Source organism: Moraxella sp. CTOTU46934 (assembly GCF_031979465.1).
GTDB lineage: Bacteria > Pseudomonadota > Gammaproteobacteria > Pseudomonadales > Moraxellaceae > Faucicola > Faucicola tetraodonis.
The window spans coordinates 1-57,671 of sequence record NZ_DALZEG010000005.1 but is presented as its reverse complement, the minus strand read 5'-3'; the positions used below and the strand labels follow the sequence as shown (position 1 = coordinate 57,671).

The 57,671-nt window shown below is 43.4% G+C and carries 43 protein-coding genes, 1 tRNA gene, 2 pseudogenes and 1 CRISPR repeat array (1 of these 47 running past the window's edge); of the genes and pseudogenes, 24 read left to right on the top strand and 22 right to left on the bottom strand.

Going from position 1 to position 57,671, the window contains the following annotated elements; translation table 11 throughout:
• Together RTN07_RS05845 and RTN07_RS05840 are read right to left on the bottom strand one after the other, a co-directional pair.
• Window positions 1-13: the 5' portion of a hypothetical protein gene (locus tag RTN07_RS05845; RefSeq protein ID WP_312176524.1), read on the bottom strand. 461 nt of this gene lie to the left of the window's left edge; only the first 13 of its 474 coding nucleotides appear in the window; it begins with the start codon at window positions 11-13; its stop codon lies off the left edge, out of view.
• A gap of 610 nt (window positions 14-623) precedes the next feature.
• Window positions 624-2,522 (bottom strand): autotransporter outer membrane beta-barrel domain-containing protein, encoded by a 1,899-nt coding sequence (locus RTN07_RS05840; protein WP_312176522.1) that lies wholly within the window; start codon window positions 2,520-2,522, stop codon window positions 624-626.
• A 220-nt stretch (window positions 2,523-2,742) separates the two neighbouring features.
• On the opposite strand from RTN07_RS05840, the gene ppk2 reads away from it, so the two are divergent.
• Entirely contained in the window at window positions 2,743-3,756 is a 1,014-nt protein-coding gene (gene ppk2, locus RTN07_RS05835; RefSeq protein ID WP_312176521.1) for a polyphosphate kinase 2, read from the top strand.
• Between the two features lie 91 nt (window positions 3,757-3,847).
• Here ppk2 and RTN07_RS05830 read toward each other — a convergent pair whose 3' ends face one another.
• The 4 genes from RTN07_RS05830 to RTN07_RS05815 form a co-directional block, all read right to left on the bottom strand.
• Window positions 3,848-5,290, bottom strand: coding sequence for an ATP-binding protein (locus RTN07_RS05830; RefSeq protein WP_312176520.1), 1,443 nt, complete (start codon window positions 5,288-5,290; stop codon window positions 3,848-3,850).
• A gap of 34 nt (window positions 5,291-5,324) precedes the next feature.
• Window positions 5,325-6,002 (bottom strand): response regulator, encoded by a 678-nt coding sequence (locus RTN07_RS05825; RefSeq protein WP_312176519.1) that lies wholly within the window; start codon window positions 6,000-6,002, stop codon window positions 5,325-5,327.
• 23 nt (window positions 6,003-6,025) lie between these two features.
• Window positions 6,026-6,586 (bottom strand): cytochrome b/b6 domain-containing protein, encoded by a 561-nt coding sequence (locus RTN07_RS05820; protein ID WP_312176518.1) that lies wholly within the window; start codon window positions 6,584-6,586, stop codon window positions 6,026-6,028.
• 112 nt (window positions 6,587-6,698) lie between these two features.
• Window positions 6,699-6,974 (bottom strand): PepSY domain-containing protein, encoded by a 276-nt coding sequence (locus tag RTN07_RS05815; protein ID WP_312176516.1) that lies wholly within the window; start codon window positions 6,972-6,974, stop codon window positions 6,699-6,701.
• A gap of 223 nt (window positions 6,975-7,197) precedes the next feature.
• Between RTN07_RS05815 and RTN07_RS05810 the strand changes: the two genes are divergently transcribed.
• Window positions 7,198-7,274 (top strand) — tRNA-Val (locus RTN07_RS05810).
• 606 nt (window positions 7,275-7,880) lie between these two features.
• A CRISPR array of direct repeats spans window positions 7,881-13,129; the repeat unit is 28 nt; unit sequence TTTCTAAACCATCTATGCGATGGCGAAC.
• Window positions 13,130-13,226: 97 nt separating this feature from the next.
• Here the strand turns inward: RTN07_RS05810 and cas1f are convergent.
• The 5 genes from cas1f to RTN07_RS05785 all read right to left on the bottom strand — a co-directional run bounded on the left by cas1f (window position 13,227) and on the right by RTN07_RS05785 (window position 18,208).
• Complete coding sequence (cas1f, locus tag RTN07_RS05805) at window positions 13,227-14,195, bottom strand: type I-F CRISPR-associated endonuclease Cas1f (protein ID WP_050324603.1); 969 nt, start codon at window positions 14,193-14,195, stop codon at window positions 13,227-13,229.
• A 58-nt stretch (window positions 14,196-14,253) separates the two neighbouring features.
• On the bottom strand, window positions 14,254-14,877 hold the full coding sequence (locus RTN07_RS05800) for a type I-F CRISPR-associated endoribonuclease Cas6/Csy4 (RefSeq protein WP_007117098.1): 624 nt from the start codon (window positions 14,875-14,877) through the stop codon (window positions 14,254-14,256).
• Window position 14,878: 1 nt separating this feature from the next.
• A complete protein-coding gene (gene csy3, locus RTN07_RS05795; RefSeq protein WP_007117097.1) occupies window positions 14,879-15,940 on the bottom strand; it encodes a type I-F CRISPR-associated protein Csy3 in 1,062 nt (353 codons plus the stop codon).
• A 61-nt stretch (window positions 15,941-16,001) separates the two neighbouring features.
• The gene (gene csy2 / locus RTN07_RS05790; protein ID WP_159772051.1) at window positions 16,002-16,973 is read right to left on the bottom strand and encodes a type I-F CRISPR-associated protein Csy2; all 972 of its coding nucleotides are present in this window, start codon (window positions 16,971-16,973) and stop codon (window positions 16,002-16,004) included.
• Window positions 16,970-18,208, bottom strand: a complete 1,239-nt coding sequence (locus RTN07_RS05785) for a hypothetical protein (protein WP_312176512.1) — start codon at window positions 18,206-18,208, stop codon at window positions 16,970-16,972. The genes csy2 and RTN07_RS05785 overlap by 4 nt, the downstream gene beginning before the upstream one ends.
• A gap of 184 nt (window positions 18,209-18,392) precedes the next feature.
• Between RTN07_RS05785 and cas3f the strand changes: the two genes are divergently transcribed.
• Window positions 18,393-21,656 carry a type I-F CRISPR-associated helicase Cas3f gene (cas3f, locus tag RTN07_RS05780; protein ID WP_312176509.1) on the top strand — a complete coding sequence of 1,088 codons (3,264 nt, stop codon included), beginning with the start codon at window positions 18,393-18,395 and terminating at the stop codon, window positions 21,654-21,656.
• A gap of 455 nt (window positions 21,657-22,111) precedes the next feature.
• Entirely contained in the window at window positions 22,112-22,567 is a 456-nt protein-coding gene (locus RTN07_RS05775; RefSeq protein ID WP_076775676.1) for a replication initiation protein, read from the top strand.
• Between the two features lie 98 nt (window positions 22,568-22,665).
• Here RTN07_RS05775 and RTN07_RS05765 read toward each other — a convergent pair whose 3' ends face one another.
• Complete coding sequence (locus RTN07_RS05765) at window positions 22,666-22,932, bottom strand: ArsR/SmtB family transcription factor (protein WP_312176506.1); 267 nt, start codon at window positions 22,930-22,932, stop codon at window positions 22,666-22,668.
• Window positions 22,933-22,999: 67 nt separating this feature from the next.
• Between RTN07_RS05765 and RTN07_RS05760 the strand changes: the two genes are divergently transcribed.
• Window positions 23,000-24,292, top strand: a complete 1,293-nt coding sequence (locus tag RTN07_RS05760; RefSeq protein WP_312176504.1) for an arsenic transporter — start codon at window positions 23,000-23,002, stop codon at window positions 24,290-24,292.
• A gap of 25 nt (window positions 24,293-24,317) precedes the next feature.
• Window positions 24,318-24,728, top strand: coding sequence for an arsenate reductase (glutaredoxin) (gene arsC, locus RTN07_RS05755; protein ID WP_201665676.1), 411 nt, complete (start codon window positions 24,318-24,320; stop codon window positions 24,726-24,728).
• 351 nt (window positions 24,729-25,079) lie between these two features.
• Here arsC and RTN07_RS05750 read toward each other — a convergent pair whose 3' ends face one another.
• The 5 genes from RTN07_RS05750 to RTN07_RS05730 all read right to left on the bottom strand — a co-directional run bounded on the left by RTN07_RS05750 (window position 25,080) and on the right by RTN07_RS05730 (window position 32,667).
• Window positions 25,080-26,765: an AMP-binding protein gene (locus RTN07_RS05750; RefSeq protein WP_076775682.1), complete on the bottom strand. Its 1,686-nt coding sequence runs from the start codon at window positions 26,763-26,765 to the stop codon at window positions 25,080-25,082.
• 148 nt (window positions 26,766-26,913) lie between these two features.
• Window positions 26,914-27,975 (bottom strand): CaiB/BaiF CoA transferase family protein, encoded by a 1,062-nt coding sequence (locus RTN07_RS05745; RefSeq protein WP_312176499.1) that lies wholly within the window; start codon window positions 27,973-27,975, stop codon window positions 26,914-26,916.
• A complete protein-coding gene (locus RTN07_RS05740; protein ID WP_312176497.1) occupies window positions 27,968-30,136 on the bottom strand; it encodes a 3-hydroxyacyl-CoA dehydrogenase NAD-binding domain-containing protein in 2,169 nt (722 codons plus the stop codon). Before RTN07_RS05740 ends, RTN07_RS05745 begins: the two co-directional genes overlap by 8 nt.
• 48 nt (window positions 30,137-30,184) lie before the next feature.
• Window positions 30,185-31,393, bottom strand: coding sequence for an acetyl-CoA C-acetyltransferase (locus RTN07_RS05735; RefSeq protein ID WP_007117086.1), 1,209 nt, complete (start codon window positions 31,391-31,393; stop codon window positions 30,185-30,187).
• 125 nt (window positions 31,394-31,518) lie between these two features.
• The gene (locus RTN07_RS05730) at window positions 31,519-32,667 is read right to left on the bottom strand and encodes an acyl-CoA dehydrogenase family protein (protein WP_312176494.1); all 1,149 of its coding nucleotides are present in this window, start codon (window positions 32,665-32,667) and stop codon (window positions 31,519-31,521) included.
• 282 nt (window positions 32,668-32,949) lie between these two features.
• On the opposite strand from RTN07_RS05730, the gene RTN07_RS05725 reads away from it, so the two are divergent.
• From RTN07_RS05725 to RTN07_RS05660, 14 genes and pseudogenes are all read left to right on the top strand, one after another.
• Window positions 32,950-33,612, top strand: a complete 663-nt coding sequence (locus tag RTN07_RS05725; protein WP_312176491.1) for a TetR/AcrR family transcriptional regulator — start codon at window positions 32,950-32,952, stop codon at window positions 33,610-33,612.
• A gap of 361 nt (window positions 33,613-33,973) precedes the next feature.
• Window positions 33,974-34,990, top strand: coding sequence for an aliphatic sulfonate ABC transporter substrate-binding protein (locus RTN07_RS05720; protein WP_312176489.1), 1,017 nt, complete (start codon window positions 33,974-33,976; stop codon window positions 34,988-34,990).
• 163 nt (window positions 34,991-35,153) lie between these two features.
• Window positions 35,154-36,050 (top strand): ABC transporter permease subunit, encoded by an 897-nt coding sequence (locus tag RTN07_RS05715; protein ID WP_138018502.1) that lies wholly within the window; start codon window positions 35,154-35,156, stop codon window positions 36,048-36,050.
• A complete protein-coding gene (locus tag RTN07_RS05710; protein ID WP_312176486.1) occupies window positions 36,050-36,841 on the top strand; it encodes an ATP-binding cassette domain-containing protein in 792 nt (263 codons plus the stop codon). Before RTN07_RS05715 ends, RTN07_RS05710 begins: the two co-directional genes overlap by 1 nt.
• Before the next feature lie 255 nt (window positions 36,842-37,096).
• Window positions 37,097-37,537 (top strand): annotated as a pseudogene (locus RTN07_RS05705) (MetQ/NlpA family ABC transporter substrate-binding protein); the annotation flags it as partial.
• A 44-nt stretch (window positions 37,538-37,581) separates the two neighbouring features.
• On the top strand, window positions 37,582-38,655 hold the full coding sequence (locus RTN07_RS05700) for a methionine ABC transporter ATP-binding protein (RefSeq protein ID WP_312176484.1): 1,074 nt from the start codon (window positions 37,582-37,584) through the stop codon (window positions 38,653-38,655).
• Window positions 38,648-39,295 (top strand): methionine ABC transporter permease, encoded by a 648-nt coding sequence (locus RTN07_RS05695; protein ID WP_050324623.1) that lies wholly within the window; start codon window positions 38,648-38,650, stop codon window positions 39,293-39,295. Before RTN07_RS05700 ends, RTN07_RS05695 begins: the two co-directional genes overlap by 8 nt.
• A gap of 158 nt (window positions 39,296-39,453) precedes the next feature.
• Complete coding sequence (msuE, locus tag RTN07_RS05690) at window positions 39,454-40,224, top strand: FMN reductase (RefSeq protein WP_312176482.1); 771 nt, start codon at window positions 39,454-39,456, stop codon at window positions 40,222-40,224.
• A 218-nt stretch (window positions 40,225-40,442) separates the two neighbouring features.
• Window positions 40,443-41,369 carry a CysB family HTH-type transcriptional regulator gene (locus RTN07_RS05685; RefSeq protein WP_312176480.1) on the top strand — a complete coding sequence of 309 codons (927 nt, stop codon included), beginning with the start codon at window positions 40,443-40,445 and terminating at the stop codon, window positions 41,367-41,369.
• 376 nt (window positions 41,370-41,745) lie between these two features.
• On the top strand, window positions 41,746-42,954 hold the full coding sequence (ssuD, locus tag RTN07_RS05680) for an FMNH2-dependent alkanesulfonate monooxygenase (RefSeq protein WP_309595844.1): 1,209 nt from the start codon (window positions 41,746-41,748) through the stop codon (window positions 42,952-42,954).
• Window positions 42,955-43,539: 585 nt separating this feature from the next.
• On the top strand, window positions 43,540-44,109 hold the full coding sequence (locus RTN07_RS05675) for a hypothetical protein (RefSeq protein ID WP_007394488.1): 570 nt from the start codon (window positions 43,540-43,542) through the stop codon (window positions 44,107-44,109).
• A 214-nt stretch (window positions 44,110-44,323) separates the two neighbouring features.
• Window positions 44,324-45,913 carry a Dyp-type peroxidase gene (locus tag RTN07_RS05670; RefSeq protein ID WP_312176476.1) on the top strand — a complete coding sequence of 530 codons (1,590 nt, stop codon included), beginning with the start codon at window positions 44,324-44,326 and terminating at the stop codon, window positions 45,911-45,913.
• 74 nt (window positions 45,914-45,987) lie between these two features.
• Window positions 45,988-47,142: a catalase family protein gene (locus RTN07_RS05665; protein ID WP_312176474.1), complete on the top strand. Its 1,155-nt coding sequence runs from the start codon at window positions 45,988-45,990 to the stop codon at window positions 47,140-47,142.
• A 223-nt stretch (window positions 47,143-47,365) separates the two neighbouring features.
• Entirely contained in the window at window positions 47,366-49,201 is a 1,836-nt protein-coding gene (locus RTN07_RS05660; protein WP_312176472.1) for a 3-hydroxyacyl-CoA dehydrogenase, read from the top strand.
• A 39-nt stretch (window positions 49,202-49,240) separates the two neighbouring features.
• On the opposite strand, the pseudogene RTN07_RS05655 reads toward RTN07_RS05660, so the two are convergent.
• Window positions 49,241-49,972 (bottom strand): annotated as a pseudogene (locus RTN07_RS05655) (HlyD family secretion protein); the annotation flags it as partial.
• Between the two features lie 224 nt (window positions 49,973-50,196).
• Between RTN07_RS05655 and RTN07_RS05650 the strand changes: the two are divergent.
• Window positions 50,197-51,441 carry an oxygenase MpaB family protein gene (locus RTN07_RS05650; protein ID WP_312176470.1) on the top strand — a complete coding sequence of 415 codons (1,245 nt, stop codon included), beginning with the start codon at window positions 50,197-50,199 and terminating at the stop codon, window positions 51,439-51,441.
• A gap of 111 nt (window positions 51,442-51,552) precedes the next feature.
• Here RTN07_RS05650 and RTN07_RS05645 read toward each other — a convergent pair whose 3' ends face one another.
• Both RTN07_RS05645 and RTN07_RS05640 read right to left on the bottom strand, forming a co-directional pair.
• On the bottom strand, window positions 51,553-52,995 hold the full coding sequence (locus RTN07_RS05645; RefSeq protein WP_312176469.1) for a coniferyl aldehyde dehydrogenase: 1,443 nt from the start codon (window positions 52,993-52,995) through the stop codon (window positions 51,553-51,555).
• Window positions 52,996-53,041: 46 nt separating this feature from the next.
• The gene (locus RTN07_RS05640; protein ID WP_312176467.1) at window positions 53,042-54,769 is read right to left on the bottom strand and encodes a GMC oxidoreductase; all 1,728 of its coding nucleotides are present in this window, start codon (window positions 54,767-54,769) and stop codon (window positions 53,042-53,044) included.
• 238 nt (window positions 54,770-55,007) lie between these two features.
• Between RTN07_RS05640 and RTN07_RS05635 the strand changes: the two genes are divergently transcribed.
• Window positions 55,008-55,670, top strand: a complete 663-nt coding sequence (locus tag RTN07_RS05635; protein ID WP_007117057.1) for a TetR/AcrR family transcriptional regulator — start codon at window positions 55,008-55,010, stop codon at window positions 55,668-55,670.
• A gap of 6 nt (window positions 55,671-55,676) precedes the next feature.
• Here the strand turns inward: RTN07_RS05635 and RTN07_RS05630 are convergent, their stop codons facing one another.
• Both RTN07_RS05630 and RTN07_RS05625 read right to left on the bottom strand, forming a co-directional pair.
• On the bottom strand, window positions 55,677-56,105 hold the full coding sequence (locus tag RTN07_RS05630) for a DUF6691 family protein (protein WP_312176464.1): 429 nt from the start codon (window positions 56,103-56,105) through the stop codon (window positions 55,677-55,679).
• Window positions 56,106-56,128: 23 nt separating this feature from the next.
• Window positions 56,129-56,563 (bottom strand): YeeE/YedE family protein, encoded by a 435-nt coding sequence (locus RTN07_RS05625; RefSeq protein ID WP_312176462.1) that lies wholly within the window; start codon window positions 56,561-56,563, stop codon window positions 56,129-56,131.
• Between the two features lie 215 nt (window positions 56,564-56,778).
• Here RTN07_RS05625 and RTN07_RS05620 point away from each other — a divergent pair, with 215 nt between their 5' ends.
• Both RTN07_RS05620 and RTN07_RS05615 read left to right on the top strand, forming a co-directional pair.
• Window positions 56,779-57,090, top strand: coding sequence for a YqfO family protein (locus RTN07_RS05620; RefSeq protein WP_138018521.1), 312 nt, complete (start codon window positions 56,779-56,781; stop codon window positions 57,088-57,090).
• Between the two features lie 106 nt (window positions 57,091-57,196).
• The coding region (locus RTN07_RS05615) for a nuclease/transposase family protein (RefSeq protein ID WP_472796758.1) at window positions 57,197-57,671 on the top strand (475 nt) is incomplete at its 3' end.

The following is a 57,671-nucleotide window of genomic DNA, read 5'->3' as shown; positions in this document are numbered from 1 at the left end:
ATTTGTGTATCATGTAAGTATCTCAGTTTGTTAACTTTTTTCTATTATATCTCAGTTTGTTAACTTTTTTCTATTATATCTCAGTGAACAATGCGACAAATAATTGAAATTCGTCAAACGTCCTAAAAAGTCGATAATCTGTAAAATTCTGTCAATAGTTTACTTATTTGAAGGTTTAAAAAAGTTATATCGCTAAGGTTTGTATTGATTCTATCGTCAACAAGGATAGGGTGAGTTAGCATTAGATGAGAGGTAGTTAAGAAAAACACCCATTGTTAAGACCGAAAAAAAAGTCGTTGATTTATTTTATATTTGTTAATTTATTTACCCTAATAATTCTATTTAATTTTATAAAATTATAATTTAGGCTATAAATCAGCATTTTTATTAGAAATTTAACCATTTATCGGCTAACGTAACCATTAATCTAATCCATCCTATTGATAAATTTGTTAAGCGTATAAAAACTGAGGTTATGACGATTAGGGATGGGAAATACAAGTTTTGACTAAAGGGAGTAGAGAGTTAAATAGTGGACTATACCTCCATCCTAACGCTCAGTAAAAAATATTTGCGCTAAAAAAGACCACGCTTGGGTGGTCTCTTTTAATCATAAATTAAGCTTAAGGCAAACTACTATCATACTTGGTATTAAAATACAGTGACATATTAGCCCCTGCAGCCAATGATTTAACATTACTAACTACTGTACCATTTTGCCCAAAGGCAGTGACTGCACCTGCCACCCCACTGTTAAAATTAATATTAAAGTTAGTAGACGTGGTATCTGTTGGCGCAACGAGGGTTGATGTGACTGTTGAGGTGTTTACCCCTTTTTTGGGCAGTGCGTCTGTGATTCGCACATTGGTTAATGGGTTGGTCAAATTAGTACGGTTATAAGCGGTGATTCTGTACGCCACGCACTTACGCGCATCGATACCTGACTGAGTGACAGCGTTATAAGTCAAGCCTAACATAGCGGTATTGGTGATATTACAATCATTGGTAGCTTGCTCTTTGACTAATACCAATCCCGCATTATTTTGTGATACTTCACCAAAGTTGAGATTGGGATAGTTATGGGTCGTGGCAACATAGTTTACATTGAGCTGGTTGCTGGTGGTATCCACAGGGTATGATGTTAAGTTACCACCTGGTTCTTGTTCAATCAGACAGACATTGGTTGCACCTGCCATTTCAGTTTGGGTCGCGGTAATGCTATAAGTACCATTTGTATTCACATCAACCGTTTTAATAGCTATAGGAGTTGTGGTATTACAGTTCTTTGCTAGTTGTACTTTTAGCCCTGTTTGATAAATTCCTGTTTCACCTGCGGTTGGATCATACACACCATTAAAGTATTGAGTATTGATACCAGTGAGTTGACGTTCTGTTAAAGTTAAGCCACCGTTATCGTTAAATATGATGCCAGAGAAAATATAAGCACTGGGCGTATTGGTAATGGTACAGGTAATATCGTCTCCATAGGTCAAAGTCGGTAGATTAAAGCTAGTGGTTGAACCACTCGGCATGGTGGTCGCCGAAGATGAGTTAGCATTGGTACAGGCATAACTGGTGCTATAATTGGCTAGATTTCCTTTACCGTCCGTATTAGCGATGGTTTCAGCGATTGTGTAGGTCGCGGTAGTGGAAAGCCCTGGGGCGGTTACACTGTTGCTGCTTAAGCTGCTACCCGTGCCTGTGGTGGTAAAGCTACTAACAGGCGTTGTACCTGTGGTAGTGGCAATGGTAAATTGGTCATTTGTTTCGACACGGTTGCCTGTTAGAACTTTTCTAGTTGTCAGCTTGGGCGGGGTAACGCAGAAATAAAAGTCTGAGTAACCCACTGCATGAGGTGAATTAAGTTGTGTATATCGATTACTATGTGTGATACTGAAGATACTGTTTGCAGACTTAGCCCCCCAAGTCGCATCGATATTACAACCATTAAGGTCACAGTTTCGACTTCTGATAGCCGTGACAATATTATTACTCGCATTAATTGTATGGTAATAAGTATTATAAGTTAACTGTCCGCTAGTGCTAGAAACATCGACTTGCTCCTGATAAGCGACTTGACCGCTATTATTGGCAGCAGAATCCAAATCTTGAACGACAAAGCTTAATTTAGTAACGGCACGATTCACTGAAATAGTCATTGTATGATTATCTTTAATAGCGGGTGAATTATGCACTAAATTTAGGGCATTTTGCGTTGCATTAGTAATACTGCCATAAAAGGGAGGATTTCCGCCATAATTCGAATTTAGGTCAACTAATAATGGAAAACTGACGGTCATGGTCGTACCTGTACCATCAGTGAAGTTAAAAGTTCTACTGGTACTGCCAGCCGTCCATGACAATGCTAAACTGGTAGACCCAGAGGGAGCATTTGCCCCGACATAATACATTTTATCACCGCTAGGACAAATCGGAGCAGCATAAGAAGTGCTGGTATTTAATATTGAAAATATTACACCTATCAGCATCAGCCAATAGACTTTGGGCTTAGCATATTGCATAGAGTTATCCTAATGTAACAATTATTTAATTATCTTAAAAATAAGTAAGCATTGGTACAATTTTAACGACAATTAAATTGAAATAAAACCAAAAACAACAAACTTATGTCAGAACGTTGTTTTTTTCCGATAAGCCTATTTTTTTAACATCCTCTATCATCATATCTTCATAATTTTGTCATATTATCAGCATTTTTAATGCTCATTAGAGAGTCTCACTATGCCAAATAATCAGCCCACTGCTAATAGCAACCTCACTATCAGCAATCATATTACCGATATGCTTGATGACCTGCCCCAATCACAGTTTTTAAATGATGAAACCCTCAAAAACAATGATAGACTGCGACAACAAATGCATGAAGACTTGATTGACAGCTATGATGAAGAGATTGAGTCGGAAATGGACGACTATATCCAAGATTTACGGTATGAGGGGCAGCCGTTAACCGACAGCCAAAAAATCGCTCGTCATATTTATTTTAATGAATTGATTCGTCTGCAAAAAGAACTCATTAAATTGCAAGATTGGGTAGTAGCAACCGGTGAGCGCATCGTTGTCATCTTTGAAGGTCGCGACTCAGCGGGTAAAGGCGGTGCTATCAAACGTATCACCCAACGGCTCAATCCGCGTGTCTGCCGTGTGGCCGCCCTGCCTGCCCCCAATGACCGCGAAAAAACCCAATGGTATTTTCAGCGCTATGTCGCGCACCTGCCAGCGGCGGGCGAGATTGTGTTATTTGACCGCAGTTGGTACAACCGTGCAGGGGTTGAGCGAGTGATGGGATTTTGTACTGACGCGCAATACGAAGAGTTTTTTGAGTCAGTGCCAGAATTTGAGCGTATGTTGGTGCGCTCGGGGATTCGCTTAATCAAATATTGGTTTTCTATTTCAGATGACGAGCAAGAATCACGCTTTATGAGCCGTATTTATGACCCGCTCAAACAGTGGAAACTCTCACCGATGGATTTAGAATCGCGTCGCCGCTGGGAGGATTATACCAAAGCCAAGGAAGTGATGTTTGAACGCACCCATATTCCAGAAGCCCGTTGGTGGGTGGTTGAGGGTGATGATAAGAAAAAAGCGCGGCTAAACTGCATCAACCATCTGCTCTCACAAATTCCCTACCAAGAAATACAACGGGATAATGTGGTATTGCCAGAACGCGAGCATCACGACAATTACCAACGTGAGCCTATCGCTGAAGATATGTATGTGCCTAACGTGTACTAATTTTTTAGTTTACTCCGACAAAAAGGATACGCTATGTACCTTTTTTAAACGCTGCCTGTTGTTGGTCAGTTAAACTTCAGCAATTGGCACGTCAGCGCTTAAAGAGACTGACTTGAAAACCGCAAATCTGACCATTGTGTTCTAGGTTCTGCATGGTAATTTGCAAACCATGCAGCTCAGCGATGCGGCGCACAATCGACAGACCCAAGCCACTACCAATCTCAGCTTGACCTGCGGGACGAAAAAACCGCTCTGACAGCCGAGCAAGGTCGATAGGTGCAACTCCGTTGCCATTGTCAATAACTGTAATCACATCGCTATCTAACACTAACCGAATCGTGGTATGGTCAGGGCTATAGCGAATGGCATTGTCCAATAGGTTACGCAGCAAAATGCCGATTAAAGTGGCGTTACCTGTCAAAGGTAAGATAGCTTTGGCATCCACTAACACATCACGGCGTAATTGGCTGTTTTTTTCGCGGGCACGGCGGTTGACTTCTGAGAGAATGTCATTGGATAGGGCTATCCAATCAATCGCTGCAAAGGTCTGCGGGTCGAGCCCTTGCTGTGGCGCCAGTTTTGCCAAAATCAGCAACTGTTCCACCAGTCGATTGGCGCGCTCATTACTATGACTGATTTGTCGGCAGTGACTCAGGAGTGCATCGGTTTGACTATCGGTTAAATTGGCTTGCAAAATGGTTTGTTGTAGTACATCGGTCTGTAGTTTGATGGCAGTGAGCGGGCTGCGTAATTCATGAGAGGCATCTGCGGTAAAGCGTTTTTCACGCTCAAGGGTATCCGCGACTTTATCAAATAACTCATTAAGCGCGTTTAGCAAGGGTTGAATTTCTAATGGTGTATCGACCGATAATGGGGTTTTATCTTCAGGGCTGCGAGTGCTCAACAAGTCACTAATCCGTTTAAGTGGAACAAACCCTCGTCGCACTGACAGCCATGTCAGCATAATCAATAGCAGCACCCCAATCAGCGAGGGAACGAGTTGAATGGTTAATGATTTATAGATAATCTCTTGACGCGAATTAAGGTTTTGCCCGATAGCGATGAGATGGTTGGTAGCGTCGTCATGCGCATAAAACAGGCGCCACGAGTGACTAAAGGGATTGAGTTCTTGATAGGCACTGGTGTTTTCCAAAAACCCATGTTGTTTGGGCAAAAAAGTAAAATGCTGACCATCTTTATCAGCCATCAGTAATTTACCGTTTTGATCCCAAATCGCAAAACCCATATAGTCTTCTTCGGCATCCCCTAAATCGCCTGATAACAAGCCATTTTCAAGATTTAAAATTTTAGGCTCATTGGCAGGGTTGGCGAGATGAAGTTTACCGTCTTGTGAGATACCAATCAGATAGCGGGCTAATTGGGTGATTTGGGTGTCATTGATTTCGTTGATTTCGTGCGAAAGCCGCCATACCGATATGAGGGTAATCGATAGCCAAATAATCGGTAGTCCGATGAGCAGGGAGTTGAGTAGCTGCCTTTGGATACTATAAGGTTTTTGGGTGGTAGGGGTCATAATGGTAACCGCTTAAAGCGGGATATCGGGCGAATCATTCAGGGCGCTGCAACGCAGGATTGAGATAATAGCCAATACCACGCCGAGTAAGGATAAAATCATTGCCGAGTTTTTTTCGCAGGTTATGAATATGTACTTCAATCGCGTTGCTTTCGATATCTTGCTGCCAACCGTATAGCTTATCCTCAAGGCTGGCGCGGCTATGCACCAAATTGGGATAGCTGATAAACTGCTCAAGAACGGTGATTTCTTTGGCAGTCAAATCCACCCATTTTCCTTGATAAAAAACTTGCTGCTGCTGTGGCAAGTAGCTGACATCGCCATAGCGGATTTCAGTTTGACTGCGCCCTTGGCTACGGCGAATCAAAGCCTGCAAACGGGCAACCACTTCATCTAAAGCAAACGGTTTGACCAAATAATCGTCTGCCCCAGCATTGAGACCTGCCACGCGGTTGGCAATGGCATCGCGCGCCGTAATAATCAAGACAGGCGTGTCAATCTTTTGCTGTCGCCAATTGGCTAAAATGGTCATCCCATCACCACGCGGCAAGGTCAAATCCAATAATACAGCATCAAACACCCCTTCATGAATTGCTATTTCACCGAGTTTGGCATCAGCAAACCAATCCACCATCATGTTTTGTTGGCTCAAGCCTTTGACAATACCATCGGCAATGGTGGCATCATCTTCAATCAGTAAAATTCGGGTCATGAGGGTCTTCCGTGGGTTTTGTCTTAGTTTTTAGCAAAGGTATTTATTAAACAGTTTTTTTCACCCGTTATCATCGATTTTACCAAGTTTTGCTGTTGTAGTCTTCCCATTATAATCGCGGCTGCCACATGTAAAGGGACTAGCCCCCAAAGACTGTTGGCTAAAAATTCGTGAATCGCTTGGATGCTATCGTCTCCCCAAAATTGGTCGGTGGTTTGCAAATAGCCTGTGATACCCAGCGCGATAATGACGCCCCACAGCGCAAACATCATCAGCGCACCCAACGGATTGTGACCCAGATGACCGTGAAACTTATGCTGCTTGATGTCGGTCATATGCTCGCGAATGCGGTTTGGGGTAGGGAAAAAATTACTAAATCTGGCGTATTGGCTACCCACCAATCCCCAAAGCAAACGAGACACTACCAGCGCCATGACGGCATAACCCATATACTCATGCACATCACTACCACCTTCAGTGACGATAAGATTGGCAAAAATACCCGCAGCAACTGCCCAATGAGTGATGCGCACCCAAATATCCCAGACTTTGACGGTTTGTGCAGATTGTGGTTGTGGTAACATTGCTATTTTCCATTGTCTAAAATATCAACACGGCTAAATTAGCCGTGTCAAGGCATAACATTGGCAAACCTACCTCAAATTACATTGGTTGGACGGTTTGCTTATCCTATCATTAGTCGATTTCTGATTTAACGATTTTGCCGTCTTTGGTATCAAAGTACATTTCGACTTTTTTGCCACCTTTGCTTTTGCCATACATTTCATAGCAGTTGCCATCAGTTTTGAATTTTTTGATAGTAAAGCCATGTTTTTCTAACGCTTTTTGAAAATCGGCTTGCGGGATTTGTTCGTTTTTTGGGTGCGCTTGGCAGTTGGCTTCGGCAAATGCGCTGCTGGCTGATAACATAGTGAGTGCCAATAAGCATGAGGTGATTAATGATTTTTTCATAATGCCATCCTAAGTTTTTGATAAAGTTGTCAGGTCACGGGATAAGGTCGATACTGAGGTATATCCAAGTGGCTGAGTGTATTAAAACAACGTAACCTTAACGAAAACTTAGCTGAAGATAGCGCAATAAAAATTGAAGCGAAAAATTAAAACCACTTGCAAAAGCAAAATTTTTTGGTAAAATGGCACTCCTACTTACGCAAGTAGATTGTTAGACCCTTTTAGGCATATAGCTCAGTTGGTTAGAGCACCACCTTGACATGGTGGGGGTCGTCTGTTCGAGTCAGATTATGCCTACCAAATTCCAGAAGCCCCAGTCGATTGATTGGGGCTTTTTTATTGCAGTGATATCAAGGGTTTACGTGGTTTTTCGAGAATTGAAATTTTGACCACTTTTGTGTTTTTGGGCGCAGAAAAATCGCTTAAAAATCTTGTGTGCCCATTTTGTGCCTTGGTTAATTTTTGAGCAAGTAGGTTTTCACCCCCACTCAAATTTAAAAGAGATGAAACTGAATTTATTTCTTTTAGCTTTTATCACTCATTTTAAAAAACCTTCATGTCCTAAAAAAATCCTTTCAAAGTTATTCCCTCCAAATTAAAAACATGGCTATTAGAAACTTTAAGACATTGACACACTAGTTTAGTTAACCGTCTTGAGATTGGAAAAATAGATACAAAAGTTGTTATACGGACTATATAAAGTTTTGAGTTTTCACGGTACGACTCTAAATCCACATACTAATAAAATAATACATAAGCAAAAATTCAATATATTAAATTGCTTACCTTAACTTTAGATTAGGACTATCTCGTATAAAAATGAGAAATATTGACGAAAAAAATGCAAAGTAGATATATACTAGAAAAATTTAGTAGGGTGCATGAACAATATCAATCAAACTCATGTTTCTAAACCATCTATGCGATGGCGAACATATTTACTTGTCGATGATGTGGTGCATCGTTTTTCTAAACCATCTATGCGATGGCGAACTTATTCATGGGATTCCCCCGTCCCATCGTTAGTTTCTAAACCATCTATGCGATGGCGAACCAGAGGATGATACAAACAATTAAAACGGTCATTTTCTAAACCATCTATGCGATGGCGAACATTGGTAGGAACAAGCGCAGTAATCACCAAAGTTTCTAAACCATCTATGCGATGGCGAACGTGTCTGGAGTTGTTGGAGTTGATGGAGTTGATTTCTAAACCATCTATGCGATGGCGAACTGCATGGTCAATGCTTAAAGATGGCAAGAAGCTTTCTAAACCATCTATGCGATGGCGAACTCATAAAAGACGCCATGGTCAATCACGCCAGTATTTCTAAACCATCTATGCGATGGCGAACTAGTAAGCCAGGTTAAAAAGATGCTTGATGAATTTCTAAACCATCTATGCGATGGCGAACTCGGTAATACTGCGCGAATTTCATCCCAGTCATTTCTAAACCATCTATGCGATGGCGAACCTTGAGGTCAACGTTTTGCTGTTCGACGTGGCTTTCTAAACCATCTATGCGATGGCGAACTTGTTTGCTGACTTTGCCAATGTGCAGGAGTTTTTCTAAACCATCTATGCGATGGCGAACCTATTATGCTAGTTGGGTCAAACGGGGTATCTTTTCTAAACCATCTATGCGATGGCGAACGATTTTGGTTACTAAACCAGTTTTTTTGTCTTTTTCTAAACCATCTATGCGATGGCGAACAAAAACACCAAGACGACGCAGACAGGCGATAATTTCTAAACCATCTATGCGATGGCGAACATCTTTTTTACTATGCTGTAATCGTCATAACTTTTCTAAACCATCTATGCGATGGCGAACTCTGTTAACGGCGGTCTTTGTATTTGACTGTATTTCTAAACCAACTATGCGATGGCGAACTGAGTGATTGGATTGCTGAGTGCTGTGTGGTTTTTCTAAACCATCTATGCGATGGCGAACATTTACAATCATCTGGGTTGAATTTCGCCATTTTTCTAAACCATCTATGCGATGGCGAACGAAGCGGTATTTTGTAACGCGAGACGAGAAAATTTTCTAAACCATCTATGCGATGGCGAACTTGAATGTCGCTTGAGATTCATGGTCAACCATTTTCTAAACCATCTATGCGATGGCGAACTGCCAATACTTGACCGTTAACCACGTCATAGCTTTCTAAACCATCTATGCGATGGCGAACCCCTGCTTCTTCGGTTGGCTCAAGGGGGCATTTTTCTAAACCATCTATGCGATGGCGAACGTTCAAGGCTCTGTTAGCATTTATACGGTTAATTTCTAAACCATCTATGCGATGGCGAACCGCGGATTGTCGCCCCTTGCTGTCGTGGTTACTTTCTAAACCATCTATGCGATGGCGAACTTTATCAAATTGGATTGGCACTCATGCAAGTATTTCTAAACCATCTATGCGATGGCGAACAAAAACTGTAAGTGATTCGCACGATTTTGATATTTCTAAACCATCTATGCGATGGCGAACTTTTTTGCTTCATGTCGCTGGGCTTCAAACTTTTTCTAAACCATCTATGCGATGGCGAACCTTGATTGCCCATACGCTGCATGATGCTAAACTTTCTAAACCATCTATGCGATGGCGAACTTGGGCTTTATAACCACAAAAATTTAGATATGTTTCTAAACCATCTATGCGATGGCGAACAAGGTACTAGCGAGTGGCTGAACGCTCGCTTATTTCTAAACCATCTATGCGATGGCGAACGCTGCTATGGTTATTCGCCCCACTCATAGCTTTTTCTAAACCATCTATGCGATGGCGAACCGGCTAGCAATGCAGAGTTATTGCTAGTCAATTTTCTAAACCATCTATGCGATGGCGAACTTTTAAAATGCACCGCTTTAGTGGTCAGTAGTTTTCTAAACCATCTATGCGATGGCGAACTTAGTGGTGCATTTCAAGCCGTGAATGACGAATTTCTAAACCATCTATGCGATGGCGAACTTGGGCTTTTTTATTGTATGCTTGTGTATGTTTTTCTAAACCATCTATGCGATGGCGAACAGCAAAAAACTCACGCGATGACTGGCGTTGTTTTTCTAAACCATCTATGCGATGGCGAACGCCTAGCGGCTCAAGGCGTTTAGACTCCTTTTTTTCTAAACCATCTATGCGATGGCGAACCGCTACGCATGGCTGTGGCACTGGTACATCATTTTCTAAACCATCTATGCGATGGCGAACTAATGTTGGGCATCGCTGGTGCTGTTTTGATTTTCTAAACCATCTATGCGATGGCGAACAACACGCTGCAAGGCAAAGACTTGATGGCCAATTTCTAAACCATCTATGCGATGGCGAACCCTGAGTATTCAGACTTCATTGAAATCCTGCATTTCTAAACCATCTATGCGATGGCGAACCTGACCGGTGATTTTCGTATTGCCGAAGCGATTTTCTAAACCATCTATGCGATGGCGAACAAAAGGCGCAAACGCTCTTTATGATGGCGGCTTTTCTAAACCATCTATGCGATGGCGAACACGATTGAAAATAGTTGACCCTGATTTTGATTTTTCTAAACCATCTATGCGATGGCGAACAGGTTATCCATCTGAATGTTGGCAACTTTCTGTTTCTAAACCATCTATGCGATGGCGAACAAAGATTCTTGGGTGTAGCTGCCTTTTATCTTTTTCTAAACCATCTATGCGATGGCGAACGTCGCTACACCCAACGGCAACCGCCTGAAATCTTTCTAAACCATCTATGCGATGGCGAACTAAAGCAGTGTGTTTTTTTGCCGTCATTGTAATTTCTAAACCATCTATGCGATGGCGAACAATGGCAAAACATTACTCGTCTCAATTCCACATTTCTAAACCATCTATGCGATGGCGAACTGGGCTTTGGTGTCTCTCATCAGCTTCCTGCTTTTCTAAACCATCTATGCGATGGCGAACAAAACGGGCTGGGATTGATAAGAATGTCCAAATTTCTAAACCATCTATGCGATGGCGAACACAGTCAGTGATGCGCCGCCAGCGCCGACTATTTTCTAAACCATCTATGCGATGGCGAACAAACTGAGATTGCAGCATATCGCGATACCTTTTTTCTAAACCATCTATGCGATGGCGAACGTCGAGAGGGCGGAGAATACAATACCCTTCGGTTTCTAAACCATCTATGCGATGGCGAACACGAGATTGTGTGTGTCGTCCCTGTCGACGTGTTTCTAAACCATCTATGCGATGGCGAACGACGGGCTACTACGCACCCATCAAGACAGCATTTTCTAAACCATCTATGCGATGGCGAACAATATTAAAATCGCCAGCCGTGATGACCAGTTTTTCTAAACCATCTATGCGATGGCGAACCAAACCTTGGTCGCCAAGCGTTACCAAGGCAATTTCTAAACCATCTATGCGATGGCGAACCGGTGTCTGGGTCTTCCAAGTCCCACGTGCGTTTTCTAAACCATCTATGCGATGGCGAACCGGTTACCCATCGAGCTAACCAGTCGTTTTATTTTCTAAACCATCTATGCGATGGCGAACATAATATCACGGGCATTGTGAGAGTAGGGTGCTTTCTAAACCATCTATGCGATGGCGAACACCGAAAGACCAACCAGCCGCTTGAACAGTTGTTTCTAAACCATCTATGCGATGGCGAACTCGGACACGGTTTATTTAAAGGATTTTGAAAATTTCTAAACCATCTATGCGATGGCGAACACTGGGGGAACTAGACAAAGCGGACAGCCGTATTTCTAAACCATCTATGCGATGGCGAACTTATCCCTGCTATCTATCAAAGTAGCCAAAATTTTCTAAACCATCTATGCGATGGCGAACAAATTAGCAAGCAAGATTTTGCAGTCAATGAATTTCTAAACCATCTATGCGATGGCGAACATCTAAAATCATAGACAATTCATCATGGTATTTTTCTAAACCATCTATGCGATGGCGAACAAAGTCCACCCAGAAGGACTAGCATTAGCGTTTTTCTAAACCATCTATGCGATGGCGAACTTAAAAATCAGCAAGCCCACGTTAGACAGATGTTTCTAAACCATCTATGCGATGGCGAACAGTTGTGAACCGTGTTGTATTTAATCCCAAAATTTCTAAACCATCTATGCGATGGCGAACACGAAAAAACCCCCATTTGTAACACGGAACACTTTCTAAACCATCTATGCGATGGCGAACACTTGCTTACTTTAACCAATCGTCACAATTACTTTCTAAACCATCTATGCGATGGCGAACGAAGTCTGAATTTGCTACTACTACCCCAAAAGTTTCTAAACCATCTATGCGATGGCGAACTAGATAACCATCTACAGCTTGAGTTTGAATTATTTCTAAACCATCTATGCGATGGCGAACAAAGTTGGTATATCATTCTTTGTACCAATATTTTTCTAAACCATCTATGCGATGGCGAACCCAGTTTATAAAGAATTGGTTGAAACATTGAATTTCTAAACCATCTATGCGATGGCGAACACTTAGCATGACCATTTTAACGGGATTTTTATTTTCTAAACCATCTATGCGATGGCGAACCAGGAATGGATTGATATTCTTGATGGTAAAAATTTCTAAACCATCTATGCGATGGCGAACTTGTCAATAAACGGGAAACAGCCTGCAATGATTTTCTAAACCATCTATGCGATGGCGAACTTGGCAGGGCATCGAGTACCGCCCCAGCTGATTTTCTAAACCATCTATGCGATGGCGAACTGACCGCTATTTTGGATACTATATCCACCAATTTTCTAAACCATCTATGCGATGGCGAACGCGATATTTCGCAAAAACGCCTTTCGCGTGCTTTTCTAAACCATCTATGCGATGGCGAACTGATTGTGCGGGATGAAGCCAAACAGCTTAAATTTCTAAACCATCTATGCGATGGCGAACAAATTGGTCGCCATCATAAAACGATTCATCACTTTCTAAACCATCTATGCGATGGCGAACTGATTACTTTATTTATTTACAATAAAATTACATTTCTAAACCATCTATGCGATGGCGAACAAGGCAAAGCCTTGTTCGTTGTTGGTGAATAATTTCTAAACCATCTATGCGATGGCGAACAATCACGGTCTAGCTTGTTCGGTAGGGGGTTGTTTCTAAACCATCTATGCGATGGCGAACTGGAGAATTTTCTGACAAAATCCCCAGATATCAATTATATACGTTTTAATTCAGTCAAGACACTTCGTTTTAAAGTGCTTTTTATAAGCAGCTGATTTTATTTAATTTTTTGGCAAGTGTCTACAACGAAGCCAAACATATAATCCAACACATCTTGGTCTTGGCAAATCTCGATAAGTTGCATCCGAAACTCTTTTTGATTATGCCCCAGTTTTGCCGAAATAAATGCTTGTGGCATCACCATCGCATCTTTGACCAAATCTGCTACATCAAACACCAAACCACCACGGCGGGTTTTACCATGTAGCATCGGTAGAGCAAAGCTAATACCTAACCCATGTAATGCAACTGCCGCATAGCCATAAGCGATATAATTCCCGTGGTCAAGGTAGCTATTGGCGATATCGGCGATATCATCATTGGCATTTTTGCCTTCCTCGCGGGTAAATTTAAAGCCACAGCCTTCCGCCAAGCTTTTATATAATACCTTTGCCCAGCGACCTTCGGCAGTCAATAACTGCTCTTGGTTCATTGCCGATTCTATCGCTTGTGAAAAATTAACTACCGCCGATTCATCTAGGCGAATACCATATGATGTCAGTAGTGGATTTTTTTGCCAGTATTTTTTGACAATTTCAATACGTTCTTGTAATAGCACCTTTGCCATCAACAGCCGTGTCGTATCATCAAGCCATGCTTTCATCCAAATTTGCATATATTCGGTAGGACGATACTCACTTTGTGGGGCTAGAAAGGTCAAATCTAATGCACTAAATAATGGTGAACCGCCTGAACCACAAAAACCGACCATTACATTTGATTCTGCCAAACGTCTAGCGGCGGCATCGGTAATCGAACTACCTTTACCCAGTAATAAAAAAGCGGTATTTTTTTCGGGAATATTATAAAAATGTTCAATCGGTTGCATACTTTCGGTCAGATACACGATACGGTCATCTTTTAAAATGACTCGAACTCGCTCAAGATAAAACACACACGCCCGCTTGGACAACATCAGCGGACGGCTACGTTGCTTACGTAAATGACTATTATGAGTTTGGCTCATGTTTTTCTCTTTGATAAATGAAAAAGCAGTAAGCATAAAAGCCTACTGCTTTTTTAAATTAGAATATCGGCAAAGCAAACGGCTGACTGGCACGAGCCAAACCATAGCCATCTGGCACGCCGTCACCTGCATTTTCCATCGGTACAATATCGATGGTTAAGGTAAAAACTTGTCCTGTGCTTTTACTGGCAACTTTAAGATACGGCAAGTCTTTGGCAGTGGCTAGACGACGTTCTCGTAATGGCACATTATTGTCAGACAGTTGAGTACGTTCCATTTTTGCCGTAGGAATGCGAAAACGACGATAACTTTGCCAGCCTGTGATTTTGGCTGTTGGTACAGGCGTTGGCGTACCGACCACACTATAATCCCGCACTTTCCAATGTTGGCTAATACTATCTACCAATCGCTGTAATGCCTCGCTACTATCCGAAAATACCCGAAAAATATCAAAATCAAAACGGGGCGACTTGCCATATTTTTTTTCAAAATCCGCTTGCTTTGCTTTAAGCTTTGGGGAAGCGACCAATGCTATGGCATATGGTGATTTATCCACCAATGCCAACGCTCGAAACGTGCCATGCAATACCGCATAAATCTGATTGCGAATGGTCGGTAGTGATAAATCGACCGTATCTGCCGATTCAATCACACGTACATCCACATAAAACTCAAATGACATCTTAATCTCCCTCAGAATATACGCCACCACGAATCAGACAGGCAATCAAAAACATCCCTTTTTCGCTGTTGGGGTCTAAGTCATCAATCTCTTTTAAAATATCAAACGCTGACATTTTTTCTTTACCCACACGATAAAAAAATTGATGCTCAAGATTTGCCCCATTTGGCTCTACCGCAATCGGTTTATGGTTGTATTCTTCGGCATTGGGATACCACGTATCAATGGTACGAATCGCATTACCGATTTTTTGGTCACGTAATGCCGCTTGCCCCAAAAATTGGTTGTTGTCTGCCCCACGTTGCGGGCGAACAGGGTTAAGTTGATACAGCGAACGAGAAAAGCCTTTGGGTTTATCTTCTAGATAATTTTGTGAAGGGAATACTTCCACACCACCCATGCCAAAATCAACTACCGCTTCGATATGTAGCCCTGCATTGGTTGCGTCGCCTTTTGCCCCTGTTAATAAAATCTCGGCTAATGCCTGCTCATCCGCACTAGGATTGTCAAAACTGTTTAAATTGTAGTCTAACGCCTTAAAGGTATAAGATTTTTCCGAATTTTGACTGGGTGTTACCGTAATTACAATGCTTTCTGCCACCAAGCGATTACGCCATAACCAGCGACCGTTCACAACATTACGCACATAACGACCGACCACCGTTTTTAGCCCATCGCTGTCTTTGGCACGAGCCACAAAACCTTGAAATGCCTTGCGAAATGCTTGTTCATCGCTTTTATCTGCCCCTGCTTTAGTCGCACTGGCAAACAAAATATCCGCCAAGTCAATCAAACGAAAATCCCACGTCACCAATAATTTGGCATTGGGTAATAATTTGGCAGATTCGGTTTGTTGAATATTACTGACTTCACGAGCAACTGATTCGCCCGATGCTGACCCTTTGCTTTTATTGCCTGCCACATTTTGTGTACCACGAATGCCATGATACATGACTTTTAATGATTCAGTTTTGCCATCTATCAGATGAAAAAATGCCCCGTCGCTGATAACAGTACCACGTTGTAGGGCTAGGCTTGCGGGTAATTTTTTGAAAGTTGCCATAATAGAACTCCTGTTTGTTTTTTAACATTGGTTAGGTAAAAGTTTAGTTTCAAAAGTAAGGTTAAATAGATTGTCGCAATAAAAACACATCGCCACCGTCATGGGTTTGCCATTGGTACTGCCAAAATAACTCTTGTGGGTTGTCAGATAATTGACGTAACGGCTCGGTAATCAGGTTTGGGGGCTGTTGCGGTTTTTGCTCTTCTTCATATAAATCCAAGTTATCAGAATTTTGAGCGTTAGCAACATTCAGCAGTTGCCGAATTGACACATATTGCACTAAGCCAATCAAGGGTTCGGCATAGGCGTGAGGTGTAGGTATTACAGCTTGTTCAAGGGTATACGCTTGTCGTACACCTGTTCTATCGGTTTTTGGGTCTTCAAGCAACGCATAACCTAGATTAGTCGCTGACAAAAAACTTAAGCCATGATGTTCACCAAAAGCATGATTTAAGCCGTCTTTGGTGAGTGCCAATAGCCGTGTAAAGGCTTGCAAACGATTGAGATTTTGCGATTGTTGGTACGCTAATAACACATCCTGACGGTCTAGCACCACAAAGCCTGTCTTAATATTTTTGGAAAAAATTTTTGATAAATCTTTTTCTTCAAAAATTTCAACTTTACCAATTTCAATAATTTGACCGCCTGCAAATCGTTGATTGTTTAATAATTCAATTAACACGTCTGAATCAATAACACAATCAAATCGTATCACCAAACTAAGATGCAAATGACAGCTTGCCGTTGGTTGTAACGATAAGGCATTGGGATTTTTTGATGAATAATCGTTTTTATTGATAAACGCAGAGCCACGGCGTTGGGCAGGGGTAAAGCGTCCATAGGCAAAGCCACCCAAATCTTGCCTGTCATGGTGAATATAAATCACGCCTGTGTCCTTCACGCCCAATTTGCGAGCCAACGCATGAGCGAACATAGTGGATGCCATCAAAGGTACGCCACCGAGCAAAATCCCGCTGGTCTGCAGATTTGCCCCTTGCACTTGAATATGCGGAATGACCGCTAAAAAACTCATGATGCCAACTCCTGTAAGTCATACAGCAAGCCACGAATTCGGCGAGCCAAGAATGGTATGATGCTATCTTCGAGTACAAAGGCGACAGGGTTGCTTTGTCCTTCGACTTCGTAGGATTGACGGACGATACTTTTTGCCAAATGCTCGGCAAACACAGTCATCCAACCTTCATCTCGTAGCTGTGTGTCAATCAGTCCTTGAATGGCTAAATCGACGCTTGGGTGTTGTAATGGTGTTAAAGCAACCATTTCTTTACTAACCATTTCACCTGTATTTTCGTCATACGTTTCATCGCTTATTTTAGTGATATTGGGCAATCTATCAGCCACTTGTTCAAGGCTGTTTTTAGCTTCTCGCCCTTGAGCCAATACGATGCGTAAGATATGGGTCAAAAATTGTTGCTCGGCTTCACGGCTATCCATATTGGTACTAGTGGCTTCAATGCCTTTGTTTTTCCAGTCTTGGTTATTTAAATCTTGTTCTGTAGTAGCAATACCTTGATTCACCAAATCTGCCCAAGCAAGTAATGCGGGCTGAACAAGTTTGTCTTTCGGCAATTTATTGGGGATATAGTAGTCTAAGCCTTTGTAATACAGGCTAAAGGCTTGACGTATCGTATCATCGGCAGTTGGGGCAGTTAGATAAATTGGGCGTTGCATGGCTCGTACTAGGCTACCCACATTTTGCGGATTTGCCCCACCAATACCAAATACAGCGGTGGTAATACTGTGTAAATCATTGTCGGTTTTACGAGCTTCTTTGATATCATCAACTTCATCATTTAACCAATGATTCACCCCTGCTGAGCTAATGGGACTAATTGAAAGGTAATCGTCACCTTTTGGCAATAATAACTGACGCATCCGAATGTTAATATGCTCAAGTCCCGCTTGATAAGGCGTGTCAAACAAGCTGACAATATCAGGCTGAATCGTATTTACCACAGTTTTAAAATCATCATCTTGCTCTGATAAATCTTCATCTAACATCGCTGATTTGATGGCTTTAAAAATCGTAGCGGTCTTACCTGCATTGGCTTGGTAATCGGTGGGAATGGTGATATCGTCAGCAAGTAATGTTCTCGCACTGATATAGGGCAAATCCAAGGCTTGTGATTTTGCCAAGCGAATACCGCCTTTTTCGATATTGGAATTGATGGTTTTATTACTAAAATGCACCGATTCAGCAAGAGTTTGCCGATACTGGTCGATGGGAATTGTGGAAGCATCTGACATTCATTTCTCCTTTTTTATTTAATTCTATCTAGTTTTAGCATAGTATTGCCCAAATAAAAAGCAGGCAAAAGTAGATAAAAGACACACGATGTCGTATTGTTAATATTCATTATAGAATTTAGTTTTATATTAAGTGAAAATGATAAGCTTATAAAAACAGAAAAATTAATTTGGAAAAAATGAAATGCACGTCATTTTTATCTCTGCTTGCGAAAAAAAAGCCCTGAAAAAAACCCGAGCCGTACTCGACAGCTACGCCATCCGCACAGGACAAAGCACATGGCAAGCCCCCATGACCATGGAAGGTCTAACCGAAGTCCGCAAAGCCCTAAAACAAAAAGGCATCACTCGCCAAACCGCTGTCGCCGCTTACATCAATTACGGTATGCGACGCATGAAGCTGGCGTGGGTCGTGGGAGCAAAGCATCGGTTTAATAGCGAAGGGGCATACCCTGTCGCTTCAACTGGCAAGCCTTATACCAAGCGACAAATCGACGACTGGGTCAGAGCAGCAAGTCTATTGGCAGGAGCGGCAGGCGATATGCATGATATCGGCAAAGCATCGCAACATTTTCAAAACAAACTGTCGCCTAATCAAGCCAATAAAATCATCGCTGATGATATCCGCCATGAATGGCTATCCGTCAAGCTATTGCAACAACTACGGCATAATAACTTTGATTGGCAAGACGCTTGGCAACAAGTTGCCAAAGATAAAAACCGTAATACTTTTACGCTAGGCGACTTAACTAAGGTTAAAAAAGGGGTTTCAACTACTATTGAAGCAGTTGATTATCTAATAATAACGCATCATGGTTTATTAGGTGTTGCTGAAGGAATGAAAAATATCTTTAAAGCTACGCCAAACCATTCTAAACACGTTCGTCAAGAATTACCCCGTACCGAACAACTCACTTGTGCAGGCGAGTTACCACAAAGTATTTTTGACAGCTATCAAAAACGCATGGCACGACTTGCCAAATTATTGCCCACCAATGCCAGTCTAACTTATTATAAAGCCCTCTGTTTACACGCTCGTAACGCCTTGATTCACGCTGACCATACCATTTCTGCGGTCAATTATCTGGACATGGTGCAACCTGCCACTCCAACTCCCACGCAACTGTTTGCCAATACCTGCTTTATCGATGGCAAAAAACAACATAACCAACCGCTAGAATGGCATTTACGTAGCGTGGGCGAGCGAGCCAGTGTTATCGCCTGCAAAATGATGACGGACTTAAATCTGTCTGGACTGTGCGAGCAAACAGTCGAATATATCAAAACACCCACCCAAAACGCTTATTTTAAGTGGCAAAATGTTGCTGGCAATGCCTTACAAAAATTCGCCGATAAACACCCCGATGTACCTACGCTTGTTTTTAATATCGCAGGTACAGGGAGCGGTAAGACTCGAATGAATCTACGCACCGCTTGTACCTTGCGACCCAATGACCCACGTATTTGTATTGCGTTAAATTTGCGTTCTTTGACTTTACAGACAGGTGACGCTCTCAAAAAATCCATGAATCTATCCGATGATGAATTAGCCGTCGTCATCGGCGACAATATTACCCAAGAACTATTTGAAAAAGCCAAAAATAACCAAGGAATTGACGAAGATGAAAATCCCCCAGAGCCGATATTTGATGCCAAAGGAGAAGATTATGATATCCCTGCGTGGCTTAACCCATTGTTTGAGAAAACCACCAAAAAGGGCGTTATAAGTGACAATGATGGCAAAACGTTATTGGCATCGCCTTTGCTCGTTTCAACCATTGATTATCTGATAGCAGCGGGCGAGCCACACAAACAAGGGCATCATGTCAAAGCCTTGCTACGGCTTATGAGTAGTGATTTGATACTCGATGAAATTGACGGCTACGACCCGCAAGCCTTGATGGCGGTATTGCGACTGGTGCAACTTTCCGCCATGTACGGTCGCCACGTGATTTGCTCATCGGCAACTTTGTCCAAAACCTTGGCGATTAGCGTGCATCGTGCCTTTGAATCAGGCATTGCCATGCGACAAGCCTTGCTAAACAATGACAAACAAGCATTTAATATTGCCATTGTCGATAATGAAATTGATAGCAAAAACCCGCCCAAAATTTGGCAACAAACGCTAACGCAAGATAACGACACCCAAGCTGACGATAAAAACTTTAAAGATATTTACCAAACACACCTCAATGAATTACAGCTTGCTTTAGCCAAAAAGACGAGTTTTCGCCTAGCCGAACTCAAACCCATGCCAAAGGCAACGATTAGCGATTGGCAACAAGCGGTACTTGAATCTGCCCAAATCTTGCATGATAGACACGCTTGGCAATGGCAAAATGGGGAAAAATGCCTATCCTTTGGCTTGATTCGGGTAGCAAATATTCACCATGCTATTAGCCTTGCTCATTATTTTGCCAATCATTGGCAACACGCCCATATCGCTTGCTATCATGCCAATGATTGGCGAATCAATCGTTTTTATAAAGAACAACGCTTAGACACTTTACTAAGTCGTCATAAAGATGGCAAAAAACGTAAAACAGGCAATGAAACCATCGAGCAAGATAGCGAAATTATCGAACTTATGAACCACAGCCAACAAAACGATGTACCCTTTATCGTGATTGCCACGCCTGTCGAAGAAGTGGGGCGTGACCATGACTTTGACTGGGCAGTTATTGACGCATCAAGCGTTCAGTCTATTGTACAGACCGCAGGGCGAGTTAATCGTCACCGCCGAGAAACGATTCATGAGCCAAATATTATCATCCCCCAATTTAACTATCGGCATTGCAAATACATGCAACAAAAGAAATCTAAAGAAAAAAAAATCATTGCCTTTAAATACCCAGGTTATGAAGGTTATAACAATGCCAATGTTTACCCAACCCATGATTTGGCAAAGTTGTTACCCTGGCAAAATAATCAACTCATAATAGATGCTAGACTGCGTTTTGATAAAGATAACTGTCTATTTGCCCAATTTGATGATAGCGAGATACAAGGGTTTTGTGAGCGATATTTTTATGATGAAGGCGATGAGCTTTTTTCAAATGCCCAAGTGGATAGCTGTCTAATGACCGAGCAACTGTATCAAAAATTCACCCCGTTACGAGATAGACAGTATCAAGCCTTGTATCGAATAAGTCCCAACTCTATCAAGGAAGGCGAGTTGGCCATAGAAAAATATGTGAATGCGTTTAATCCAGTATTTAAAAAGCAACAACAAGAATGGCAAGATTATAGCGGTGATTTTACCAAACCTATTTTACAACCCGCTAAGCCACAAGCGTGGCTGTATTTGTCGCCTAGTCAAATGGTGGAACAATGCGAATTTTATGATATTGATATTGAACAAGGCTGTCAAATTTCACTAAGTCTATATAATGATAAAAATGAGATACAGTGGCTATATGATGAAGGGTTTGGTGTAGTTAAAAAATAAGTAATTGTGCTTGATATCGAATGTCTCATGTAAATTTGTTTTTATGATAGAAATTAAACTTTATCAAAATAATCTTATCACTCTAAATTTCATTAAACATTAGTATTAGTATTATCTATATTATTAAATTATAGAGGCTCTGTATTCCGCAATGGTAGCGGCTTTGCACGCAGATATGTGTACAGACTGGTGAATATAAATGTACAGATAGGTGAATCAAGATGTTCAGATAGGTGAATATAAATGTACAGATGGGTGAAGCTAGCAGTTTAACGCACATTAAAAGCGATTCGAAATAAATAATGAAAAATAACTTCTAAATCATTGAAACGAATGAATTTTGATTAACTTTTGTAACTGACATAGATTAACATAGATTACGATTTTACCCATCATCATGCTCACTTCTATAATCAAGCTCACAATAATTTGAGCCAATTGATAGCAAGTAGCCCATGACTATGCAAAGTTTTTACAATCAAGGTGCTGATAAAGTAATGATTATCAAACCCAATACGCTGATTGAAGCGGGTTTCGACTTGACCGAAGCCGAGCATGACTTGATAACACTGGCGGTTAATAAACTACATCGTTTGCAGTCTGGCGGCAGACGAGTATTGATTAGTGCCAAAGAATTTGCCAACGCCAATCGTGTCAATGAAATCTATGCCTATCGAGCCTTAAAAGATACCGCCAAAATACTTGGCGACAGAAAACTCAAATTTACCCTATACCTTGATAAAACCATTCAAGCGACCAATGAAGCGGACAAACTCACTGTTATCAAGCCTAACCACAACAACTTTACCACGTTGCGTTCTGAATATAACTGGCTACAAGGGGTCTCGTATCAAGATGATCAAGGCTTTATTATTTTGGATTTTTCCGACTGTAACTCTCCCCTAAAATAAAACAGCTCAGACATAGCCTTAATTGGCTAAGACCACATTCAGCTTTGAAGGGAAAAACACCGATAGAAAGGTATTTTGAATTAAGCGAGGAAACGCCGTTAATTTAATTCCAATGCACCAATTACCGCTTTGCCCCAATTTGGTAACTCTTTACTAATCGAATACCAAATCCAAGTGCCTTTACGCTCACTTTTTAAAATACCGATTTGCTTTAATTGGTTTAAATGCCGTGAGATAGTTGGCTGTGGTTGGTCTAACTCGCTGATGATGTCACACACGCATAACGCTTGCTTCTGATTAAGTAGTTGCACAATTTTTAATCTGGTGGGGTCGCTTAACGCCTTGAGAAAGTCTGTTTTATTCATATATTTACATATCCAAATATATAGATTATAGTATAGCTCAATTTTAACAGGTTTCTATAGGCAGTCAATGATTACCGCATTACTCATTTTTCTAGTGACTTTGATATTTGTAATATGGCAACCTAAAGGCTTGGGTATCGGTTGGACTGCCAGTATCGGGGCTGGGATAGCTTTGCTATTAGGGGTAATAACGGTTGCCGATATTCCTGTAGTGTGGAATATTGTTTGGAACGCTACCTTTGCCTTTATTGCTATTATCATTATTAGTCTGTTACTTGATGAAGCAGGCTTTTTCCGCTATATCGCCTTGCACGTTGCAAGATTAGCAAAAGGTAGCGGTAATCGGCTGTTTGCGTTTATTGTGCTACTTGGGGCGGTGGTATCGGCATTGTTTGCCAATGATGGTGTGGCTTTGATATTAACACCCATTGTGATTGCGATTTTAACCACGTTACGCTTTTCCCCTGCGACTACCCTTGCTTTTATTATGACAGCAGGGTTTATCGCTGATACCGCCAGTATTCCGCTCGTGGTGTCTAATTTGGTAAATATTGTGTCGGCTGACTTTTTTAAAATCCCTTTTACCGATTATGCCAAAGTGATGATACCAGTAAACGTGGTAGCGGTTGTCACCTCATTATTGGTATTGTATGGGTTTTATCATAAAGACATTCCTACGGTTTATGCGTTGGATTTAATCGAAAGCTCACAATCAGCTATCGTGGATAAAAATACCTTTATCATGGGTTGGGTGGTGTTGGCGTTACTTTTGTTGGGTTTTTTTGTGCTTGAGCCTATAGGTGTACCCATTAGTTTCATTGCAGGGGTGGGCGCTTTGGTGTTGCTTGTGGTAGCGAAAATGGGTAAAAAAATAACGGTGCTACCGATTGTCAAAAATGCCCCGTGGCAAGTGGTGATATTTTCATTGGGCATGTATTTGGTGGTGTATGGTTTAAAAAATGCAGGGCTGACCGATTATTTAGCTCATGAGTTAAGCCAACTCGCTAATCATGGCATGATGACAGCTACAGTAGGAACAGGGTTATTATCGGCAGGGCTTTCATCTGTAATGAATAATATGCCAACGGTGCTAATTCAAGCTTTAGCGATCGATGAGGCGATTATCCATGACCCCATGATAAAGCAAGCCATGATTTATGCCAATGTAATAGGCTGTGATTTAGGCACGAAAATTACCCCGATTGGCTCACTCGCTACCTTATTATGGTTGCACGTTTTAGCCAGTAAAAATATTACGGTGAGTTGGGGTTATTATATTAAAGTCGGTATTATTTTAACCTTGCCTGTATTGGTGGCTACATTGGTTGCATTGGCAATTTGGTTGCCAATAATTCAATAATTTTAAAACTTCAAAAGGAACAAGTATGCAAAATATCACAATTTACCACAACCCTAACTGTGGCACATCACGCAACACGCTTGCTCTTATCAAACATCAAGGCATTGAGCCCTCTGTTATTTATTATTTGGATAACCCACCTGATGAAACAACCCTGCGTGATTTAATTACCAAAATGGGTATTACCCCAAGACAATTACTGCGTGTAAATGTGCCGCCTTACGCTGAACGTAAACTAGATAACCTTAGTTTGACTGATGATGACCTTATTCAAGCTATGTTAGCTGACCCACTTCTAATCAATCGTCCAATCGTTGTGAGTGATAAAGGCGTTAAGCTGTGCCGTCCTTCCGAAGTTGTACTAGATTTGATTGATACGCCCTTAACCAAAACCTTTATCAAAGAAGATGGGGAAAAGATTGAGCCGACAATTTAGTCAAAACATCTGTTTTTATTGAACTTGTAAGCCGTTACTGAGACTCCCCATTAACGGCTTTCTCATTTCAGCAATAAACTATCGTATTGATTTAAACCATAACTTGTATATTAGGACTTACGCAAAAATTTATGCTTTTGCGTAAGTCCTATATCTAATGGATTTTGCTAACATGCAATTTAGGGTAATTTAACTTAAAGGTTTTCGTCTGTTCGAGTCAGATTATGCCTACCATATTCCAAAAGCCCCAGTCGATTGATTGGGGCTTTTTTATTGCAGTGATATCAAGGGTTTACGTGGTTTTTCGAGGGTGGAAAGGTAAACATCCGACCATTCCCTGGGCTGACACCATTATTTACTATTTTTCTCAAGTAACCGCAGTTCAGTTTTTTGAATTTTGCCAACCGCGGTTTTGGGTAATTGCTCAATAAACGTATATTGACGTGGTCGTTTATACCCGGTTAATTGCTCATGACTAAAGGCTTTAAGCTCATCTATCGTCAAACTGTCATCTGATTTGACAATATAGGCTTTAACCGATTGCCCTTGAAGCGCATCTTCAACGCCAATCACGGCACATTCTTGGACTTTCGGGTGATTTAACAGCACCGCTTCAATTTCGGTTGGATAGACATTAAAGCCACTGACAATCAGCATATCTTTTTTGCGATCCATTAATTTGATATGCCCGTTTTGCATCATCATCCCAATGTCGCCTGTCTTTAAATGGCCTTCAGGTAAGAAATAATCGGTGTTGTCAATGTTATGATAACCTATAGTCACATTATCACCTTTGATACAGATTTCACCTACTTCGCCTAACGCCACTTCATTGCCCACATCATCACAGATTTTGATATCGATACTCGGTAAAGGTAGGCCAATATCGCCAGTGTACTCATGATTGGTGAGGGGGTTACACGTGCCTGCACCGATAGTTTCGGACATGCCCCATCCTTCTATTAAGGGGCAGCCTGTAAGCTCAAGCCAAGCCTTGGCCGTGGCGGGGGTGGCTGCCATACCGCCCGCGATTGATAATTTTAGTTGACGGGTATCGACACTTTTAAAATCGGGGTGGTTAACTAATGCCTGAAACAAGGTATTAACCCCAGGAAGAATGTGAAACGGCTTAGCAGATAATATTTTGATAAAACTGGCAATGTCTTTAGGGTTGGTCACCAAGGTCATGCGCATGCCAGATTTCATGCCTAACATGGAAAAGATAAACGCAAAGATATGATATAGCGGCAACGCTAGGATACTATGGAATACTTGTTCGACATTTTTTTGTTGGTTGAGTACCGGCAAAAACCACTGATAGTATTGTTCAACTGCTGTCAAAATATTTCGATGGGTCAGCAAGATGCCTTTGGGTCTGCCAGTGGTGCCGCCGGTGTATTGGATAAAGGCAACATCATCAAGTGATTTGGATGGCTGTTGGTAAGGCATGGATTTAGCGATTTTCATCACTTGACCCAATCGTAATGGCTGATACTTTTGGTCAATTTGGTAAGGCTCTACCATTTTCTTGACATATTTTACAGCGATATCGACTATTTTACCCTTTAATCCTAACAAGTCCCCTAAACGGATAATCACGACTTTTTTCACTGGGGTTTTATCAATGATTTTTTGTAAAGTGTGAGCAAAATTTTCTAAAATAAAAATAACTTCGGTATTGGCATCAATCAACTGAAACTCTAATTCACGAGCTGTATGTAGCGGATTAATCGGCGTCAAAACATACCCTGAGCGAATCGCACCTATCATGACCGGTAAATACGCTTGTACGTTAGGCAGCATGATAGCGACACTGGCATTTGGGCCCAAGGATTGGGATTGTAGCCAGCGGCTGACAAGGCGTGCGACGTTATCCACTTCTTTGTAGCTGATCGCTCGCTCCATATTGCTAGTGAATTCTCGTGAGGCAAAGGCCGTTAAACGATCATCAAAAAATTCTATTAACGATTGATCTGTTAAAGCGGGAATGTGTGCGGCGGTGGCAGGGTCATAAAATTTTGTCCAAAAATTTTCCATGTTGTTATCCTTTTTCTGTCCTTAGAAAATAGGCTAATAGGCCCTTGAAAGGTTTTTTTCATGGGCCTATTAGGGTGCGCGTATTGCCGCGCTTTTTGATTGCTATCAATTACTGTGCCTTGAGTTGATAGTGACGCCAATGAATAGCCTAGTTGCAATCATTATCACACCAAGGCTTAACATTACCATACTCATCTTGATTAGCAAATAGTTCATGACAGGCGGCTTCTGCCAAGGTTAAAATAGGCGTCACGCACACATCAAATTGGGTAAAGTAGTGCTGCCAGTGGCTAAGTGGCTGCGAGGCAAATTTTTGGGCAATAGCCTTGGCAGCGGCTTGGCTCTGCGGATGAGTAGGCAGTACGCCCATTTGCCAATGGCTAGCCGCATGTTCATTAACATCTAACGCTTGACACAAGCCTTGCCAAAACTTTAGCTCAAGCGAGCCGACTGCCATATAACGACCGTCTTGTGTCTGATATAGCCGGTAACATGGCAGCACGCCGCCTAAAAAATCCTGCTCAGGCGTCGGTGTTACCTGGGTGAATGCTTTGACAAATTTCCCCGTCGCTTTTGGCATCACCAAATGGTTGTATAAACTATGGGTCATGCTGATGATGATATGGCGACCTTTGCCAGTTAGCTTGGCATTGACAACGGCCGCTAATAAAGCGATGACCGCTGTGTCACTCCCGCCAGCCAAGTCGGCAAATTGCACATTGGGCATGGCTTGTTCACCCGATGCGGTTTTGAGTTGGTCAAGTACGCCACTCATTGCCATAAAGTTGATATCGTGTCCGGCTTTATCCGCCCAGTTGGGCGTCGTACCATAGCCAGTGATGGAAACAATCACCAGCTTTGGGTTGTCCGCAAGCAGTGCCTGTGGCGAAAGTCCCATGCCCTCTAATACGTTGGGGCGGAAACTATCAATCATCACATCAGCAGTGGCAATGTCGCTTTTAAGCTTAGCAATGTCATCGGGGTTTTTAAAGTCCATTTTGTGACAAGCTTTACCATGATTTAAAGCATCAAATAAATTGCCTAACGCCCGGGCAGGGTCACCTGACTTGGGTTCATACTTGATCACATCTGCCCCCAAATCAGCGAGCAGTCTTGTGGCAAATGGACCCGGCAAGTTGCGTGATAAGTCAATAACTTTTAGCCCTGTTAAGCAGTCAGCTATACCCAGTGCAGCTATGGCGTCATTCATTAACAAACTCCTTATGCGCCTTTGCCATAGCTACTAAAACTTGGGCAGGGGCAAAGCGCTCACCATAACGCTCGGCAAGTTGTTGACTGCGTGCGACAAAATTATCAACGCCATAGGCATTAATAAACTGCAAGGTACCCCCATGATGCGGGGCAAATCCCCAGCCAAAGATAGAGCCGATATTGGCATCTGCGATTGAATTAATCACGTTTTCTTCATAACAACGGGCGGTTTCATTGGCTTGGATAAACATAAAACGGTCAATAAGCTCTTGCTGAGTAGGCTGCTTGTCTGCGACAGGGAATAAGTTTGATAGCCCGGGCCACAGTTGTTTTTCACCTCCCTCTGGGTAGTCATAAAACCCTTTGCCGAATTTTTTACCCAAACGCCCGTGGGTTTTGCCCATCAGCTCGACCACGCTATCGGCGGGGTGATGCGGCATTTCTTTGCCTTCTTTTTGTAAGTCTTTTTTGGTTTGCTCATTAATATGCAGCATCAGACCTAAAGACACCTCGTCTTGCAGTGCCAACGGTCCGACAGGCATACCTGATTTGATACCAGCTACCTCAATCAATCGGGGATGGACGCCCTCAGAGAGCATAGCAGAGCCTTCGGTGATATAGGTGGCAAACACACGAGACGTATAAAAACCACGGCTATCATTGACCACAATCGGCGTTTTGCCAATTTGTAATACATAGTCAAAGGCTTTGGCTAACGTAGTTTCATCGGTTTGCTCGCCCATAATGATTTCCACAAGCGGCATTTTATCGACAGGTGAGAAAAAGTGTAAGCCGATAAATTGCTTAGGACGGCCACTCGCTTTGGCTAAACCGGTAATTGGCAAGGTTGAGGTATTTGACGCAAAAATCGCATCGCTAGCGGTGACTGCTTCTGTTTGCTGGGTACACTTGGCTTTAATATCACGGTCTTCAAACACCGCTTCAATCACCAAGTCACAATCCGCTAAATCTGCATAATCCGTGGTGGTTTGAATTTTATCCAGTAAGGATTGTTTTTTGCTATCATTGCTTCTGCCTTTGGCAATCGCTTTATCCAGCAAGTTTTCTGAATACGTTTTGCCTTTATCCGCATTTTCAATCGTGGTATCGAGCAATACCACGTCAATGCCTGCCTTAGCAGAGACATAGGCAATACCTGCACCCATCATCCCTGCGCCCAACACACCGACTTTTTTGGTTTGGTATGGCGGGATAGATTTTGGACGAGATTGGCCCTTGTTGATGCTGTTGAGTTGGTGCCAAAGCGTGCCAATCATATTTTTTGACACTTGTGACATGGCACAGGCGACAAAATAGCGGGATTCAAGCGCCAGCGCTGTATCGATATCCACTAAGCTACCTTCAAACACACATGATAAAATGTGGGTAATGGCAGGGTAGTTGCCATGCGATTTTTGATTTGCCATCGCAGGGGCAATGCTCAGCATTTGGGCATTTTGCGGGGTTAAGGCGTTACCTTGAGGGATTTTAAAGCCTTTGGCATCCCAAGGCTGCTGAGCGGTTGGATGCTCATGAATCCACTGTTTGGCTTGTTCAATCAGTGATGTTTTATCAGTAACTACCGCATCGATAATGCCAAGCTGATGAGCGGCTTGGGTGGTAAGCTTAGTGCCTTGGGTCATCAACTCTAACGCTTTTTGCATACCGACAAGACGCATTAAACGCTGCGTACCACCGCCCCCAGGTAATAAGCCCAATTTGACTTCAGGCAGGCCATATTTGGCATTCGGTTGGTCAACGGCAATGCGATAATGACAGCCCAACGCTACTTCAAGCCCGCCACCTAAGGCAGTGCCGGTTAATGCAGCGACGACAGGTTTACCGCAGGTTTCAAGGCTGCGTAACACCTTTTTGAAATGTTCCACAAAATCAAAAGCTTGCTTGGGGGATTGGATATTGGCAAATTGGTCGATATCGGCACCGACGATAAAGCTATCTTTATCGCTGGTGATGATAAGCCCTTTGCTGTCTTTGTCTTGAATAAAACTTTGAGCGATTTTTTCTAAATCATCACTAAAATGCTCATCAAGCACATTCATTTTGCGAGATTGTTGAATGGTCAAAATGACAATATTATCGTCGTCAGTGGCAGAAAAATTGGCCAATTGATTCGCCGCTTGGCTGGTAAGACTGGTCATAGAAACATCCTTTTTTCTTCAGTTTTTTAATTCAATTAAATAGGCGACTTAAACACGTTCAATAATCGTGGCAATACCCATACCGCCACCGACACATAAGGTCGCAAGTCCAGTGGTCAAATCACGGCGCTCCAATTCATCTAACAAAGTGTTAATCAAAATTGCTCCTGTTGCCCCTAATGGATGTCCCATAGCAATCGCACCACCGTTGACATTCACGATATCCATATTAAGCCCTAAATCTTTTGCCGTTTTCATTGGCACCGCTGCAAACGCTTCGTTAATTTCCCATAGGTCAATATCAGACACCTGCATATTCGCCCGGGCTAAGGCTTTTCTTGCGGCCAGTGTCGGACCTGTTAGCATAATCGTCGGTTCTGACCCCACCACTGCCGCCATCGTGACTTTGGCACGGGGTTTTAAATTCGCCGCTTGTCCCGCTGATTGACTACCAAGCAGACATAACGCGGCCCCGTCAACGATACCTGATGAGTTACCGGCATGGTGCACATGGTTAATTTTTTCAATCGTGGCATATTTATCTAAGACCACTTTATCAAAGCCCATTTTTCCTGGCATGGCAAACGAGGGCTTTAATTCTGCCAAGCGTTCAACGCTGGTATCAGCGCGAATGGTTTCGTCATGGTCTAAAATCATCAGACCATTGATATCTTTAACAGGAATAATTGATTTAGCAAAATACCCTTGCTCAGAAGCCTGCTGGGCTCTGCGATGAGACTCGGTGGCATATGCATCAACATCACTGCGACTAAAGCCTTCTAACGTCGCAATCGTATCAGCGCCGATGCCTTGTGGGGCAAAGCCGGTGGCGGTATTGACGCGTGGGTCCATGTACCAAGCACCGCCGTCTAACCCCATTTTGACACGGCTCATAGACTCCACGCCACCTGCCACCACCATATCTTCCATGCCCGACATGATTTTGCTTGCGGCTAAATTAATCGACTCTAACCCTGATGCACAAAACCGTGATAGGGTAACGCCTGCCACCGATTCTGCCCAACCGGCATCAATTACCGCAATTCGGGCGATATCCGAGCCTTGCTCACCAACAGGGGTGACACAACCTAGTACCACATCATCCACCAACTGTGTGTCCAACTGATTGCGCGACTGTAAATTTGTCAGCAGTTCTCTGATTAACCAAATTGGAGCGACTTGGTGCAAGCTGCCATCGGATTTGCCTTTGCCACGCGGCGTGCGGATAGCATCATAAATATAAGCGGTATTACTCATTTGATTTTCCTTAATCATGATTAAAATTTGTCAATTGCTAATGGCTAATCCTAATAGCTGATACTAATAGCTGATACTAATATCTAGGCTAGCTAAAAAGTGGCTTAGCCATAAAAAACGATGAGTTACATAAAACGAGACGCCAACTCTTTCATGATTTCATTGGTACCGCCATAGATTTTTTGCACTCGGGCATCAGCATATAATCGGGCAATCGGATACTCCAGCATATAACCATAGCCACCAAATAGCTGTAAACATTCATCCGTGACTTTGGCTTGTTTATCCGTGGTAAAGGCTTTTAATAGAGCGGCATGTTGTACGGTCAGTTTTTTGTTAAGATGGGCCTCGAGTGCCGCATCACACATCGCCCTGACGGCAAGGTAGTCCGCATTACATTCGGCAAGTTTAAATCGGGTATTTTGAAATGACCACACAGGCTTGTTAAAGGCGTGGCGTTCTTTGGTATATTCGATGGTAAGCTCAATCGATTTCTTAATCGCCCCCGCCGCCGCCAAAGCAATGATTAAGCGTTCTTGTGGCAACTCTTGCATCAACTGAATAAAACCCATGCCCTCCACACTGCCCAATAAGTTTTTCTGTGGGACACGCACATTATTGAAGAACAACTCTGAGGTATCTTGTGACGATAAACCGATTTTCTCTAAGTTGCGACCCCGCTCAAAGCCTGCTAAACCATCGGTTTCTAACACCAAGAGAGATACCCCTTGAGCGCCTTTTTCGCGGTCGGTTTTACAAGCGACGATAATTAGGTTGGCTAACTGGCCATTGGTGATAAAAGTTTTAGAACCATTTAAAATGTAGTCATCACCGTCTTTAACGGCATAGGTTTTGATAGCTTGCAAATCTGACCCCGTCCCTGGCTCGGTCATCGCAATCGCACCAACCAATTCGCCCGTTGCCATTTTTGGTAACCAACGCTGTTTTTGCTGTTCACTGCCATGATGCAAGATATAAGGTGCCACAATACCTGAATGCAAAAAGCCACCAAATCCGCTCAAGGCCGCATCGGCTTGGGCATAAATCAATGCCGCTTCATGACGAAAGTCGCCACCGGCACCGCCATACTCTTCAGGCATCGATGCACATAAAAAGCCCATCGAGCCTGCTTCAAGCCATGCTTCTTTATCCATCATGCCGTTTTTTCGCCACTCGATGTCTTTATCGATCCAAGTTTGAAAAAACTTCTTGGCAGTCTCTTCTAGCATGGCGACTTCTTCGTTCATCCAGCTTGATTCAAAATGGTTGATCATCCTTGATTCCTCGTTCGTTATTGAGAGATTAATTAAACCGTTATAATAGTAATATTAATTACTACCTTAAAAAATTGCTCGGCTATTTATAGTTATTTATCCTTAAATTATATTATAAAGGTAATTTATATTACCAATGTAATACTAAATAAAAACCCTAAGATTATGATTAAATAGCCAAATGATGCCGCCATCATAACAAAGATAAAAAATGAGAACAATATTGTCTGCAGATATGGTAACCTATATTACTATTTTTTAAATATCTAAATAGAGAATGTTATGACTGCGTTGAAAAAGCCAATGACGCTTGGACGTCCTAGTAATACAATGGGTGATTTAACCTTACTTGCGCAGATACGACCTGCAACCTTAGATAAAATCGAAAAAAGTGTGATTACACTGTATGCCAGTGATGAGAGTGAGGTCGCTGCGGATAGTGTGACTATGCAGTCAATTGCAAAACACGCGAACGTGTCACTGCAGACCTTGTATAAATATTTTGGCGATAAAAACACGCTGATTTATGTGATTTTAGATCGAGTGCTTAGTCGCCTAGCCGCTCGAATGATTGACCATTTGAGCGGTATTGATAGTGTCAAAGACCGGCTGCGTAAGACGCTATGGGTGATGTTTGATTTTGTTGACCACAATCCTGATGCGGTATTGTTTTTTTCTACAGCGATTCCTGTCTCCCACTATCAACATATTGCCATTTATGAAAACAAGGATTTGATGGAAGCTTTTTTGCAAGTGTTGTCGGATGGGCAGCAGCGTGGGGAGCTTAATCAAAATGTCTCGCTTAAAACCTTATTAGATGTGTTTATGGGGTTTATCACCCGATTGGGGCTGATGCACGTGTTAAGACACGCTGCCAAACCGATGACGGCTGACTTTGATCCTTTGTTTGATATCCTATGGCAAGCTATTTCACGGCATGACTAAGAGAATAACGCATTTTACAAATACACGAACAACAATCTAGGAATGTTTGTCCGCTATTATTACCCCGAATAAATGAACGGTCCAGCACTGGCTGTAGCGATTGCGCCCTATGTTTTTCTCTACGCAGAATAGCATTTATCTGTCCACACACCCTTCCGCTATCAATAAACAATAAATTAAAGCGGTTAGCAAATTCTTCTATATTCTTATCAATTATAATTATTAAGCTTTGTTATTATTCTGTGGAATAATAGCGCCATTCGATGATGTTTGATAGCGCTTTATAGCATTTCATCTCGAAAAAAATGAAAAATTTTGAGGATAAGGACAAATTGTCCTAAATATTGCATAAGGTATTGTAATGAAAAAAGTTTCTGCTCTACTTATTTCGGGGTTTAGTATTAGCTTGCTATTAGCAGGTTGCCAGCAAAATACCACCAAATCTGCCAATGCGGCAAACACCAATGAAGCAAAGACCAATGACAGTAAGAGCGGTGATTCAAAACCACTTGAAGAAGTGCGTATCGGATTACAAAGTTCAGGGGCGTTGGTGTATTTGCGTGAAAGTAAGCTGCTTGAAAAGTCGCTCGAAAAATCCGGCATCAAAGTCAATTGGGTGCAGTTTCAATCGGGACCACCGATGCTAGAAGCGCTAAATACCAACAATATTGACTTTGGCACCACAGGGGACACGCCACCCATTTTTGCCCAAGCCGCGGGTAGTAATCTGGTGTATGTTGCCTATGAAAATCCTTCACCACAGTCTGAAGCCGTCATTGTCCCCGCGAGTTCAACCTTAAAGTCAGTGGCTGAATTAAAAGGTAAATCTGTGGCGGTGACTAAAGGCTCTAGTGCCAACTATACGTTACTAAAAGCATTGGAACGTGACAACTTGAGCTTTGCTGACATAGATGTCAAGTATTTACAGCCATCTGATGCCCGTGCTGCCTTTGAATCAGGGAAACTAGATGCTTGGACCGTTTGGGAGCCTTATCTATCGAGTGCTAAAATTGAGCTAAAAGCGCGAGTTTTGACCGACGCTACAGGTCTTAAGCCCAATAATACATCGTTTTATTTGGCATCAACGGATTTTGCTCAAAAACATCCCGATGTGGTTAAAGACATTGTCAAAGCCATTGATGAAGCGGATAAAGCCATTACCGCTGACCCGGTAGCTTTTAGCAAAATGATCCAAAAAGTCACCAATCTAAAACCTGATGTGGCATTAGCCTCGGTGAAATCAAGAAATTATGGTGTCAACTATATCACCGATGACATCATTCAAGCGCAGCAGCAAGAAGCGGATACTTTTTATAAAAATAAATTGCTGCCAAAACAAATACAGGTAAAAGATATTGTCTGGTATCCACCCAAGTAAAACTATGGCTAGTAAAAAGCTAGTAAAAACCTAGTAAAAAAAGGGTAGGTAACCTTTATGACGCTAGCTTGCACTTACTACTTTGAAGCGATACAGCCGACAGTTAAGCTTTTAACAGTCATTAATAAAGTTGCATTGATAAATTTGCATTGAGAGATTGTTTATGAAAACGTCAAGTTTTGTTGCGGATAATTCAGTGGTAGCGGCATCAAAGCCGCTACCGACGAAACCGATAAGGGTGAATGCGCCAGTCAAGACATTGTCAACCCGCAAGGTTGTTAAAACCCTATTTGGGCGTACAGGGGGTTGGTGGTTGCCGTTACTCATGTTGGCGGGTTGGCAACTGGTAGCAAGTTTTCAATTACTGCCTGAAGCTTATCTTAAAAATATTTCGTCACCCAGTGCCGTTCTTCAAGCAGGCTATGAACTCATAAAAAGTGGTGAGCTTTGGCAGCATCTCGGTATCAGTGCGCTGCGAGCGTTTGCGGGGTTGTTGATTGGCGGGTTGTTTGGGTTGGGGTTTGGGCTATTGACCAGCACTTTGCCTGTATTTCGCACGTTATTGGATACCACCTTTCAAATGCTGAGAAACATCCCACATTTGGCATTAATTCCCTTGGTCATCGTGTGGTTTGGGATTGATGAAGCGGCAAAGGTTTTTTTGGTGGCAGTTGGCACATTTTTTCCGATTTATTTGAATACCTATCATGGTGTGCGTAATGTGGATAAACATCTGGTCGAGATGGCAAAAAGCTATGATTTAACAGGTTGGGCATTGTTTAAAGAAGTGATTTTACCTGGGGCATTACCGAGTATTTTGGTGGGGGTGCGTTTTTCATTGGGCATTATGTGGCTGACGCTGATTGTGGCGGAAACCATTTCGGCCACCACAGGCATTGGGTATTTAGCCATGCACGCTCGCGAGTTTTTTCAGATTGATATCATTATGTTTTCAATCTTGGTTTATGCATTATTAGGGTTTTTAGCCGATTTTATTGCCAAAAAGCTTGAATTTGTTTGGCTCAAATGGCACCCCGCTTACCAACAAGGAGCACACTAATGTCAACGCCATTGTCAGCACCATTGTCAGCGTCATCCAGAACGCCATTAAAAACCTCAGCAGGATTGGCTTTAAGCTTAACAAATGTGGTCAAAAAATTTGACAATCGAGAAGTCATTAAAAACCTAGATTTGCACATTCAAAGTGGGGATTTTATTGCTATTGTCGGGCACAGTGGCTGTGGTAAATCAACATTGCTGCGTTTACTTGCGCAGTTAGAAACAGCGAGTAGCGGGGAGTTGACAGCCATGTCAATTGCCAACCAAGCCATGTCACCTCAGGCATGGCGACAATCTACGCGGCTGATGTTCCAAGATGACCGATTGTTGCCTTGGAAAACGGTACTGGAAAATGTGGGGCTTGGGCTAAAAACGCCAGACTGGAAAGCGCAAGCGTTGAAAGCGTTAGCGGAAGTCGGCTTGGCAGAGCGGTCTGATGATTGGCCATCGGCATTGTCAGGGGGACAAAAGCAGCGAGTGGCTTTGGCCAGAGCGATTATTCATCGTCCCCAGCTGTTGCTACTTGATGAGCCATTGGGGGCGCTAGATGCGTTAACCCGTCTTGATATGCAGCAACTATTGGTCAAATTATGGCAAGAACATCGATTTACGGTGATTTTAGTGACCCATGATGTCAGTGAAGCGGTCATTACTGCTGACAGGGTGATTTTAATTGAACGAGGCAAAATTGGACTAGACTTGCCAATCTTATTGCCACATCCCCGTAATAACATGACTAAAACTGCGCCACTTGAGCAAATTGTTCTTGATAAGATTTTAGCGGTGCATTGAGTCTCCCCATCGGCAAATGACAAGCCACTGATACCTTTTGGCACTCTTTGGCACCCTTTATTTAGCAAAAGCCCATTAAAAAATTAATGGGCTTTTTTTATGCTCACATAATCAATCAAATGACATTCTCTTCATCACATTTCTTGCTATAGATAGCAAAATATCTTGGTTATCTTTGCGAAAAAAAATCTTTACCATGATGCCTTATTCAAGCATTTGGCGGTAAGGAATTAGCATGACGGATTTTAATCAGCCATGGTGCCAAACAACCCTGTTAATCAAGGGCGAGCGCTACTACTGCTGCAACAGGCAAAATTAATTGGGCTAAAAGACCCAAATAATTTTCTGTCTAACTTAAGCGATATCAGCAGCAATCCAAAACAATTGCAATTTGTTGAAGTCGAAGGCCCGCAGACCGCAAGAGCGGTTGATGATGCTGATTTGGTGTTTAGCTACCCGCATTATTTGCGCTTAGCCAAAACCATTGACCCCAATCAAGCCTTAATCCTTGATGATACCACCAACAACCGCTATGCGATTTTATTTGTCACCCGGGATGATTTTGCCCAAAAAAATCCTGAACGAGCCGAACAGCTGAAAAAATTTATTCACATTTATCAAACTTCCCCTAACGTAAAACAAGTGCTTGACAAAGAAATCGGGGGAAAACTTTGGTTTCCAGGTTGGACCTCGTAATGCGTTAACAAGTTTTAGCCATAACAATTACAAAGGATCATGCTATGCAGTCGTTTACTCATATTACCCAAGATGACAGTCATTCATCACCTCCCTATATCCGAATCGATAAGGTCAATAAGTTTTATCAAGGACAAGCGCAAGCGATTCATGCACTAAAAGATATCTCACTTGAGGTGCCAACAGGCAAAATTCTGGGTATTATCGGTAAAAGCGGGGCGGGCAAATCATCGTTGTTACGCATTATCAACGGCTTGGAGTCGATTAGTGATGGTCATGTTTATATCGATGATAACAATGTGGCAGCGCTGAACCAAACACAGCTGCGACAGCTGCGACAAGGCATTGGTATGATTTTTCAGCATTTTAATCTGCTGTCGAGTAAAACGGTACAAGACAACGTCGCCTTGCCCCTAAAAGTCGCCAAAGTAAGTCAGGCTGATATCAATAAACGTGTGGCGCAAGTGCTAGAGATGGTGGGTCTCAGTGATAAAGCATTGATGTATCCTTCCCAGCTATCAGGCGGTCAAAAACAGCGGGTAGGCATTGCGCGGGCGCTCGTGAATGAACCCAAAATTTTATTGTGTGATGAAGCCACATCAGCACTAGACCCAGAAAGTACCCAGTTAATTTTGCAGTTACTCAAGCAAATTAATAAAAAACTTGGCATTACCATTGTGCTCATTACCCATGAAATGCAAGTCATTCGAGATATTTGCGACCAAGTGATTGTCATTAACCAAGGGCAAATCGTTGAAACAGGACCGGTGTGGAAAGTATTTGCCTCACCCATGCACACCATGACCCAAGAATTACTAGGCTATAATCAGTCATCCATTGATTTGGGTGAGGATAAACTCACCGACAAACACAGTGCCACTCATACTTTGCTCAACCTAAGATACGTTACCCCAAGAAAATCTGCCCCTGATTTAAAGGCAATTTTTGCACAATTTGAAGCGCCCGTCTCTTTGTATCAAAGTCAAGTGGATACCATTCAAGGCTATTTGGTAGGCAATATCGTCGTTGGCGTCGCAACCACGGGTTTAGATGTCGCGCAATTGACCCAGCGCTTGGGACATCAAGTTTTGCATGTGGAGGTAATTGGTTATGCTTGAATTGTTACTGACGGGGTTGATTGATACCCTGATTATGGTTGGCGTATCAGCGATTTTAGCATTTTTATTGGGGTTACCGATCGCATTGGTATTGGTCAATTCAAGCGAGCAAGGTATTGCCCCATCATTTTTGACCAATCTAAGTTTGGGTTGGTCTGTGAACATTGTGCGTGCCATTCCTTTTTTGATATTGATGGTGGCTATTATTCCAGCCACTCGAATGATTGTCGGTACAAGCTATGGTGTGTGGGCAGCCGTGGTACCGTTAACCTTAGCAGCGACGCCTTTTTTTGCTCGAATTGCCGAAGTGAGTCTGCGTGAAGTTGACCCAGGGCTCATAGAAGCGGCACAAGCGATTGGCTGCAACCGTACACAGATTATTCGGCATGTCTTATTGCCCGAAGCATTGCCTGGCATTATTGCCGGGTTTACCGTGACGATTGTCACCATGATTAATTCGTCTGCCATTGCTGGGGCAATTGGAGCGGGTGGCTTGGGCGATATCGCCTATCGTTACGGCTATCAGCGCTTTGATGTGCAAATGATGGTATCAGTCATTGTCGTTTTGGTGGCATTGGTGATGTTGGTGCAAGCCACAGGCGATAGTTTGGCTCAATGGGTCGATAAACGCCAATTGTAGCTCTGCAGATTTACCACTTTGATATGGCAAATTTGATATAGCAAAAAATCAGCTAAATAATGCAGATATTGTTGTTTCACAAACGGCTTAATTTTTCGTTTAATGGGGTTATCGACATGTCATCGATTTATCTGATTACACTAAATTAAGGAACAAAGATGTCTATCACTCAAAATTTCACAAATCAACCAAATCCAGCCATTCCACTCAATATCGTTGCGGTATCGGGTGGGCTCAACACACCATCAAAAACCGAAAGTCTGGTGCAAAATATTGTAGATGAGTTGGCACAAGCCACGCCCATCAACGTGCATTTTATCAAGCTTAGTGAAATCGGGCCTTTACTCAGTGGGGCGATTTATCGTAACCAACTGCCAGAGCGAGTACAAAACGACTTGGCAGCGATTGAGGCGGCGGACGCCTTGATTGTAGGAACACCGGTGTATCGCGCGTCTTTTACCGGCTTGTTTAAACACTTATTTGACTTTGTGGAGCAAACCGCGCTTGTGGATGTGCCGGTATTATTGGCAGCGTCGGGCGGTAGCGAGCGTCATGCACTGGTACTAGAGCACCAACTTCGCCCATTGTTTAGTTTTTTCCAAGCCCAGACATTGCCAATTGGCGTGTATGCGACGGATAAAGACTTTACCCCAGAATACACCGTCTCAAGCCAACAGTTGCGTGACCGTATTGTGTTAGCGGTGGCGCGCGCGTTACCGATACTTGAGTGGGCACCCGCCAAAGGCCGACGCGCCCAAGCCATTAAAGAAAAATCAGCGCAAGCCAATCAGCAGTTAGGCATTAATAAACAAGTCGAACAAGCCGAAATATTACCCTCTGTGGCAGTGCCAGATTTATCGAGTGCCGAAGCCAGACTACACCCGCAAACTACTCAATCATCCCTTAAAAACCATCCATCCGTCGCCTAAAGGGCGCATGTCTTAGTGCGTATTAGCTGACATCACCAGCTCAGTATGAGTAAATACAACCCGAGCAACAAACTGCTTGGGTTATTCTAATTTTGTTTTTTTGTGTGAGTGATATATGTAATTTTGGAATATTAATTTGTTTGATAGGCGTTTGTTGTCCTAGGCTGCTCGGCTTACACTAATTTTATTCATTATCGGATTATTTGGGGCAACAGACTATGAATTTTCAACAACTTCGTATTATTCGAGAAACGGTACGCTGTGACTATAACTTGACGGAAGTAGGCAATGCATTATTTACCTCACAATCGGGTGTATCCAAACATATCAAAGACTTAGAAGATGAGCTTGGGGTAGGGCTGTTTGTGCGTAAGGGCAAACGGCTCTTAGGTTTGACCGAGCCGGGTAAAGAATTGTTGGTCATTGTAGAGCGGATGCTACATGATGCCAGCAATATTAAAACCTTGGCTGAACAATATACCAGCCAAGATAAAGGCGAATTGACCATCGCAGCCACCCATACCCAATCTCGTTATATTTTGCCGCCCGTTGTGCAAGCGTTTAAACAGCTTTTTCCTAAAGTGCATTTGCGATTGCTACAAGCCGCACCGCCAGAAATTGCGGCAATGCTACTTGATGGACGAGCGGATATTGGCATTGCTACCGAAGCCTTGTCAAGCTATAGCGAGCTTGTGACTTTTTCTTATTATCACTGGTATCATGCGATTGTGGTGCCGCCAAACCATCCGCTAACCCAGCTTGAACAGGTAACGCTTGCCGACATAGCCCATTATCCGATTATCACTTACATTAGTGGCCATACCGGGCGAACGATGATTGATGAAGCGTTCGCCAAAGCAGAATTACAGCCTGATATCGTGATGACGGCGTTGGATTCTGATGTAATAAAAACCTATGTGGAGTTTGGCATGGGCATTGGTATTATCGCGGATATGGCGTTCAATCCCAATAAAGACACCCAGTTAACATTACTCAATTGCGAGCCGCTATTTCATCAAAATACCACCTTGCTCGCGGTGCGACAAGGGCATTTTTTACGAGGATTTGGCTATCAGTTTTTAGCCTTGTGTAACCCCACATTAACCCAAACAACAATGCATGATGCCATACAACCTAGCAGCTAACGCTAAATACTGATAAGCAAGTTGGCAAAACTTATCATCTGCTACATCCGATGTAATACGCGTCAAATTCGCTTGTTGTCTCGCTTGCTGTGCTATTTTTAAGATTTGGGCTTGTTTATCTAGTGTTGATATGACTTCATTTGACGATAAAACGCTTTATGGTGAAAACTGTAAAGCTTTTTTTATGTCACTGCTTTAGCGATTAAATTGATAGGGTTAGCAGCAAAATTATTAAGTATTTTTTGTGCTAACCAAAGCAATTTTTGTTATTTTTTATTGCGCGATATTTGCTTTAAGCTTATGGCTACCGATAAACCGCCCATGACAAAAGGCGAGTTATCTTAATCAATTTTTGAGCTTACAAGCAGGTGTTACGATGAAAATTTTTTGGTTTATACCAACACATGGCGACAGTCGTTATTTAGGCACGAGTAAAGGGGCAAGAACCGTTGACCATACTTATATGAAGCAAATTGCCGTGGCAGCCGATAACCTTGGCTATGAAGGCGTGTTGATTCCGACAGGTCGCTCATGTGAAGACCCTTGGCTGGTCGCTGCTAGTCTCATTGATGCGACCACTCGCTTAAAATTTTTGGTGGCATTACGCCCTGGGGTGACGACACCCGCGCTTGCTGCTCGTATGACAGGCACATTTGATCGTTTATCAAATGGTCGATTACTGCTTAATCTGGTCACAGGCGGCGATGAACAAGAGCTTAAAGGCGATGGCATCTTTGAAGACCACGCGACGCGTTATCAGACAGCCAGTGAATACACCACGATTTGGCGAGAGATTTTAACCCGCTCGCACACAGGCGAATCCTTTACTTTTAACGGTGAGCGCTTGCAAGTCGAAGATGCCAAATTGCTATATCCCCCTCTACAACAGCCGTATCCGCCGTTGTGGTTTGGCGGTTCATCTGAGGCGGCGCAAACACTGGCTGCCGAACAAGTTGACAGCTATTTGACCTGGGGTGAGCCGCCTGCTGCCGTCAAAGAGAAGATTGAGCAGCTTAAAACCAAAGCCGCTGCTAAAGGTCGCAAATTAAGTTATGGTATTCGTCTGCACGTGATTGTGCGTGAAACCAATGAAGCCGCTTGGCAAGCCGCTGATGAATTATTGAGTCATGTCACTGACGACACCATTGCCGCCGCCCAAGCCAAATTTGCCCAAATGGACTCAGTGGGACAACAGCGTATGGCGGCCTTGCATGGCGGTCGCCGTGATAACTTAGAAATTTCGCCCAACTTATGGGCAGGGATTGGACTGGTGCGCGGTGGCGCAGGCACCGCACTGGTGGGCGACCCACAAACCGTTGCCGCACGTATTCAAGAATATGCCGATTTGGGCATTGATAACTTTATTTTCTCAGGCTATCCACACTTGGAAGAAGCCTATCGGTTTGCTGAATTGGTTTTCCCGTTGTTACCGATAGACACACAAAACACCTTGGTCAAGCCAAATTTGACAGGACCATTTGGTGAAATTGTCGCTAATAACTATGCACCTCCGCAACAAACCCGTGATACGGCAGCCTCAAAAACACCTGCCACTGAAACACCCAAACACGCCATCGCCTCTTAACTTCATCTTAAATACATATTAAAGGCCTCTTAAATGCTTGTGATAAAACGTGCTAACTAAGGCACGTTTTACGCCTCGGTTTTACCTATTATACCTATCTATATCTATCATCCGACAGGGTGAGTGGAATGTACCCTAGCCATGATAAGCATCTTTTAACTGATAAATCTTTTAACTGATAGACTTTTTTTAAAAGTGGTAGCCAGTTATAGGGTGAGATTAGACCAGCAAGCTACTTTGCCAAAGTTAATCATCAAAGTCCAAGGTCCCAAATTTTTTGAGGTCCCACATAGCAGGAAAAGTGATTTTTCTACACAGATTTTATATTTAAAAGTTAAATAATCTATTGATTGTAATGAGAATTTTTTAAATTAATGCTTCGGTTTTATGGTTTCTAGTATGTCATTTTTTAATCAATAGTTTAGTTATGTAATTTTATTAGTGATAAAAGTTAATTTAGCGCTTTTTACTTTTTACGGCTTATATAATTAAAAAGATTTAAATTTTAAATAATAAAATAATGGGATAAATAAATTTAAATCATGCACGTCAATTAATGATCAACTAACTATAAGGGCAATAAATATGACAACTGAAAACAACGAAAAACTTTCTTTATTAGACGATGTGGCATTAAAAGCCCAAATGCTCATGGCAAACCTAAAAGAGGGCGCTAATGATGGCTATGACCATTCTGTCACCAGTGCCGGTGAAAAGGGCTTAAAATCAGGCAAAGTGTCTGAGCTCACCGCCATCGCTCCCTTAACTAAAGATGGGGCGGCTCGTATCAAACGAATTTTAGAAATCACCAAAGGCAATCTTGCAGGGGCGACCAATGTAGGCACCTTGCATGATTTGCGGTTAGTGTTTTTAGATAATGACACCAAGCTACTGTTTTGTACCGCCTATGATGGCGACTGGGATGCCTATATTAATGACTTTGCTACCAAAATTCCAGAACTCATGGACTTAATTTTTGGTAATGTAGAGGGTTGGCCTGGGATTAAAGACCCGACTGTCAAGCAATTCATTCTTGACCATCAGATTACCGCTACCGGTTGGTATGTGGGTGTGCCTCATCTGACGGTTCGTGATATTGCGCGTAATGACAAAATCGTGCGTGGCATCAATAAAGCCATTGAACAAGCCCAATAATCCCGCTTAGAACCTGTCTTCACTATATCACGTTTATCAGCATACTATTATAAGGGTATTAGTCTAAGCGTACTATAAATGAGCAAGCTTTATGTCAAATTTTAGATACAAAAGCCATTTGTTGCGTGATTTTTACCACAAGCCATATTTAGCGTGGTGTATGGTGAGCAGATTCTTAGCATCAAATTTTTAAAATTCCCTGCTAGGAACGACCATGAATAACGACAACCCAGCGAATGAAAGCCTACTGGGCAAATTAAAAACCCATCTACAAGATGGTATCGAGCATGGCATAGAGGCCATTAAAGACAAATTTGAACACAGTGATACACCCAGTGAAAAAGGTAGTGTCAAAGAACGGGTACATGAAGCGAAACAAAAAATCAGCACGCAGCTGCACAGCGTCACCACACGGGCAACGAACGCTATCTATCCCAATATCGCCACGATAGAGCTTGAGGATATTCAAGCCATCATCTTGCATGACCGCCCGGCGCCTTACTATGGCACGCTTGTCGCGCTAAAAGTCAATGACAGCAACGCGGGTCGTGAACTACTAAAAGCAGTATTACCAAACGTCACAGGCTCAAAAAATTTCCAAAAAGATATGGATGCCAATTTGACTATTGTGATGACGTATGAGGGGCTAAAAGCTTTAGGCTTACCGCAAAGCTCGCTTGATTCTTTCCCAGAAAATTTCAAAACAGGTATGGCAGGTCGCTCCGATATCTTAGGTGACAAAGGCGATAATGACCCTAGCAACTGGCTTGCGCCATTTGGTGATAAAGGCGATATTCATATTTGCGGCGCGGTGATTGCCGATAGCCAAGAAAAATGGCAAGCCAAACTTGCCGAACTTAAACAGGCGTTTGCCCATTATCTAGATACCAGCCGTAACGCCATCGAAATCTTGGTGGAACATGATTTTGGCGTAGATGGTGACGTCAAAAACGTGTTTGGTTATCGCGATGGCATCAGTAACCCAGAAGTTGATGGCAGTGGTATCAGCCTTGAAAATAACACCGAACGTCCGATTGCGGCGGGTGAATTTGTGTTAGGTTATAAAGGTGAAGCGGGCGTGGTACCCCCCATGCCACAGCCTGAAGTATTGGGTAAAAACGGCTCGTTTATGGTACTGCGAAAATACCGCAGTAATGTCGCTGACTTTCACCGCTATTGCCTTGAACAAAGCGACAATGACCCAGCTAAAGCCGATAAATTGGGGGCAAAAATGTTTGGTCGCTGGCGTTCGGGTGCCCCCATCACCCTAAGCCCAGACCATGATGATGAAGCCCTCGGCAAAGACAATGTAGCAAACAATAAATTTGACTACACGGACGATCCCTATGGCAAAGGCTGCCCGTTTGGTGCCCATGCTCGCCGTATGAACCCCCGCAATACCAAAGATTTTATTCTAAGTGATGTGCGTCTTCACCGTATCATCCGCCGTAGTGTATCGTATGGCGATATCGTGCCGCCCAACGTGACCCAAGACGATGGTCAAGAGCGGGGGTTATTTTTTATCGGTATCAACGCCCATGCCATGGACACGCTTGAGTTTTTGCAAAGCCAATGGATTAATGACGGCAACTTTATGAACCTTGGGGAAGAACGTGACCCAATGCTAGGCGTACACGCAGGTAGTGACGCTGATAGCGATGTGTTCACCGTACCCGATGAGCCAATTCGTAAGCGTCATACCAATATTTTGCAATTTAATACCCTACAAGGCGGTGAATATCTTTTTGTACCGAGCTTGTCGGCACTCAAATGGATTAGTGAGCTTAACGAAAATTCATATTAGAGTAAATCTAAATAAAAAAAGGTTAGGTGGGTTTAGTAAACCTAACCTGATAAAAATAACAAAGGACAATCATCATGTTAAATAAATTATTCGGTCGTCGTTATGCCAAGTTTGACCCAGCCATCGACCAGCTTACGAGTGACGATGAAAAAGCCATCGACCAAATCACTGCAGATATTCGTGATTATATCGGCAAATCAGACACGGTTAGCAAAATCAATTATCACACCCGAGATGCCCATGCCAAAGGCTACTGTGCGTTAAAAGCCAACTTTGAGATTTTACCAAAACTGCCCAAAGAATATGCCCAAGGTATCTATGCCAAACCCGCTCGTCATGAAGCAGTGATTCGTTTTTCTAACGGCTCATCTCGTGTGGCTGCCGACAACAAGTTGGGGCTTTCTCAAGGGTTGGCGATTAAAGTCTTTGGTGTCAAAGGCGACAAATTACTGCCAGATGAGCCAGATAGCCCAAACTTTGACTACAATCTGATTAATTTTCCTATTTTCTTTTGTAATACTATCCAAGACTATAGTTATATTTCACGGCTATTTTTACAATTAAATGATTATTTTGCCAAAGGCGCGAAAGGGCAAGCCAAATTTGCCTTTGACTGGATTACCCAATATGGCAAAAAACTGCCATCCAAAGAATCCCTCAAGACTTTTAGGGCTTTTAGTAAGTTTAAAACCATCAAACCGCAAAATACCTTGTTATACAGTTTTTACTCACAAGGGGCGGTGCGTCATGGCGACTATATGGCAAAAATCCGTGTGGCGCCGACCAAAGCGTCACAAGCCAAAATCAAACGCCGTGACCTAGATGTCAACGCTACTAGCGAGGCGATTCGTCCTTTGATTTTACAAGAAATCCGTGAGCATGATTATGAGTTTGATGTGCAAATCCAGCTGTGCCGTAACTTAAAAGACCAACCCATCAATGACTTGACCAAAGAATGGGATGAAAAAGACGCCCCGTTTGTGACAGTGGCAAAACTCACCATCCCTTGCCAAGATGTGCCGGATGACGGTAACTTTGACATCATGGAACACTTGTCATTTACCCCGTTTCGCTGTATTGAAGCCAACCGTCCGATTGGTAACTTACAACACGCGCGACTGCGTGCCTATCAAACCGCCTCGACCACTCGCCATCGTTTAAATCATAAAAAACGTGCCGAGCCAACCAATTTAAAACAGGCATTTGATAAAGATTTTTACAGCCTGTAAATTTGGCAAAAAACCAGTAGCGGGGCGGTTATGGGGGCGTTGTTTGGGGTAAGATTTCACCCATTGGGTAAAAAACTACATCGCCCTCAATCATTCAACAACCGTTAGCCTGTGACTGGGCTAACGGTTTTTTTTCTTTTAATCTAATCAAAAATAGTCTACAGCAAATACGATAATACCAAAAATAAAGTTGCGTATTTGCCCATTAATCTAGGAGCATAGTATGTCAGAATCGAATAACCTTTCTAACTTTAAAAACATAACAGTCGCAGGCAGTGGTGTTTTGGGCTATCAAATCGCCGTACAAGCGGCGTTTCATGGTTTTAAAGTCGTTGTGTATGATATCAATGACGAGGTACTCAATAAAGCCAAAACCAAATTTGCCGATATCGCCAAACGTCATCAGGCTGATTTGGGTGAAACAAGCGAACAAGCCAAACAGGCTGAGCAAAACTTGTGTTATAGCTCAGACTTAAGCGCCGCCTTAAAAGACGCAGACTTGTTGATTGAAGCGGTGCCCGAAGATGTCGCCATCAAAAAAGATTTTTATCAAAAAGCCTCAGCAGCCGCACCCGAAAAAACCGTATTTGTCAGTAACTCATCTACCATGTTGCCCAGTGATTTGGTCAAATTTACCGACCGTCCTGCCAAGTTTTTGATGATGCACTTTGCCAATGAGATTTGGAAGCGCAATCTTGCCGAAATTATGTCGCATGCCGATACTGACCCTAATGTATTTGATGCGGTGACCGCGTTTGCCAAACAAATCGGTATGTTGCCTATTATCGTCAACAGAGAAACCTCGGGCTATGTACTAAATTCACTACTCAATCCTTGGCTAAATGCAGGGATGCAGCTGTATATCCAAGGCATTGCTGACATTCAAACCATCGACAAAACTTGGATGCTTGGCACAGGCTCGCCGATGGGACCATTTGCTTTTTATGATATGCTGGGGCTGACTACCCCTTACAATATTTACAAGCTTGCTGTGGCTAAGGGCAAACAACAGGACCAAGCGGTCGTCGATATGCTTAAAAAAGAGTATATCGAGCAACATAAACTGGGTGTGCCAACGGGCGAAGGATTTTATCAATACCCCAATCCCGCCTTTAAAAATCCTGACTTTTTAAAACCACCTAAAGCGGATTTATCCAAAGTACCCTATAAAAATATTACCGTGGCAGGTAGTGGCGTATTGGGCAACCAAATTGCGGTGCAATGTGCGTTTCATGGGTTTAACGTGACTATTTATGACATTAACGATGACGCGATTGCTAAGGCGAAAGCTCGCTTTACCGACCTTGCCAATCAGCATCAGCATGACCTAGGTGAAACCGATGCCCAAGTGACAGCAGCTAGCAAAAATTTGGCTTACACCACGGACTTGCATGAGGCGTTAAAAGATGCAGACCTATTGATTGAAGCGGTGCCAGAAAGCTTAGACATCAAAAAAGATTTTTATAGCAAAGCCTCAGCCGCCGCCCCTGCCAAAACCGTGTTTGCCAGTAACTCATCGACGCTATTGCCAAGCGTGTTATCGACCTTTACTAACCGTCCAGAAAAATTCTTGATGCTGCATTTTGCCAATCACATCCATATCCGTAATACGGTGGAGTTGATGGCGGCAGCAAGCTGCGACCCACAAGTCTATGCTGACGTCATCGAATTTGCCAAAGCCATTGCCATGTTACCGATAGCGGTAAAAAAAGAACAATCGGGCTATGTGCTTGATAGCTTATTGATTCCGTTGTTGGTAGCGGGGTTAAAACTGTGGGCAAACGGCGTTGCCGACGCCGCAACCATTGATAAAACGTGGATGATAGCCACGGGTTCACCCTTTGGACCGATGGCGATTTTGGATAAAAATGGCATGAAAACCAACTACAACATCTTTAATGAACTGGCAAAAATGGACCCCTCTTTGCAGCAGCCCGCTGAAAAACTCAAAGCAGAACTGGTCGATACTAACAAACTGGGTGAAGCCACGGGTGAGGGGTTCTATCAATATCCTAACCCAGCTTATTTAGCGAAAGATTTTTTAAGCCTATCTGAATAAACTGCGTTTAGCCAAGGAGAATAAAAAAGGGTTAATTTGCTAACTTGACGTATCTACCGTTGCCACTACCGACATGCCGGGCATCAATTCATTCAGACGACTTTGGTTGCCATCGATGTCAATGCGTACAGAAATGCGCTGTACCACTTTGGTAAAATTCCCGGTGGCATTGTCGGTTTTAATGACACTAAATTCTGACCCTGTTGCGGGGGAGATGCTTTTGACTACCCCCGTAAATTTTTGTTTGCCTAGGGCATCGACAGTAAACCACGCTTTTTGCCCGATTTTCATTTTATCAATTTGGGTTTCTTTAAAATTGGCAATGACCCACATCGATTTTGGAATGAGGTAAACCAACTGCGTGCCTTGCGTCACCAACTGACCGGTACGGATATTGATTTGCCCTAATTTACCTGAGGTCGGCGCGGTGATTAAGCCATATTCTTGGTTGGTATTGGCCTGTTTTAACTGTGCATTGGCGCTTTTAACCTGTGCCACCAAACCAATCTTTGCCACTTCCGCGGTTTTTTGACCTTCGCGGGCGACATCGACACTGGCCATTGCTTGGCTCATCAGTGCTTCATTGTTTTTAACTGCCGCTTTGGCAGTATCGACTTCATTTTGTGACACGGCGCCAACGCCGACCAAGGATTGAAGTCGTTTAAGCTGTTGGATAGACAATTCTAGCTGGGTTTTAACTTGTGCTACTTTTGCCTGCGCGGCTTTGACATCGGCTTTACGCTGCTCGATGATTTGTTGCTGGTTGGCTAGTCATCATTATCCAACCCATCATTATCCAAACAGTCATTATCCCACTGGTTGGTCATTGAAACCCATCAGGCAAGCTACGGTAAAATTCATCCAGTAAATACACCCAGTCGATTGAGGTCTAACATTTTTAAACAAAAAAATTCGATTTTTTTGCTGCATAGGTGTTTTTTAGTTGCCAAAATGCGCTAGGCTATCTATTCATTCATTACTGATTTATCACTGCTATGAACCCGCTTTATCAAACCGATTTGCCGACACTGGGGCGCAATACTGACATTGACCACCATGCTGATTTACAAGTGTTGCAGCGTATCAAACGATTTTTATTGCCCCGTGATTTTGAGGTGCCAAAGGATTTATTGCAACAGATGCAGCAGGGGTACGGTATCGCAGATCAGCCTGTCGATACGCTGTTATCCAGCGGTATCAAATTTGCCAAACCTCTGCAGCAATTGATTTTGCATGAGCAAGGGATAGCGCAAACGAGTAACGTATCAGCAGCCAAAGCGTTATTGCAACAGCCAGCGTTTGAGACGCTTTATCAGCAGTTTTGCCAATATCCGAGCTGGTATGATGCCAAGCTTGCCGAGATTGGCGCAATTGCCTATCGGCGCTATCCGTTGATGCTGATTTGGTTACTGCGTAATGTCGCGCTAATGGCAGGGTATAGTATCCCTGCGCTGTCATTGCCACTCATCAAAACAGGGGCGTTAGTGCATGATGCACTGCCTAGGCTCATGCGAACCTATGCATATATTTTGGCAGTGTCTGAGTATCCAGCGATTAGCCGCAACCAGCAACCCCCATTGGCAATTGGCACAGAAGGCTGGCGACAAAGTCTGCAAGTGCGTCAGATACACGGTCTGGTAAGACAACAATTATGCAGTCATGATTGGGACAGTGACTACTGGGGGTTACCCATTAACCAAACCGATATGGTGGCAACCCACTTGCAGTTTTCGCTACTCATTATGCGCGGCCTAAAATTACTGGGGGCAAGAATCAGCGCCGAAGAGTCACAAGGCATTATGCATTTATGGCAACTGGCGAGTTGGTGGATGGGGATTGAGCTGGCGCGGATTCCTGAAGATGAAACCGAGGCGTGGGCATGGCTTTATAGCTATTTGGCAACCCAGCAATTAGATTTTGAATTTGGTAAACCTCTCGCCAAAGCGCTGCATGATTTACCCTCGCAAATTATGGGTGAGGATAACAGACGTGGACATCTGGTTGAGCGGGTCAATGCCAGTGTTACCCGGACTTTAGTGGGTGATGATATTGGCGATGGCTTGGGACTGCCTAGCCCAAAATGGCGCTATGGCGTGCTTGTCAGTGTGCCAATTCTATTTGGGCTTGATACCGCGCGAGCGCACAATGCGGCTATTGCCAAAAGATTGGCGCAATTTCGCGCCAAACGCCAAGATAACATGAACTGGTGGCTCAAAAAGCACGACAACTATTACCAATGAGCTAGCACGTACCAATGAGCTAGCTCATATGATGTTACCAATTTACAAGAGCGACAGTAAAGGTTATCTAGGCAAGGTTATCAATACAAGCTTCTCTAAGCATTGCAAGCACTAGGCTTTTAATATCACCTTCATCATGTTCCAAAAGGTCTTGCCATACGGTGGTTGGAGCAAATGCGCGAAGTTAAGGTGACTTTGTTTAAACACCGCTTTTGGATGAGAGAAAGTATCAAAGCTATATTTGCCGTGGTAACGCCCCATCCCCGATGCCCCGACACCGCCAAACGGCAGATTTTGCTGGGCAATGTGAAAAATCGTTTCGTTGATACACGCGCCGCCACTCACCGTATGCGCGAGCACGTAGTCGGTGTCGGCTTTGTCCTCGCCAAACACATACAGCGCCAGTGGGCGGTCACGCTCATTCACATACGCCACTGCCTGCGTCAAGTCTTGGTAAGACACCAGTGGCAATACAGGGGCAAAAATCTCCTCTGTCAGCAGTTTAGCATCGCTTGGTAAATCGGTGACAATCATCGGTGGGAAAAATCCAGTGTCAATATTCACTTCATAATCGGTCAGTGGAATGAGGGTGGCACCGCGCTGTTTGGCTTCATCGAGATAACCTTGCACGCGGCTGGCTTGTTTGGGGTTGATGACAAAGCTATAGTCAGGGTTGTCTGCAAGATTGGGGTAGTGGGCGTGAAGCCATGCGGTTGATTGTTCGATAAAGGCGTGTTTTTTATCCGCCTGCATCAACACATAATCAGGCGCAATACAGGTTTGCCCTGCGTTCATGGTTTTGCCTGTCCATACGCGGTTGACAGTTTTTGCCACATCAGCGCTTGGCGTCACCACGACAGGGGATTTGCCGCCCAGCTCAAGGGTGACAGGGGTCAAATTCTGAGCAGCGGCTTTCATGATATGTTTGCCCACTGCGGTAGAGCCGGTAAAAAATAAATGGTCAAACGGTAATTGGCTAAAGGCTTGCGCGACTTCGACATCCCCTGTAATCAAGGTCACTTCGTCTGCGCCAAAGTATTTGGGTAACGCATCAGCCAGCCACCGCTCAAAATTCGGTGACGCTTCTGAGACTTTGAGCATCGCACGATTGCCTGCCACCAATGCGGCAGCCAGTGGCGCAATCACCAAATACAACGGATAGTTCCAAGGTGCAATAATGCCCACGAGTCCTAACGGCTGCGGCTGGATATAGCTACGAGCGGGCAAAAACCAAATCCCAGTTTTGACGGGCTGTTTGGCAGACCAAGCTTTGCCGTGCTTTTGTGTATAACGAATCGCTTCAAGCGTTGGGAACAGTTCAAGCATGGTGGTTTCAGCCGCTGGGCGTTGTCCAAAGTCGGCATGAATAGCGGTGATAATCTCGCTTTGGTTGTCCATCACCAGCTGTTCTAACTTTTTTAGCCGCGCACTACGAATTGACCAATCGACATATTGGTCTTGACGGCTAGCTGTCCGCATGATGTCGAACTGCTGCTGCATGGTATTGATAGTTGCATCCAAATTAGTTGCATCCCAGTTGTCTTGAGGTGTCATGTGTATTATCCCAATCATTTAGTTAAATTTTAACTCAACATAGCAGTTAAGCCGGTATCTTGCTAGCATCTTTTTGAACGAGCGTCACGTTTTGCCTTGTGGTATCTGCAGGGTACGGTGACTGGGTTGATTTGTGCGGAATATGGCTCATGGCATGCTCTGTCAACGCCGTTATGGTGAGGCTTGGGTTGACGCCCAAGTTGGTCGAGATATTGCCGCCATCGCAGACATAAAACCCTTGATAATTAAACAATCGGTGGTACTTATCAACCACGCCATCTGCTGCAGAATTGCCCAGCGAAATCCCACCCATACAATGCGCGGTGGTCGGGATATTCAAAAATACTTCCGACAACACACCATAACCAACGCCCCCCATTTGGGTTGCCATCTGCTCGGCAAACGCGCTTGCTGCTGGAATAAAGGCGGGGATCGACTTCCCATGGGTTTGCATATGGTAGCGGCTACCCAACCAAGCCCGCCACCACGGGCTTTTTTGATAGCGCATTTCAAGCGCGTAGGGCGTGCTTTGCATACATAGCAAGATAAGGCTTTGTTTTGCCATATTATGCGGTCGAAATGCACGCCACGTCTGACGGGGCTTGACGATAAACTGCACTATAAAACACCATAACCAAGCCAGTAGCGACATTTTTTTGCCGTTCTTATAATTGCTTAACGTCGCCAAAAATGACGCAATATTAAAACCTTCAGGATAGCGCGTCGCCTCAATGTGTGTGCCATCGCCCAAATAAATCCCAGAGCCGATAGCGACGCCATCACTCATGGCGCCATGTTGGTCATCCAAAAATCGCACCCCTAGCAAAGATTCAGCATTGGTATAGATACGCTTGCCAAGATAAGGGGAAATATGGGGCATATTGCCCTTATGGCGCTGCTCAAACAGCAGTTTTTGGCTACCGAGGCTGGACGCTGACAGTACAATCTGTTGGGTGGTGATTTGATACTCCCCTTTATCCGTCGATTGTAGCGTCACCCGATAGCCTTGCGAGCCGTTTTGATAGGCAGGGTCGCCAGGCGATTTGCTAGCATCAGCTATCGGTACTATATCCGTGACTTTGGTTTCAGCGAGCAGGGTAGCGCCATTTTTTTGGGCAAAATACAGATAGTTTTTATCTAGGGTATTTTTGGCACCATAACGGCAGCCCACCATACAGCCACCACAGCCTATACAGGGACTGCGCTTAGGACCTGCGCCACCAAAATACGGGTCGCCATTGACAGGCGGATGAGCATACGTGTCATGGTCACTAAAGTAGGCGCCCACATCGGTAAGATAAAAACTATCGCCCACGCCACTTAAGTTTGCCATTTTTTGTAGCATCAAATCGGCGTTGCCGACTTTTTTGTTTTGGCTCACGCCTAGCATCCGTTTGGCGGTCTCATAATGTTGTGGCATCACCGCTTGCCAGTCGTGAAGCCCTGCCCAGCTACCTTGTTGCCAGATTTTGTCTTCTGGCTGTAATAAGGTGTTGGCATAAGTGATTGAGCCACCGCCCACCGCGTTACCATGCAACACCATGACATGCTTAAATAGCTGAAGCGAAAAAAAACCTTTGTACTTGAGCGCAGGCAACCACAAAAACTGCTTGATATCGCGCACGGTTTTGGGCATGGTCTCGGGCGATATATGCTTGCCTTGCTCCGCGATAATCACGCGATAGCCTTTTTCGGTCAGTCGCATCGCCGAGACGCTACCGCCAAAGCCTGAGCCTATGACCAAAAAATCCGTATCAAATGATTGACCTTTCATGTATCGCTTTCCCCTTATTTTCCTTAATAGTTGTCCTTATAGCTGACCTGCCGCAGGCTACTTTGCAGTGGCTTTTTGGCTGCATCTGTCTTTGTATAACAGCGGTTTAGCGCTAAACAGTTCAACCCGCTACCTAATTAGGGTATACTAATTTTTCAGCAGGCTGCAGCAACTGTGACATTTGGGTTTGTTTTGTTTTGATAGATTAAATAAAGGATTGAGTTAAAAGGATTAACGCATGCCAAAGCCAACCTTCACACCGCTTCCATCGCCCACGGGTACAAGTATTGAGTCGAGTTTGAGTGATTTTGGACAGCAGGCGCATATCATGGGCAATGCCAACACCGTGGTCAGACGTTCGCTCGCCATAGCGCTGCTCAAATTCATGGAATCCACCCCATTTGCCGATATCAGCGTCACCGAGCTGACCCAAAAGGCGGGTGTGAGTCGCATGGGGTATTATCGCAATTACGATAGCAAACTTGCGCTACTCAAAGACTATTTGGCGCAGATTGAGGATGATTTTCCTTTTATCGACTTGACGGCGGCAAGCGAGGGCGAGTTTTATGCGTTTTTGCGACAAGTGTTTGATTATCTGAGCAAGTTTGAGTTGTCGACCAAGATTTTGCTCAATCAAGGCTTTGAAGGGCTGATTTTAGACACCCTCCTTAATAGCAAAATTTTTGTCGAATACCGCAAAAAGCAGGCATTGACTTGCCAAGCTACGAGCGCGCCAAATCAGGATAAAAGCGGGGAGTACAATCTGGTATTTGCCTCAGGAATGCTGTATCACACCTATATTCATTGGGTGCGGCAAGGGCAAACAGAAACGCCACAGCAACTAGCAAGCTGGCTCATGGCGTCTGGGTTTTATCGGTTATTTCACCCTACTGATGACTAATGATGACTAAGCTGATTGGGTTTTATCAAACGCTATCACCATGCCCATACCCACTAGCATGGCGACAAAAAATACTACCCCTTGCCAGATGCCCATGCCCATGAGAACCACCGCAGGGGCAGGGCAGATACCAGCGATGCCCCAACCGACACCAAATATCATCGACCCAATCGCCAAGCGCTTATCAATACCGCGGCGAATCGGTGGAAACGGCGCACCCGATAGGCTGGTCTTTTTTAAGCGACTTAAGTTAAAACCGATGGTGGCGACAATGAGCGCGCCAATCATCACAAACATCAACGCAGGATTCCACTCACCTGCAAGGTCAAGAAAGCTTTGCACGGTTTTTGGGTTTGCCATATCACTGACAATCAAGCCTGTACCAAAAACTAACCCACAGATACCACTAATCAATAACACAATTTCTTTTCGCATGATAGATGTCCCTAACGTCTCAATTAAATCAATGACAACAAATGACGACCGATAAACACCGTCACAAACCCTGCGGACATAAAGACAATGGTTGCCACCAATGAACGGGGTGAAAAACGTGCATTGCCACAGATACCATGACCACTGGTGCACCCTGAGCCCATCCGCGTACCCACACCGACCAATAACCCTGCGATGACATACAGCCAAGGCGATGGGGTTACCTCGATGGTTGGTAAACCAAACAACCGACCAACCAGCCAAGGCGATACCAGCAAGCCCACAAAAAACGCCAATTGCCAAGCAAAATCAGGTGAGTTTGGCTGCCAGAGACTGGCGACAATGCCACTGATGCCAGCAATCTTGGCAATACTCCACCACAGCATAACCGCAGAAAGCCCAATCAACATACCACCCACCAATGGATGACTATAATCTGCAATAGAAAATAACACCATACGCCACCTAAGCATTTCACAATAATATATATTATATAATATTGTATAATATATAGCGCGTTTAAGGGTAAATTTTTTTAAAACGGGAGAATAATCAACGAAAAACCGACGGCCAACGCGCTTTTTGCAAAAAAACTATGTTAGATTAAAGCTAGATTAAAACAAATACAAAACCATGATGATAGGGCTTAACGGCTTAATTAATAAGGCAACCCATGTATAAACTCACCACCTACATACCGACCGATTACCTAGAGGCTGTAAAGCAAGCCTTGTTTGACGCAGGGGCAGGGCAGATTGGCAATTATCAGTATTGCTGTTGGCAGGTGTTGGGTACAGGACAGTTTATGCCATTGGCAGGCAATCAAGCCTTTATTGGTACCACCAATCAATTACAAACAATCGAAGAATGGCGAGTCGAGATGGTGGTTGCAGATGAGCGCATCAAAGCGGTGGTGCAAGCGTTAAAACAGGCACACCCGTATGAAACCCCTGCTTACGATGTGCTAAAGCTTGAAGATATTTAATCATCCAGTTTATCATCCGTTGCCGTAAAACCACCGACTTTAGGCGGTGGATATAAGGCAACTCATACACTATAACGCTTGCATAAATTTTGCTAAAATAATTTGCATGAAAACACTCAAGCTACGCATACGAGACAAACACACAGCAAAGCTTAACCGTCTAAGCGGTTTAGTGAATTTCGTATGGAACTATGTGAATGACTTGAGTTACAAGCATCTGCAAAAGACTGGCAAGTTCTTTAGTGCTTACGACCTAAACGACTACACCAAAGGTAGCGGTGAACTACTTGGCTTACACAGTCAGACTATCCAAGCCATCAATGAAACCCACGCCAAATCGCGTCGCCAATTCAAAAAAGCCAAACTAAACTGGCGAACCAATAACCCAAAATCAAAGCGTAAAAGCTTGGGTTGGCTACCGTTTAAACAATCTGCCATCAAACACATCGCCACACACCAAACAGGTAAAAAAGGCTTAAAATCCACCTTACAGCTTAGTTTAGCCAAAGGACAAAAACTAGTCATTGACCTATGGGACAGCTACAACCTTAGCCTATATCAAATTAACACACTAGAAATCG

Excerpts from the sequence above, each read along its gene's own strand:
- RTN07_RS05725 (WP_312176491.1), top strand. The coding sequence starts at position 32,950 with ATGACTGCGTTGAAAAAGCCAATGACGCTTGGACGTCCTAGTAATACA.
- RTN07_RS05775 (WP_076775676.1), top strand. The coding sequence starts at position 22,112 with ATGACTATGCAAAGTTTTTACAATCAAGGTGCTGATAAAGTAATGATT.
- RTN07_RS05760 (WP_312176504.1), top strand. The coding sequence starts at position 23,000 with ATGATTACCGCATTACTCATTTTTCTAGTGACTTTGATATTTGTAATA.
- RTN07_RS05735 (WP_007117086.1), bottom strand. The coding sequence starts at position 31,393 with ATGAGTAATACCGCTTATATTTATGATGCTATCCGCACGCCGCGTGGC.
- RTN07_RS05710 (WP_312176486.1), top strand. The coding sequence starts at position 36,050 with ATGTCAACGCCATTGTCAGCACCATTGTCAGCGTCATCCAGAACGCCA.
- RTN07_RS05830 (WP_312176520.1), bottom strand. The coding sequence starts at position 5,290 with ATGACCCCTACCACCCAAAAACCTTATAGTATCCAAAGGCAGCTACTC.
- RTN07_RS05820 (WP_312176518.1), bottom strand. The coding sequence starts at position 6,586 with ATGTTACCACAACCACAATCTGCACAAACCGTCAAAGTCTGGGATATT.
- RTN07_RS05740 (WP_312176497.1), bottom strand. The coding sequence starts at position 30,136 with ATGACCAGTCTTACCAGCCAAGCGGCGAATCAATTGGCCAATTTTTCT.
- RTN07_RS05765 (WP_312176506.1), bottom strand. The coding sequence starts at position 22,932 with ATGAATAAAACAGACTTTCTCAAGGCGTTAAGCGACCCCACCAGATTA.
- ssuD (WP_309595844.1), top strand. The coding sequence starts at position 41,746 with ATGAAAATTTTTTGGTTTATACCAACACATGGCGACAGTCGTTATTTA.
- RTN07_RS05715 (WP_138018502.1), top strand. The coding sequence starts at position 35,154 with ATGAAAACGTCAAGTTTTGTTGCGGATAATTCAGTGGTAGCGGCATCA.
- RTN07_RS05670 (WP_312176476.1), top strand. The coding sequence starts at position 44,324 with ATGAATAACGACAACCCAGCGAATGAAAGCCTACTGGGCAAATTAAAA.
- cas1f (WP_050324603.1), bottom strand. The coding sequence starts at position 14,195 with ATGAGCCAAACTCATAATAGTCATTTACGTAAGCAACGTAGCCGTCCG.
- RTN07_RS05640 (WP_312176467.1), bottom strand. The coding sequence starts at position 54,769 with ATGAAAGGTCAATCATTTGATACGGATTTTTTGGTCATAGGCTCAGGC.
- RTN07_RS05815 (WP_312176516.1), bottom strand. The coding sequence starts at position 6,974 with ATGAAAAAATCATTAATCACCTCATGCTTATTGGCACTCACTATGTTA.
- RTN07_RS05750 (WP_076775682.1), bottom strand. The coding sequence starts at position 26,765 with ATGGAAAATTTTTGGACAAAATTTTATGACCCTGCCACCGCCGCACAC.
- RTN07_RS05825 (WP_312176519.1), bottom strand. The coding sequence starts at position 6,002 with ATGACCCGAATTTTACTGATTGAAGATGATGCCACCATTGCCGATGGT.
- ppk2 (WP_312176521.1), top strand. The coding sequence starts at position 2,743 with ATGCCAAATAATCAGCCCACTGCTAATAGCAACCTCACTATCAGCAAT.
- RTN07_RS05635 (WP_007117057.1), top strand. The coding sequence starts at position 55,008 with ATGCCAAAGCCAACCTTCACACCGCTTCCATCGCCCACGGGTACAAGT.
- cas3f (WP_312176509.1), top strand. The coding sequence starts at position 18,393 with ATGCACGTCATTTTTATCTCTGCTTGCGAAAAAAAAGCCCTGAAAAAA.
- RTN07_RS05785 (WP_312176512.1), bottom strand. The coding sequence starts at position 18,208 with ATGTCAGATGCTTCCACAATTCCCATCGACCAGTATCGGCAAACTCTT.
- RTN07_RS05650 (WP_312176470.1), top strand. The coding sequence starts at position 50,197 with ATGAACCCGCTTTATCAAACCGATTTGCCGACACTGGGGCGCAATACT.
- RTN07_RS05685 (WP_312176480.1), top strand. The coding sequence starts at position 40,443 with ATGAATTTTCAACAACTTCGTATTATTCGAGAAACGGTACGCTGTGAC.
- RTN07_RS05730 (WP_312176494.1), bottom strand. The coding sequence starts at position 32,667 with ATGATCAACCATTTTGAATCAAGCTGGATGAACGAAGAAGTCGCCATG.
- RTN07_RS05800 (WP_007117098.1), bottom strand. The coding sequence starts at position 14,877 with ATGTCATTTGAGTTTTATGTGGATGTACGTGTGATTGAATCGGCAGAT.
- msuE (WP_312176482.1), top strand. The coding sequence starts at position 39,454 with ATGTCTATCACTCAAAATTTCACAAATCAACCAAATCCAGCCATTCCA.
- RTN07_RS05660 (WP_312176472.1), top strand. The coding sequence starts at position 47,366 with ATGTCAGAATCGAATAACCTTTCTAACTTTAAAAACATAACAGTCGCA.
- RTN07_RS05625 (WP_312176462.1), bottom strand. The coding sequence starts at position 56,563 with ATGGTGTTATTTTCTATTGCAGATTATAGTCATCCATTGGTGGGTGGT.
- RTN07_RS05645 (WP_312176469.1), bottom strand. The coding sequence starts at position 52,995 with ATGACACCTCAAGACAACTGGGATGCAACTAATTTGGATGCAACTATC.
- RTN07_RS05630 (WP_312176464.1), bottom strand. The coding sequence starts at position 56,105 with ATGCGAAAAGAAATTGTGTTATTGATTAGTGGTATCTGTGGGTTAGTT.
- RTN07_RS05620 (WP_138018521.1), top strand. The coding sequence starts at position 56,779 with ATGTATAAACTCACCACCTACATACCGACCGATTACCTAGAGGCTGTA.
- RTN07_RS05840 (WP_312176522.1), bottom strand. The coding sequence starts at position 2,522 with ATGCAATATGCTAAGCCCAAAGTCTATTGGCTGATGCTGATAGGTGTA.
- RTN07_RS05695 (WP_050324623.1), top strand. The coding sequence starts at position 38,648 with ATGCTTGAATTGTTACTGACGGGGTTGATTGATACCCTGATTATGGTT.
- csy2 (WP_159772051.1), bottom strand. The coding sequence starts at position 16,973 with ATGAGTTTTTTAGCGGTCATTCCGCATATTCAAGTGCAAGGGGCAAAT.
- arsC (WP_201665676.1), top strand. The coding sequence starts at position 24,318 with ATGCAAAATATCACAATTTACCACAACCCTAACTGTGGCACATCACGC.
- RTN07_RS05675 (WP_007394488.1), top strand. The coding sequence starts at position 43,540 with ATGACAACTGAAAACAACGAAAAACTTTCTTTATTAGACGATGTGGCA.
- csy3 (WP_007117097.1), bottom strand. The coding sequence starts at position 15,940 with ATGGCAACTTTCAAAAAATTACCCGCAAGCCTAGCCCTACAACGTGGT.
- RTN07_RS05700 (WP_312176484.1), top strand. The coding sequence starts at position 37,582 with ATGCAGTCGTTTACTCATATTACCCAAGATGACAGTCATTCATCACCT.
- RTN07_RS05745 (WP_312176499.1), bottom strand. The coding sequence starts at position 27,975 with ATGAATGACGCCATAGCTGCACTGGGTATAGCTGACTGCTTAACAGGG.
- RTN07_RS05720 (WP_312176489.1), top strand. The coding sequence starts at position 33,974 with ATGAAAAAAGTTTCTGCTCTACTTATTTCGGGGTTTAGTATTAGCTTG.
- RTN07_RS05665 (WP_312176474.1), top strand. The coding sequence starts at position 45,988 with ATGTTAAATAAATTATTCGGTCGTCGTTATGCCAAGTTTGACCCAGCC.